The organism is Pseudomonas psychrophila (assembly GCF_001043005.1).
Taxonomy (GTDB): domain Bacteria; phylum Pseudomonadota; class Gammaproteobacteria; order Pseudomonadales; family Pseudomonadaceae; genus Aquipseudomonas; species Aquipseudomonas psychrophila.
This window is the reverse complement of the sequence record NZ_JYKZ01000015.1, coordinates 1-57,671: the sequence shown is the minus strand read 5'-3', so window position 1 is coordinate 57,671 and position 57,671 is coordinate 1. Positions and strand designations below refer to the sequence as shown.

The following is a 57,671-nucleotide window of genomic DNA, read 5'->3' as shown; positions in this document are numbered from 1 at the left end:
TGGCGGTAATCCCGGAAAATGCATCGCTGCCGCCACATTGCATGCCCAGGATCAACTCGGACGCCGGCACTGTTTCGCGACGGCGTTGATCGAGCTTTTTGAGGCGGATCTCGGCCAGGGCCATGATCTGCTCGATCATCTCGGTAAAGCCGTGGCTGGAATCCTGCAAGCGGTACAACCACGGATCGCTCAAGTCCACCGAGCTGTCGTTTTCATGCATCACCTGACTGGCTTGCAGTTTTTCGCAGCCCAGACCGATGACCAGCGCCTCACCGCCCAGATTGGGGTTGCGCGCCAGGTTGCGCACCGTGCGGATCGGGATATAGGCATCGGTGGCACTGATGGCCACGCCACAGCCGTAGCTGTGGGTGAGCGCGACCACATCATCGACATGGGGGTAAAGAGGCAGCAGTTCTTCTTTGATCCGCTTGACCGCATGGTCCAGCACACCGGTAACGCACTGAACGGTGGTGGTGATGCCAAGGATATTGCGCGTGCCCACGGTGCCATCTGCGTTGCGATACCCCTCGAAGGTGTAGCCCTCAAGCGGCGCCTGCGCCGCCGGAACATCCGTGGACAGCGGCAGGCTGTCCAGCGGCGGTGCGGTGGGCATGCGCAGTTGGTCTTCGTTGACCCAACTGCCCCGGGCAATGGCTTGCAAGGCGTAACCGATGACCTGGCCGTAGCGAATCACTTCACCGCCCTGGGGGATGTCCTCCAGAGTGACTTTGTGGCTCTGAGGCACAAAGTCCAGAGTCACGAGGCCATCAGCAAACACAGTGCCAGCCGGTACGCCCTGATCGTTGACCACCACTGCAACGTTATCCAGCGGGTGCAGGCGGATCGAGCGCGGCGAATCGGAATGTTCAATCAATGTCATGACGCCGCTCCTCAAGAATTCACAGGTTTAAGATCGGCCGTTAGCGGGCCGCTGGTCGGTGACTCTTTGAGTACCACACGCTTGATCGGGCCTACGATAACCAGGTAGCTGAATACCGCCATCAATGCATTGCAACCGACAAACACCAGCGCCCATTTGAACGAGCCAGTGGTGCTGATGATGTAACCAATGACGATGGGAGTGGTAATGGAAGCGAGGTTACCAAAGGTATTGAACAGGCCACCGCTCAGGCCGGCGATCTGTTTGGGCGAGGTATCGGACACCACCGCCCAGCCCAGTGCGCCAACGCCCTTGCCGAAGAATGCCAGGGCCATAAAGCCAACCACCATCCATTCAACGTCCACGTAGTTGCAGGCCACAATGCTGCTGGAGACCAGCAGGCCAGCGATGATCGGTGCCTTGCGGGCGAACGTCAGTGAGTGGCCTTTGCGCAACAGGTAATCGGAAATGACCCCGCCCAGCACGCCGCCGATAAACCCGCAGATCGCAGGTAACGACGCAATGAAACCGGCTTTGAGGATGGTCATGCCGCGATCCTGCACCAGATACACCGGGAACCAGGTCAGGAAGAAGTAGGTAATGCCGTTGATGCAGTACTGGCCCAAATAAACGCCAAGCATCATGCGGTTAGTGAGCAGTTGGCGTATGTAGTCCCACTTTGGTCCGTCGGACTTTTTGCCTTTCTGGTCCATGTCGACCATACCGCCGTTTTCAGCGATGTACTTGAACTCTGCCTCGTTGATGCGTGGGTGTTCACGCGGGCTGTAGATCACCTTGAGCCAGATGCCCGAGAAGACGATACCCAGAATGCCCATGACGATAAACACATGCTCCCAACCGAAGGAGTAAACGATCCAGCCCATCAACGGTGCGAACAATACAGTGGCGAAGTATTGCGCCGAGTTGAAGATCGCGGACGCAGTGCCACGCTCTGCCGTCGGAAACCAGGCAGCAACGATGCGGGCGTTTCCAGGAAAGGAGGGGGCTTCGGCCAGACCGACCAGAAAGCGCAGCATAAACAGCGCAACCACCGCTGTGGACATGCCGAACTCACCGATAAAGCCTTGCAGCACGGTGAACAGTGACCAGGTGAAAATACTCAGGGCGTAAACTTTTTTAGAACCGAAACGGTCCAGGAGCCAGCCACCGGGGATTTGTCCGGCGACATAGGCCCAGCCAAATGCGGAGAAGATATAACCCAGGGTAACGGCGTCAATGCCGAGGTCTTTTTGCAGGCTGGAGCCTGCGATGGCGATAGTGGCACGGTCTGCATAATTGATAGTGGTCACCAGAAAAAGCATGAGCAAAATCATATAACGGACATGCGTCGGCTTGGTCGCTTGCATGTAGTACTACTCCCACTGTTTATTTTTATGCGCGGGTGAATCTATTTTTTTGGTGTAGCTGACAGTTCCAACAGAAATATTGCACTAGCCGACGTTCGTAATCCTTCACACAAAAGGCCGCTGATTTCTCAGCGGCCTTGGCTTTTGCTTACTGCGGACCTTGCTTGTCGATCAAGGCAGCCAGTGCCTCGTACTCTTCTGGCAACAAGTCGGTCAGTGGCGTACGCACCGGGCCAGCACTGTAACCGGAAATAGTGGCGCCAGCCTTGACGATACTGACGGCGTAACCGGCTTTGCGATTACGAATGTCCAGGTACGGCAGGAAGAAGTCGTCGATGATCTTGCCCACGGTGGCGTGATCTTCACGGGCCACGGCGTGGTAGAAGTCCATCGCGGTTTTCGGGATGAAGTTGAACACGGCAGAGGAGTAAACCGGTACGCCCAGCGCCTTGTAGGCAGCCGCGTAGACTTCGGCGGTCGGCAGGCCGCCCAGGTAACTGAAGCGATCACCGAGGCGGCGACGGATCGACACCATCAACTCGATATCACCCAGGCCATCCTTGTAGCCGATCAGGTTCGGGCAACGCTCGGCCAGACGCTCCAGCAGCGGCGCGGTCAAACGGCAGACGTTACGGTTGTAGACGATCACGCCGATTTTCACCGACTTGCACACCGCCTCAACGTGGGCGGCAACGCCGTCCTGGCTGGCTTCAGTCAGGTAATGCGGCAGCAGCAGCAAACCTTTGGCACCCAGACGCTCGGCTTCTTGAGCGTACTCGATGGCCTGGCGGGTCGAACCACCGACACCGGCGAGGATCGGCACGCTGGTGGCGCAAGTATCGACTGCAGTTTTGATCACTTGCGAATATTCGCTGGCTGCCAGGGAGAAGAACTCGCCGGTGCCGCCTGCTGCGAACAGGGCCGAGGCGCCGTACGGGGCCAGCCATTCAAGACGCTTGATGTAGCCCTCACGGTGGAAATCACCTTGAGCATTGAAGTCGGTTATCGGAAAGGACAACAGACCGTTAGAGAGGATGGACTTCAGTTCTTGTGGATTCATTATTCGAACACCCTGGGAGCACGTTGTGATGAGAAATACGTAAGCACTTCGCTACGTCGTACGTCATCGTACAACTTAAAAAGATAACGTCAATCTCATTTCTTGTATTCGTGCTGAGCGATGGCCAAATTTTGGTTAATGAAAAGCACAAAGCCCGTCTAGCACGGGCTTTGTGGGATTCAGGCAGAGTCGAAATTTAATTTCAGAACAGAGATAGGTTGTCTGAGAAGTGGCTTTAATCGATACCTACTGAGAAGGTACTTAAACCGTAGGAGCGAGCCTGCTCGCGAAAATCATTCGCGAGCAGGCTCGCTCCCACAGGGGCCTTACCCGCGTTGCGCTTCTGCTTCTTCATGGGCATGGCGCAGGCGTTCGCGGCTGTTGGTCAGGTGCAAGCGCATGGCCGCACGGGCCGCTTCGGAATCCTGACGGGCAATGGCCTGGTAGATTTCTTCGTGCTCGCGGTTGAGCCGGGTCATGTAGTGCTGCTGGTCATCATGGGCCAGACGCGCCGAATTGAGACGGGTACGCGGAATGATGCTGGTGCCCAGGTGAGTCATGATGTCGGTGAAGTAGCGGTTGCCCGTCGACAGCGCAATCTGCAGATGGAACTGAAAGTCCGACGCCACGGCATCACCATTGCGTGCCGCGTTTTCATTCAGGGCATCCAGCGCTGCACGCATCGCGGCCAGTTGTTCTTCATTGCGCCGCTGGGCAGCCAAACCGGCTGACTCCACTTCAAGGCTGATACGCAGCTCAAGAATCGCCAGTACATCGCGCAAGGTTACGACCGTTGCCGGATCGATCCGAAAACCGCTCGGGCTCGGTGTATCCAGCACAAAGGTGCCGATACCGTGGCGGGTCTCGACCTGCCCTGCCGCCTGCAAACGGGAAATCGCTTCGCGCACCACCGTGCGGCTGACGCCATGCGCCTCCATGATCGCGGATTCGGTAGGCAACTTGTCGCCACGCTTGAGCATACCGTCGCGGATCTGCTCGGACAGCACCGTCACCAACTCTTGCGCGAGGCTGCGGCGCTTGCGAGGGAGGCGGGGTACGTCGATCTGGTTTTCCATGTTGAACATTTTTCTCGAAATCAAAGGGGTCAGGGGCACTTCATGTAAGCAGCTGAAAAATCGCCCTGACACACCGGACGTCCGTGCTGCTGTGCTCCTGTATAGATGCATCATAGCTCAAGCCGGTTGTACGATCACCCGTTCACACAGGGCAACGTAAAACCTGGAGGCGCTGGTCTGCCTGCGATGCAGGCGAAACGGTCTGGCTGGCAGGCTACAGGTGATGCCATCGCTAGCCAGCCCACCCCCACATTGGTTCCTGCACGTGCCAGGTTTTGAGTTGCCCCCAAAACCTGTGTGCTTGCGCATATCAGGCTAGCTGCGGGGAAGACTGGTCCGCTTCAACATCACTCACGACAAATGTGTCGTCCGGGATCCAGAACAGAAACGGGTCCTTGGCCGGTCGGCTGTCATAACGACGGCCACTCCCCTCCTCTGCCGATCCACCCGCACGACGAAAGCCATGCACCTGGCGCCGTTCGACATGAATGCTGGGGGCCGCCCCTTCACCGCTGGCAGGCTCGATGTTCATTGCCTGCAAGGTGGCCAGCAAATCATCGATAATCTGCTGACGATTCAGGGTGAACGCCGAGGCGAAGCAGCGCCAGAAGCGCCAGCCCGCCCGCTCCAGAATGCGCTGGCGGCGCATGTCGCTGTCCCAGCGGTCCGGGCCGTGAAAACGGTCGCCATCACACTCGATCGCCAGGCGACTGTCGTTGTCACCCTCGACCACCATGTCAATCCGATACGCCCCGACGCCGACCTGCGGGATGACCCGATAGCCACGCTGCGTGAGCTCGTCGTACATATCGCGCTCAAAACCCGACTCGCACAACTCACGCAGATCACTGACCTGCGCTGCGTCCTGGGTAAAGGGGGTTTCAAAGTGCTCTATCAAGCCACGGCGCAAACCATCGACCGCGCTCAGGTCGGTGAGCTCGACGCTGCGCACCAGGTACATGCGGTCCCGCGCCCGCGACGCGGCCACATTGAAGCGCTGGGCAATCGAGTCTCGGCTATTGGCAAAACAATCTCCGGGGCTGGCCACCATCGACAGGAACATGATGTCCCGCTCCTTGCCCTGGAAAGTGCGCGCATCGCCACAGCTGATCTGGAACTGGGTGATCACCTCTTCACCCAGCTCCTTGGTCAGCATCTGCATCACTTTTTGCGCCTGCTCCGCCCCCAGCAACGAGACCACGCCAATGGTGCGCCCCGCGATCTGCGGCATGGCGATCAAGCGGCGGATTTCCTCGACAATTACATTGGCTTCGCCAAGGTTGAACTTGCCCTTTTTCTCCCCGTCCATCACCAGCAGATCCACCAGCGGCGGGTCCAGGCGCTCGGTCATCATCGGCAGGCGCAAAGGCTTAAGTTCGTGGTTGTAGAACTCGCGCTTGGAGTATTCGATGATCGGCGCCACACAGCGGAAATGCTCGCGCAGCATGGTGCCGCTCTTGGCAAATACCACTTTGAACAGGTCATACAGCGAACGCTCGGGGGACATCAATGGCCGGTAGAGCCCTACCTGATTGCCCAAAAAGCGCGCCATCATGTTCTGCACACGCTCTTCTTCCATGCCGATGCCGTCCGGCGAGACCTGTTTGTCATCGCCCACCACCAGCACTTTTTTCGCCCGCAGCAACGCTGGTAACGCGGTCAGATCAGACTGGGACGCCTCATCGATGATCACCAGATCAAAGGCACCGTATTGGGCCGGCAAGCTTTCGCAAATGCGGTAATGGGGCATGATCCAGCACGGGATCGCCGAGATCGCGACATCAGCGGCCAAGCGCGCGTCCTGCCGGTAACGCCCGGCACGCACACCTGTCCCTTTGCCGATTTTACGGATCGCGGTGCGATACAGCTCAAGGGCTGCCCTCACACTCGGCGTAGCGTTCTCTGACAACCGCAGCCAGGTGCGCTTGACCACCGCATCCTGATAAAGACGCGACAGGTTCAGCTCCAGTTCACCGCGTAACTTGAACAGGCGCTTGAGGTCTTCACGCCCGTCGATGCTCTCCAGATACCGCGCCAAACGGCTCAGGCGCCACACCTCCAGACAGTTATCCGGGAGCAGACCATCCACCGGGCCGGTGCTCGGTTCGTCGCGCAAACGGGCGGCCCAGATCAGGCCGCCGCTCTGCGCGATAACGTCCGTCACCTGTTGCACCGTGCCGAGCGCATCCGCCAAGGCCAATACCCGGCGCAGCTCGTCCATCAGCTCGGACCACTGCACCTGAAGTTCAGCGGTGGTCACCTGTGGTTGACCCAGGCTCGTGTCCAGAAACCCTTGCAGACGCTCGCTCACTGCACCGCCACAACCGGCCAGTGCTGTATTGAAGGTGTGTTTAATGACCCAGGTCGCAGCCAGTCGGTGGCGCATCAGGTGATGACGCAAAAAGCTTTCGCCCTTGCCCAGCACAGTCTCGTCATTGCGCAACTGGCTGACGTCGGCCCAGTCCACGAGCAGATGTTTGAGTTCGGTTTGAGCACGGACTTCACCCTGCTCAGCACGGACAATATCGCCGTACTGCTCAATCGCCCGCGTCGCCGCCAGTAATTGTTCGGCGTCGGTTTCAAGGGTCGGCAGCGGCATCTCGGCAGCCAGGGCATTCCAGCGCAACAGCAGCGTTCGCCCCAACAGCTGGAAGCGCACGAATGCTTGCACATGCGCCCAGTCCTGATCGCTTTGCGGTTTGCTGCCCAGCACCAGAATGGCGTCCAGCAACTGTTTCTGGCTGCCCTTGCCGATCAGGCCGGACAACCCGAACGGGCGTCGTCCCTGGGCCAGGTTATCGATGGCGGCCATCACCTCGGGCTGTGCCTGGAGCTCGAATGACAAGCTCACCGGCCGTGCAACAAATGCTTTGCGACCGGCCAGTGCCGCTTCGATCTCGCCCTTGAGGCTGTCAAAAAGCCCCAGCACATCGGCATTGGGGTTGCGCGACAAGTAGGCCTGCATGGCCGGCACCCAGGTGTGCTCTGCGGTTTTGAGCTGCGTGCGCAGTGCCTGCAATTGCTCCAGGTGCTCTACCAGAGCCTGCGCCTGCTCAAGGGTCTGCGTGCTGGAGTCCAGCAGACGCGGCACCTCGCCCGTACTTTCCTTGTGCTGCAACTGGCTTTCCCGGGCCAGATCCTGATGCACCTGAATCAGCGTTTGCGCATCCGGGAAGTCGGCCAGTTGTGGGACTTTGTGGCCCAGGTAAGCCAGCGAGTCCTTGAGCGCCAACCGCGCCTCACGCAAGGCGATGATGTCTTGCAGGCTGAATTGCGGACGATGTTCGTCGCCAACCCCGATCTGATCGGCAAAGCCGTTGACCTCGTCTTGCGCCACAGCGACCTGCAACGCGGCATGGGTAGGGCTCAGGCGCTCACCGTCGATCTCCAGGTCAGACAGGTTGCGCTCGGCCCAGTGGGTAATCTCACGGTCGACACTGGCCATCTGACCGTGGAGGGTATTGATTTCGTCGTCGATCTGGCCGATTTCGCGCTTGTACAGCGACCGATCGATACGCTGGACCTCAGCTGAAATCTTTTGAATGGCGAATTCGAACTGCTTCATGCCGTCCGCTTCGCTGCTCAGCAGGCTGATTGCCAGCGGGCGAATGTCTTCGGGCAGCTTTTCCTGCAACACGGCCAGGGCCGGGTCTTTCATCGACGTCACCAGTACTCGCTTGCCATTGGCCAGGTAATGGCTAATGACGTTGGCAATGGTGTGAGTCTTGCCGGTGCCTGGCGGGCCTTGCACCACCACCCCATCGTGCATTTCGAGCAGTTGGATGATTTGCACCTGCTCGTCGTTGTAGGGCTTGGGGAAGTACAGCTCGTGAACCTTAGTCCCTGGCGCATCACCACCTTGGGAGCCGCTGACGTAGGACAAACCCCGGAATGGGGGCAGGATTACGTCTTCAAGTACGCTGGAAGGTTCGGTCAAGATCGCCTGCAAGGCCGGGGGCAGTTCACCGATCTCTTCAATCGCGCTTTCGAAGCGGCCCAGGTCTTCAATAAACAGGTTGCTGTCACGGGTGCGGGCGAACAGGGTCCAGGTGTCTGTCACACACAAATGCTCAGCGGCCTTGGGCACCGAGCGATCACCTTCGGCAACCGTCGCCGGCAAGAATTGCCCCTGGGCATCGAGCAATGAAGAGGCAGAGCGAATCACCGGCTCATAACTGGAAGGGTTGAACGGACTGATAGCGACCTGGTCTTTCTTGAAGTAATCCTTGGCCAGTGTCGCCAAAGCGCCTACCCCCGGAATATCGGCTGCCACATAGGCGTCCACTTCCAGCCGGGGTTGCGCGGCGCGCGGGCGGACTTCGATGGCCATGGTGTCCGGGTTGATGGCCAGCTCGACCAACTGGCTAATCAACGGGTAATGGATGAGGCCGACCACAGGATGTTCCCACGTCGAAACGCCTAACCCCCAGACCAGCTCCAGTTGCGCATCTCCCAGATTGCCCTGCATCTGCTGCACCAGCAGGAACAACTCGGCATACAGTTCGATGCTTTTACGCCGTAGCTTTTCCTCTGCGGCCCACAGTCGCCAAGCAGTTTGGCTGTAGGACTTGAACTGCGCCCTGATCTCGCCGGCGTCCAGGCACTCCTCAAGATTCACCCACTCATCAAGCGGGGCGTCTTCGCTGATATCGATGCCAACCACGGTCAACCGCGAAAGCTCGGGCTCGGACAACAGGCCGCTGCCGATCAGCACCTCACGCGCCACCCGCAGTTTTAGGGCAGGTTCGGTTTGCGGCGTGCCCTTGAGTTCGATCCACAGCGCCAGCAACGGGCTCAATGGCGCGGGCGGACGCGTCTCGTGCAAACGCTCAAGCCGCAGCCAGACTTCATCTTCGTCGCTTTCCAGCACATCCAGGCTGACCCCCGGCAATGCCCGCAGCTTTTCTTCGCTGACACTGAATGCGTTGTGTTGGGTGACGGTCAACGCCGGCCGCTTCTGCATGAGTGCAGTCTGTTTTACAAATTCAATCAGACCGGCGAGACGTGCGCGTACTGTATCCATGTTTGAGCTGAACCACTTTGATAAGGGGGCGCATCGAAAAAAGTGAAAGCGCCTAGAGAAAGCGAAAATTCCTACAATGGCCGACACAATACAGAGGTTCAGGAGGTATTCAGATACATCATTTTGTAAAAACCTCTCGCTATAAAAGACGGCCCGGTTATTCCCGATAAGGTCGCCCAACATGCCCTTCTGCCCCCAACGCCTTGCGCTGGCCATCGCGCTTTTAAGTTCAAGCGCGGTTGCCCCGCTGGCACTCGCCAGTGACATCAGCCTGGACACACCCAGCACCAGCGCACTCAATCTGAGCGCCAGCGATACGTTGGCGGTGAAGCCGGCCGCGAGCCTGACCACCGCAAAAGTGGCCGTCACCCTCAAGGGCGGCACCAGTGGCCCGGGGGTAGTCATCGACAACGCAGGCAGCCTGATCTCGACGGGCGGGCGGGCCATCGACAGCAGCGGCAGCGCAAGCGGCGAGCGCAACTACAGCATTTTCAACCGCAGCGGCGCGACGATTCAGGGCAGCAACGATGCCTTGCGTATCGATACCCACTTCAGCAGCGGCAGTGTGCTGATCGACAACAGCGGCACTATTCGCTCAACCGATAGCGGTCAGGCCATCGACCTCGACGCGGTGCGCAGCCATGACGTCAAAACCACCCTGATCAACCGCGAAGGCGGGCTGATTCGCGGCGAGTTCAGCGACGGTATGAAGACCGGCTCCAACGCCACGATTCTCAACTACGGCGAGATTTCCACAGGCGACGCCCTGAACGACGACAACAAGTTCGACGGTGTCGACATCGACTCTGCAACCGGCGTGACGGTGACCAACTACGGCACCCTCTCGGGCGGGCGCCACGGCATCACCACCGACCTGGGCGCAACACTGATCAACTATGGCGACGTCACCGGGCGCAACGGTTCGGGCTTCGGCTCGGACGGTGATGGCACCGTGATCAACCACGGCACCATCACCGGCGCCTATTCCGGGCTCAAGCCCAATGGTGACGGCGATGGCGTGGATATCGACCTGATCGCCCATATTGAGAACTACGGGGTGATCCAGGGCACCGGCGCGGGTGGCGTCGACAAGAACGGCTTTGCCAATGGCAGCGAAGGGATCGCGCTGGGTGGTGGTTATATCTACAACGCCCAAGGCGCACGGGTCAGCGGTGCCAACAATGCGGTGCTGGTGGACGACGGCAGTGATGGCTCAGGCCTGGCCGCCACCACGTTGATCAACAACGGTACGATCCAGGGCCTGGACGGCTTTGGCGTAAAGTTTGTGGGCGAGTTCGATGATCAGGTCATCAACAATGGCCTGATCAGTGGCAGCAACGGCCAGGCGCTGGACCTGGGCGGTGGCAATGACCGCCTGACACTGGGCAGTGCCAGCCGTTTCGATGGCCTGGTGGACGGCGGCAGCGGCTACGACCGGGTAGCTTTCGATGACCCGGCCGGTGGGCGCTTGGGCAATAGCCAGAATTTCGAATGGCTGGACGTCAAATCCGGTAGCTGGACACTCACCAGCCAGAACGATTTCAGTGACGGGGGCACGATTTTCAGCGGCGCCCGCCTGATCAATCAGGGCGGCATCAGTGGCTCCCTCACCGTGGAGGATGGTGGCATTTACGCCGGTGGCGGCAGTGTCGCTAACCTGCTGGTCAACGGCACACTGCAAGCCAGCCCGCACTTGGGCACCGCTACCATCACCCATGACCTGACCCTGAGCAACGGCGCGACCCTGGCCTACGGCGTCAACGCCGATGGCAGCAGCGCGCCGGTGCTGGTCGGTGGCACCGCCCACCTCAACGGTGCAACGCTGGCCATTAATGCCGGCAGCGGCACCTATCCGTGGCTCAGCCAATACCGCGTACTGAACGCTGGCACCATCGACGGCACGTTTGGCAATGTCACCAGTGACTATGCCTTCCTCACCCCGACGCTCAACTACACCCCCACCAGCGTCGAGCTGACCTATGCCCGCAATGACGTGGCCTTTGCCGATTACACCAGCAGCACCAACGGCCACAGCGCCGCCGTCGGCTTGAGCCAGCTCAAGGCGGGCAACGCGCTGTATAACGCCCTGCTCAACACCAGCACACAAGCGGCGGGGGCGGCCATCGAGCAACTGGCGGGCAGCAGCAACGCCAGCCTGAGCAGCGCCACCCTGGGCGCCACGTCCCAGGTGGGCAGCAGCATGTTGGCGGCCATGCAGTCCGTGGGCGCAGGCGCCGGTTTGCGGGTCGCCAGTGCCGCTCAGGACACCCCTGCCCTGGCCGCCACCGGCCTGCCGCCCGGCGTGCGCAACCTCAACGACCCGAATGCCCAAGGCCGACTCTGGCTCCAGGGGCTGGGCAGCTATGGCCGACTGGACGGGACACACGGCAACAGCGACCTCACCCAACGCACCAAAGGCGGCGTGTTGGGCGCCGACTGGGCCCTGACACCGGACTGGCGCATGGGCGTGCTGGGCGGCTACTCAAAAACCGATGTGGATAGCAGCGCTATGGAGGGCACGGTCAACAGCTGGCATGCGGGTGTCTACGGGATACGCCAGAGCGGTGCGCTGGCAGTGCGTCTGGGCGCGGCCTACAGCGGCCATAACGGGGACAGCAAACGCAGCGTGGCGTTTAACGGTTTTACCGACCAGCCCAAGGGCGATTACCACGCCAGCAGCCAGCAGGCTTTTGCCGAACTGGGTTACGCCCTTGGCAGCGGCCGCTTGAGTGCCGAGCCGTTTGCCAACCTGGGTTATCAACGCTACCAGCGTGACCGCTACACCGAAAAAGGCGGTGCGGCCGCGTTGCGCGTCGACAAGCAGACCCAGGACAACTTCAGCAGCACCCTGGGCGTGCGTCTGGCCCATTTGAGCCAACTGGAAAACGGCATGAGCCTCACGCCCCGCCTGAGCGCAGGCTGGAAGCACACCTATGGCGATGTCAGCAGTTCAACGAATCAGAGCTTTGTGCTGGGTGGTTCTGCGTTCAATGTCGAAGGCAGTGCGCTTGATCGCAACAGTTTGGTACTGGAAGCCGGACTGGATATTGGCGTATCGGCCCGACAGACACTGGGCGTGGGCTACACCGGCGACATGGGCAGCAACAGCCGCACCCACGGGCTGATCGGGCAATGGCAAATGAGTTTTTGACCCGGGCCCTGTGAGAGCGGGCTTGCTCGCGATTGCATCACGCGGTTATCCAGACAGACCGTGTCGCCTGCATCGCGAGCAAGCCCGCTCCCACAGGTGATGGACAGACGCACAAAAAAAGGCCCTCCCCGAAACCGGGGAGGGCCTTTTGTTTAACGCCGGGGTTTAGCCCAGGTTAACGCCAAAGTTCGAAGCCAATGGCGCCAGGCCACCAGCAAAACCCTGGCCGATAGCCTTGAACTTCCACTCTTCGCCATTGCGATACAGCTCGCCGAATACCATCGCGGTTTCGGTCGAAGCGTCTTCGCTCAGGTCAAAGCGTGCCAGCTCTTTGCCGTCTGCCTTGTTCAGAACGCGGATGTAAGCGTTCGAAACCTGGCCAAAGCTTTGTTTACGGCCATCAGCGTCATGGATGGTGACCGCGAAAGCCAGTTTCTTGGCGTCTTGCGACAGACCCGCCAGGTTGACGTTTACTTGCTCGTCGTCACCATCGCCCGCGCCCGAGCGGTTGTCGCCCTGGTGCACAACGTTGCCGTCCGGCGAGGTCTTGTTGTTGTAGAACACAAAGCTGCCGTCGTTCAGCACTTTGCCGCTCTCGCCAACGATGAACACCGAGGCGTCCAGGTCGAACTCCTGGCCGTCAGTGACACGAGGATCCCAACCCAGACCCACAATCACTTCGGTCAGGCCCGGAGCTTCTTTGGTCAGGGAAACGTTGCCGCCTTTACTCAGACTTACTGCCATGTTCGTGAACCCTTATATGAAAAGTTGATGGGGTGCAGATTAAAATTTCAGACCGTAGCTTTCAGCCAATGGCTTGAGACCGCCGGCAAAACCTTGACCGACCGCGCGGAATTTCCACTCGGCGCCATTGCGATACAGCTCAGCAAAGATCATCGCGGTTTCAGTGCTGGCGTCTTCAGCCAGGTCATAACGCGCCACTTCACTGTTGTTGTCCTGGTTCACAATGCGAATGAACGCACCACGAACCTGACCGAAGTTTTGCTTGCGCGCATCGGCTTCGTGAATGGTCACGGTGAACGCGATACGGTCGATGTCAGCAGGCACTTTGGACAGGTCGACCTTGATCGCCTCGTCATCGCCGTCGCCTTCACCGGTACGGTTATCGCCCGTGTGCTCAACCGAGCCATCAGTGCTTTTTAGCTGGTTGTAAAAAATGAAATCGGAGTCAGCGCGGACTTTACCGTCAGCCTTGAGCAAGAAAGCGCTCGCATCCAGGTCGAAGTCTTGACCATCGGTGGAACGAGCATCCCAGCCCAGACCCACGAGAACTTTAGTCATCCCCGGAGCTTCTTTGGACAGGGACAGGTTGCCGCCTTTGGAAAGGGAAAGTGCCATGTGTAATTCTCCTTAGTAATGTGCGATCAAGCGTTCGTGTCGTTTTTAACGTCGGACTGCTCTTCTTCCTTACCGGGAAAGATGATGCTGGCCACGATACCGATGGCCAATACCACCAACACCACCATCAGGCTGGTGTTTGGATCAATGCTGATACCGTGGCCAAACAGGTGATCGGTTGCGTTCAGGGCCAGCTTGCCGGCGATAAAGAACAACAGCGCGATAACCGATTTCTCCAGGTGTACCAGGTAGCGTTTCAGCGCTTCGAGAACGAAGTACATGGTACGCAGGCCCAGAATTGCGAACATCATGGCCGAGTACACGATCAAGGGTTCACGGCTCACGGCAATCACTGCCGGTACGGAGTCGAAGGCAAACAGAATGTCTGAAACCTCAACCACCACCACACACAAAAACAGTGGTGTCGCAAAAAGAGCGCCCTTGCCTACAAGGGTCATTCCCTTGTTCTGCGGCTTCGTGATCTCTTTTTCAAGCTCTGTACGCGAAACAAAGAAATTATGTCCGTGCAGCTTCGGCCAAACAGGGAACAATTTTTTCGCAAAACGGTAGGCGATGTGCTTGGAGTAATCCTCCTCCTCATCCTCTTCCTTGCTGCGCAGCATCATGATCGCCGTCCAGGCCACGACCACCGCAAACAGCACTTCGACCCAAGGGCCAAACGCCAGCAGACCGGTACCGATCGCCACGAAAATCAGGCGGAAAACGATGGCACCGATGATGCCCCAGTACAGAACACGGTGACGCAGCGCGTCCGGGATCTTGAACCAGGCAAAAATGGCCATGAACACGAACAGGTTGTCGACGCTGAGGACTTTTTCCAGCGCGTAACCGGTGACGAACAGGCTGGCAACGCTTGGGCCGTGCGCGTAGTACAGGTAGCCCGCAAAGGCGAGGGAGATCAGCACCCAGAACACCGACCAGACGGCGGCGTTGGTCAGTGAGACCGGTTTATCGCTTTTGTGGGTAAACAGGTCGATTGCCAGAGCAATGACCGCCAGAGCCACAAATACAGCGATGGTAGTTGGCGGAAAGCCAATTGCCGTGTTTTCCATGATGTCCTCAGAGATCAAAATCGCCAGGGTTCAACCCCAGCTCATTGCAGATAGTGCGGCAAGCAGCCCGCTCACTTTCATCGAAGTCGCCGTCGGCGCTACCGATTGCGCAGCAAACACGCACCAGCAGACGGGCGGCATCTTCTTTTTTACGCAGTTGACCAATCGACTTCAGCGCCTCGGCGCGACCGATCTGCTGATCAAACTCAAATTTTTCGCAGACGGCGTTGAAGGCCTTGATCACGTCTTTAACGTCAAAGGCCTTCAGCTCATTCGAGTTTTGAATAAACCCGACCATCTTCTGTTTTTCGTCGCTGCTGATGTTGCCATCGGCAGCCGCCACCAGTGCGCACCCGGAAACCACGGCTTCCATGAATTCACGGTTCTTGAACTTGCTGACTTCCGTCGAGAGCTTGTCACGGGCGGCAGTGGCGTTGGTTTTGAGCCATTCGAGCATTGGAGTCACCTTGTCAGAAATTGAGGGGGCGGCGCCTGCTTCGGCAGGCGGCCAGTTACATAGCGCTCATTTGGAGCCAGCAGCCCAGCGCATACCCCAACCGAACGCTTTATCCATGTCGGAGTGGCCCTTGAAGAATTCAACCTTGCGATTGACCTTCACACTGCCACCAACGTTTTCGAGCAAGGCGATGGCGCACATGCCCTTGGTGCCACCCTCTTCGCTCAGACGCACTTCAATCGGCGGCTCACCCGGGATGTACAAGGTGATAACGCCATCTGTGGCCTGCCAGTTCGGAGCACCTTCGTAGATGAACGCGTAGATCAGCACGCGACGCATCTTGCGCCACTCCTTGCCGTTGATACGCAACCACTCGCCATCACTCACGGAGCCGGTGCGGTCGTCGCCCATCAGTTGGATAAACGGCTCGTCACGGAAATCACCAAAGGCATTGCCCAGGGCCTGAACCGCGCCTTTACGGCCGTTGTCCATCTCGTACAGGCAACCCACGTCCAGATCGATACCACCGGACTTACCGCGCAAGGAGGCGAAAAAGCCGCCACCGCCGCTGGCATTGGGGTTGGTACGGTTCCAGTTCAGGTTGATTTTGATCTCGCCGAAGTCACCGTCCTTTTTCTCAAGGCTGATGGACGGACGCTGCTTGTCGAGTGTGATCTTCGACAGATTGATCTTCGATGCAGGGGCTGGAGCAGGTGCAGCAGGTGCCGGGGCAGGCGGTGGAACAGGCGTCGGGGCAACTGCCGGAGCAGGCGCAGGCGCGGCAATATCAACGCCAAAGTGCTGCGCCAAAGGTGCCAGCCCACCGGCAAAGCCCTGGGCCACGCAGCGGAACTTCCACGCGCCCTGACGGCGATAGAACTCGCCGAGGATCAACGCGGTTTCCTGCATGCCCTGTGTAGGGATCGGCGCTTCGATGCCGCCACTCACCGATACGGTCAGTTGCGGGAAGGCGTCGAACCGGGCCTTGTTCTCGTAAATGGTCGCTGTGAGGGCGACTTTTTCGATGGCCTGATCAATGGCGTCCAGATTGACACTGAACACACTGCGACCTGCAGCCGACTCGACCAGCTTGACCGCGCCATTGTTGACACTTTGCTGGCCGAAGAAGCACATGTCGTTGTCGCCGCGCACCTTGCCCGATTCATTGAGCAGGAATGCAGACACGTCCAGATCAGCTCCCGCCACCGGGGTGTAGCTGATGGTGACGCTCAGGCTGCCGGCAGCGACAGCGGTATTGGCGCCAGGAGTCAGAGTCGTCATGCACGCACCGCCTGGGCCGCATCACTGGCCAGATCCTGTGCGGTACGGCCATTGGCCACGGTACCGATAGCGGTCAGGTCCCAGCCAGCAGCCGTGCGGCTGATGTACGCCATGACCACGCCCGTGTGACGGCCTTTGTCCGACAGGTTGAAGCGCGCCAGCTCTTTGCCGGTCAGCTCGTCAACAATGCGGCAGTAGGCGTTTTCTACCGCTTCAAAGTTTTGCCCGGTGAACGAGTTCACGGTAAACACCAGGTGCTTGACCCCGGCAGGCAGCTGCTCCAGGTTGACCTGGATCGATTCGTCGTCGCCATCGCCCTCACCCGTGCGGTTATCGCCGGAATGAACGATGGAGCCGTCGTTGGACTTGAGCTGGCGGAACCACACCAGGTCCAGGGCTTGCTTGGCACTGTCGAGCAGGATGCACGAGGCATCCAGGTCGATGGCGGCATCACTGCTCAGCAGCTTGGCAAAAAAACCGCTCGGTTTGACCGGGTCCCAGCCCAGGCCCATGCGAATTTTCTTGAGACCGGTTCCAGCTTCTTTCTCGAGAGAAATGGTTTGATTCTTGGACAGCGAAATGGCCATGAAGCGTCTCCTTGTCTGCACTGAAGCACGATAGGTAATTGCTGATTATTGACACGCTTTGCTTACGCCTGGCTTACAGCCCTTCACGCAAACACACGTCAAGTGGCCGCTTGCGACGCCACAGCGCGTGAAATTCGCGCCAATGTGGCTCCTGAGCGGCCCCGAGCATTTGTTCATCGCCTACGGTGTCACCCCAGGCACGTAATGTGTATTGGTCCAAAGGCCCGTATTGCGCCTCCAGCCGGATGACTTTTTGTTCACAGCGACAGTTGATACCTTCGATATCCCCCGTCAGCACGCCATCGACTGACGCCAGACGTGTTCCGATCAGGCCGATACCGAGTTTTCTGGCAAACGGTGTGAGCACCAATTCCGGGGACGCCGAGCAAATCGTAACGTTGGCGCCCTGCTCAAGCTGGTTGGCGACGGATGTTAAGCCCAAAGGCCGCATTAAGCGCTGCCACGAAACGTCACAAAATGCTTCTGCGCGTTCTTTTACCCACGCCTCTTTGGCACCCGTCAGGTAGACAGCGATGAGCTTTTCTTTCAGGTCATTACGCGAAATCCTACCCAACAGATAGCACGCAGTGGCCGGAATCATCCGGAACAAACGCATCGCGAACAGCCGATTGCCAAAGGCAAAGCGCAAAAACGGCACAAACGTGTCGTGATAGGTCAACGTGCCATCGAAATCGAACGCTGACAGAACTTGCTTACCATTAACCTTTGTATTCAAAACGTCGTTCAACCCACTAATTCAGCCAATCGCAGGCTGCCTCCAAAAGTGTCTGACGAGCTGGCAACTTCAGGGCGAACCCCCTGCCAATGCGCTCGTTCAATAATTTTTTGCGCCCATTTGTAATGGGTCGCAGGCTCGCACATGGCGTCGTTGAACTTGAACACCGCAGGCGCCGCCTCACTTAGTATTTGGCGTGCACTGTTGAGATCTTCAAGGCTGACTTGCAGCGCCCTGTGGATAACTGCAATTTGCGACGGGTGGATCGCGGTTTTACCCACAAGCCCGTGGGCCATATCCAGCGCCAGCTCTTGCTCCAGCAAGTGCGGTGTATTCAGTTGTTCGAACACCGGTGCGGTCAGGGCAAAGCCTGCAGAGCCCATGATCCCGCACAACATTGGAATTACATAGCTCATGGGCGTGCTGTACAGGGTCATGGCCGGGTGACGACGCAAGCCCAGGCAGCCCATCAAGTCGTTGCCGCCAATGCGCAAGGCGATAATGCGCCCCGGCAATTGCTCCAGCATGGCGCTGCGCAACTCAACCATGGCATTGGGGACAAAGACTTCCGGGGTTTCGAGGGTTGGCATGAGCATCAGGTCGTCGCGGGTCACCGCCTGCTGCCACTCGCTGATGTTGCTCAAGCTCAGCTTGGGTACCACAAAGCCGTCAACATGGCGCATCAGCGACCATTCATTGAGCACCGCTGCCATCGCAGCATCCCGTGGCCGCACAAACAGGATCGGACCGGCGGACGGACGACCGCCTCGCGCTTCGATGCCCAGCAGCAGGTTTTTGAGGTTGTTCAGCCCCTGCTGCACGTCGGTTTCGGCCACAGCGTCTTCCAGGCACACCACCAGCGAGCGCAAACCCTGGATCTTTTCGCCCAGCACCACATCCAGAATGTCGGGACGGGTAGCCGGCATATAAAGTGTGGCGCCCAAGGCATAGGCTGAGTGCTTGATCATCAGCGAACACTCCTGATTACGGTCACAGCGCGATACGGCCCCAATTCATCACCGACCTCTTGAACCTCGATATTGGCCTGGCGCGTCAGGTGCAGGAGCAGTTGCACGTCCTGATCGTCACGGTTGCGCACCAGTACGTGGTCCGGCACACGGCGCATCACGGCGCGGGTTGCCTCAGCGATACCCGGTTTGACCCGATTGGGGTTGGTCACCGCAAACCGGGTCGAGATACGTTCGACCGCAGCGACAGCCGAGTGTTGCAACACGCCAGCCTGCTCCGCTGTCCAGGGTTGCGCACTCGCCTGTGGTGCAAGCAGCGCACGCTCGGTTTCGATGCTGTGGATAAAACTCATGGTCACGTCGTGTTCCGCCAAATGGTCATACACCACGCAGCCATGCAGGCCCGGGTCTTGTGGCCAGATGGAACGGGAAACCAGTCCTGAAACCGTGGCCCCCAGGATACCCGACGGGATCAGCCAGTCCTCGGCCGATGCCGCCAGCCAGGCGCGACCACAGGGGTCGGCCAACACAACCAGACGCGGATCAGGCGCAAAACGCGAATCACCCGCCAGGCTGTCGCGGATCTGGCCGCTGATCGCGCCCTTGCCGGTCCAGCCATCGACAAACACGATGTTCTCGGCACCGTGGGTTTTGATGATAGCTTCGAGTGCGACGTTGTCGATTCCACGGTCACGAATAATGCTGATCCCGTAATGCGCAGCCTCGCGCCCCAGATCGAGCAGCGCCCGGCGCAGTAACACACCCAACGGCAAACCGGCCCGCACAAACGACACCAGCGCAATCGTCGGGCCGCTGTAGCGCTCGTTCAACGCCAGCGCCAGCGCCTGCACATCAGCCGCCATGCGGGCGCCGTTCTGTGCCAGGGCCAGCTGATACAGGCTTTTATGGGTGTCGGACGGCGCATGCTCCTGGCTGATCATCTCGGAGTAATGGCGCTGCCGGGTCTGGATCAACCGCTCCTTTTCCTGCACATCGGTGACTTCCATCTGCAGGGCGCGCAGTAAAAAGTGCACGTCATCGGCGTCATAGCTACCACTGCCGACAGTCTCCAGACCTGCGAAAGGGTTACTCATGATCGACACTCGCCAGCACGTGACTGGCCAGTTGGCCGCGCTTGGGTGTGCCCCACCAGTCGCACTCGGCCATGAAGCCCAGGTCCGAGACGCTGTCTCCAAAGCCCAGCAACGGACGCTTACCGTTGATCGCCTGATCGCGGCGGATCCACTCGCGCACCGCTTCGCGTTTTTGCAAGGCTAGGGGCAGGAACGCCAGGTTGTTGCCATTGCCGTGCACGTACAGCCCGTCCAGCAAGCCCCGGGCCTTGACCTCGGCCAACACGGTGAGCAGTGCCTGGTCGGTTTCGTTGTTGTGCTTGGTGACCACGTAATTGGCCAGCCCCTGCTCCTCTACCACCCAGCCACGCAACGAGAAACCCAGCTCTGCGCCAATAGCCAGGGTTTGCTCGCTGAGCTGGTGCAGACGGGTTTGCTCAAGTGCCAGTTCGTCGCACATGCGTGCATGCCAGACCGGATCCAGGGAGCCGTCCGGGTTGAGGATGACCCCGCCGTGAGCACAAACCGCGCCATGAGCGAACGGCAATTGCACCCGCTGATAGGCTTCGATGCTGCGCGCAGTCACCGGGACCACGTCGCTGGTGGCCAGCAGCCACTCGACAAAGCTCTTTTGGGTCGCACTCATAAAGCCGTTGGGCTGGCCGTCAACGTCCAGGGTGGCCGCAAAACGAGGCTCATCGCCCATTTTGCGGGCGGTTTGAAACAGGGTGTCGTCCAGATCAACGAACACCAGAGGACGATTACTGTTCATCAACGATTACCTGCGCATTCAATGCGCTGACCAGCGCCGGGTCGACGGCAGCCGCCGGGGTTTCGCTGCAAATCAGCACCCGGTCAAACTGGCCGGGTGCGACGTTATAAATAAAGTTGGGGATGCCCAGACCGTAGTTGTCAGAGAACGACAACGCATGGTCGATGCAATGGCCCAGGGCAATCGGCGAACGGCTGGTGGAGCTGAAGTGCACATCGGCACCCGCTCGTTCAAGCCGCTCAGCCAGCAGAAACGGACGCCAGACAAATTCGCTGGTACCAATCACCAATACTCGCTCGCCGGGCGCGACCTGCAAATCGGGCGCCAGGGTATCGAGGTGCTCACGCACGCCCATGCGTCCCCAGTCTCGATCCGGATCGAGCGCCCAGTCGCCGTGGGCCACGCTGCCCACTTCGGGCATATCAGGCAACTCTGCGGTGGGATCTTCGGCGAATGTGTAGCGGCCATCGAGTAAGGAGACGCTCGTGACGTGTTCACCCATGGCCTTGCGTACCGCGTCCTGCGACCAGTCTGTCAGGGTGGCGGTGACAATGCGTTCGATCGAGTCCAGACCCGCTTCAGCCAGCGCCCGGGACAGATTGATAAAGGTATTGCCGGTCGACGCTTCGTCGTCCACCAGCACCAGAGAACGGGCACTGAGCATCATTTCACGGGTATGCGCATCTTGCGGCAGGTGCAACAAGTGCGAGCTGGCGTGGCTGTGTTCTTCTTCAAAACGGGCAAACAGTTCACTGCCCGTGGGGTGGCGACTGCTGCACAGGTACACGCTGTCAGGGCGAGTCTGGCTCAACGCACGGTGTACACCGGCGCCCAGTCCCACGGCCGTCTCGGCCATGCCGATCACCAGCACCGGGCCAGGCAAGTCAGCGGGGATCTTGCTGGCCAGGGCATTGAAGCTCTCAGCCATCAGTGATGGGCGGGCCGGGATATGACGACCCAGCACGCGGGAAACAAACAAAAAAGCCCGCTTTGGATTGCGCCGCTCGGCAAAATCGAAAAGTGCCTGTGGGTCAAAGGTCGATGCATTGACCTCTACCTCCAGACGACCGCGCTTGAGGTTTGCATGCAAAACCTTGGGATCGGTCACGGGGTTAGCGCTATTCATCAACATTTACTACCTGGAAATACTTAAAAAGTGGGGGACGATCAGCGAGTCGATAATTTAAGACAAGCGAAAAATGGTTACCGGAAACGTCAATTCAACCTAACAGCGAATTGCCGCGAACCGGAACCACTACCGTGATCGCCTTGACCTGAACATCCTCGCGCCAGACGCTGGCCGGGACGGGCAGGCCAAGACGACGAGCGGCAAAGATTCCGGGCAGGTTGACACCCGCTTCACGGGTATAGCCGATGCCACCGGAGTAACGCAGATTGATCTCCAGCAAGTGCGGCTGGCCAGCCCCATCATCCCGGGTTTGTACATTGACGATACCGTCGCACTTGAAGTGCCGCGCCGCCTTGATCGCCAGTTCGACGGCTGCACCGTCACGCTCGAACGTCTGCATCAGCCCCTGTTTGCGCCTTGCGACATACGCCACGGCCTCGCCTGCTTCGCAGACCATGTCCACCGAGCACTCGCTGCCGGGCATATAAGGCATGACCAGCAACGGCTTGGGTGCATCGGATTGGCCGTAGGCCTGGGCAAAGACCTGGACGTTGACTTCATGGGCGTCGGCATTGGCGAAACTGCGAAACGGGTCCACGTCATCGGCCAAGCGCCAAAAGCCCTGACCGTAAATGCCGCGGGTCGGTTTTACACACACCTGACCATCACGGGCGAGCTGGGCATAGGCTTCTTGCAGTTCGGCCCGGGTGCTCACCGTGATTGCGGGGATGCACGCCAACCCTGCGGCCAGGGCCTCGCGAGTGAACGCAGACTTGTCGTCGACCCGCTCGAAGGTGTCCAGATCCAGAGCGCCCGTCACCAGCTGCAGTCCGGCAGATTCGAACTCGGCGCGGTGAGCTTCGTACACCTGCCCGACACGCCCGGCCAGCACGACCTTGATCTGATGGGCACGGGCCTGCTCGATGACCCAGCCAATGCGCTCTTGATTGTCCTGCGGCTCGCTCCAGGCGACATCCGCCAACCCGGTAATTTCAGGGCGATTTTGTCGGTGCGAAGCAAATATCCGCACGTCATCGGGCAGCGCCGCCCGGGCACCTGCAATCACGTCGCGTTGGCTGGATTGCCCTTCAAGAAACCAGATCATGAACATCCCTTGGTACGGATAAACGCGGGAGTCTAGCGGAAGGGAACAACCGACGCCTTCAGTCATTCCAGGGAGGGCATGTAACCAAATATGAAAATTATTAACCAACTAGTTCATAATGTGCGACATCGTGTCGCGGCCCGTTCGCCGACACCTCACATGAAGGAGCTTCTGTAGATGTTTTTCTCTTCCCGCGCCCTGCTGAACACCAGCTTGTGCAGCGGCTTGTCATTGCTGGCCCTGACGCCTGCCTGCGTACTGGCCGACACTACCGACAACCTGATGAACCGCTCGACCCTGACCGGCGACTGGGGTGGCGAACGCCAAAAGTTGATCGATAAAGGCGTCAAGCTGACCGGTGATTACAACTCCGAAACCTTTTCGAACCTGCACGGCGGGATCAAACACGGCACCCGTTATTCGCAGCAAGTGCGCATCGGTGCCCAGTTCGACCTGAGTAAGCTGCTCGGCACCGCCGATGCTGGCCTGGTGCAAATCACCGTCAATGATCGTCGCGGCCACAGCGCCTCCGAAGATCTGGTGGGCAACCGCCTGCCGATCCAGGAAAACGCCGGCGGCAACTTCACCCGCCTGTCTGAGTTCAGCTACCAGCGCACCCTGTTTTCCGAAGACCTGACCACCAAGCTTGGCTTCATGCCGATGGGCAATGACTTTGGCGGTTTGCCGCTGCTGACCAATTTCGTCAACGCCGGTTTTTGCGCGCACCCGCTGACCCAGTCCAACGGCAGTGGCTGGACCAACTACCCGACCGGTCACTGGGGCGGCGAATTGCGCTACACCGTCAGCCCGGCACTGACCCTGCAAACGGCTGTATTCCAGGTCAACCCCGAGTACAACAGCCGCTCCTCCGAAGCCTTTAGCATGACCACCAAAGGCACCACGGGGGCGATCATGCCGCTGGAGGCGATTTTCACCAACAACGCCTGGCTCAACGGCCAATACAAAGTGGGCTGGTACTACGACACCTCCAATACCCGCAAAATTGGCAGCACGCAAAAAGCTAACAACCGCACCGGCGCGTATGTGCTGGTCGACCAGGCCATCTGGCGTGATGAACAAGACCCTGAGAGCGTGTTGCGCGCCTTTGGCCAGGCGGCCAGCAGCAATGCCGCGACCTCACCGATGAGCCACTGGTACTCGGTGGGTCTGGTCAAGCAAAAGCCGTTTGCCAGCCGCCCGAAAGACAGCATTGCCTTTGCCTATGGCCGCGCCGTGTTCAACTCGCGCTCACGGGATGTACAAGAAGCAGCGGCCAGCAGCCCCGAGCAAGCCGACATGATTGCCAGCCTGGACAGCGGCGAGCAGTTGCTCGAGCTCAACTATGGCGCACAAGTCACGCCGTGGCTGCTGTTGCGGCCGGACCTGCAGTACATCATCGAACCGGGCGCGTTCTACGGCGCCAAGCGCAGCAATGCCCTGGTCGCTGGATTGCAGGTCAAAGCGACGTTCTGACGCCTTGGGTTTATTGTGGGAGCGGGCTTGCTCGCGATGCTATCACTGCGGTTTTGCAGTCAGACCGCGGCGATAGCATCGCGAGCAAGCCCGCTCCCACGGGGATGTGTGGTTGGCCTGCCAGCTTTCACAATTTGTTAAGAACTCCCCTCCTATACTCCAGCGCAGTTCTCCATTCGATTGCTGCCTGGTAGCCCAATGCGCCTGACCCGTCCCGCTCTGCTGTTATTACTGCTCGGTTGCGTGCTGTTCTTTTTTGCACTGGGCAATCACCAATTGCAGGGGTCGACCGAGTCGCGGGTCGCAGGCATCGCCATGCAAATGCACCTGAGCGACGACTGGGTGACACCCCGCCTGCTCAACGAACCCTTCCTGGAAAAACCACCCCTGAGCCTGTGGCTGGACGCTGGCGCCATACGCGTGTTCGGCGGTCAGTTATTCGCCGTGCGACTGGCCTCGGCCTTTGCTGGATTATTTTGCGTGCTGTTGCTGTACGTCATGCTGCGCAAGCTCGCACGCCCCACGGCACAGGCCTGGACAGCTGCAGCGATGCTGGCAACGATGGGCATTTTCTGGGGTAACACCCGTCAAGTAGGCGAAGATGCACTACTCACCCTGGGTGTGACCATGGCCTTGCTGGCGTTTTTTTATGCCAGCCGCCAGCTGCGTTTTGCCTGGGGCCCCTGGCTGTTGTTTGCCGCCGGGATCGCCATTGCCACCTTGAGCAAAGGCGTGTTGGGCCTGGCACTGCCGGGAATAGTGATTTTTAGCTATCTAATGTGCGAAAGCCTGATTGAAAAACGCTTCACCCTGCGCAACTGGCTGCGCCCGGCGCTGCTGACACTGATTGGGCTTATCCCGCTGTTGATCTGGCTGTGCGTGCTGTACCAGCGTGGCGGAATGCAGGCGATCAGCGAACTGCTGTGGACCAACAGCGTTGGGCGCTTTAGCGGATCCTTTGTCGAAGCCGGGCACTACGAACCGTTTTACTACTACCTGCGAAAACTACCCGAAGCCTTTTTACCGTGGAACCTGCTGACCTATCTGGGCCTGTGGCACTTTCGCAAACAGCTACGAAGCAATCCGTTTTTGCTGTTTTTCTGTGTATGGCTGGTGGCGCAATTTGCGCTGCTCAACTTCGCCTCCAGCAAGCGGGCGGTGTACATGATGTCGATGGCGCCCGCAGCGGCCGTTATTGCCGCGCAATACGCCCAAGTGATTCTGGACTGGCTGCGCAAAAAAAGTCCGGTGTCGGCACTGGCCACGTTCTTCAGCGACTACCACCGTCCACTGGCCATCGCACTGTTGGCTGGCCTGGTGGCCGCCTACCTGATGGCCGCGCACCGGGCACCGCAGGCCGACAAGGAGGAGTCATACCAGCCTGTCGCCGCACAGGTCATGGACCTGCAAGCCCGCGGTAAACAGGTGGCGCTGCTCAGGCCCGACGAGCGCCTTGGGGCCGTCGTGTTTTACAGCCAGCACTTGCAGCACACACTCAATTCAACCGCCGAACTGAAGGCGTTTCTCAGTGCATCGCCCGACCATATCGCCCTGGTGGAAATACCCGAAATACCGGGCATGAACGTGAACATCCTGCACAAGGTCAGCGTAGGACGGCACCACTTCTACTTTGTCAGCCAGGCCGCCCCCGCCCCATAACCTTGATCCCGGGCAACAGAACGGCAGATGGCATGGCCGATCACGGTGTATTGGCTACGCTCCTTGGGCGATTCCCAGTCAAGGAGCCTGTCATGACCATCGGTATTTCCAGCAAAACCCTGAGCGACTACGACGCTAACCTGGCCTTCAATACGGCCACCGCATTCTTACGCAAATCTGATCTGGCCAACTACCTGATTGATCAGCTTGAGCAGCAGCATGTGAAACTCAGCATCGAAGTCAGTGCCGATCCGGCACTGGCCAACAAGGATGTGTCGAACAACGGCGCGATTGTGTGGAACCTGCACAGCAGCGTGTCGCCCAGCCCCAACCTGGCCGACGTGGCAGCCCTGCTGGATCGCATTCCTGCGCAGCAAAAGCCCTACATCACCAGTCAGTGGTGGTTGATGCACCTACTCGCCCTCGCCTGCCAGCAATTGAACAGCCAGCTCAACTTCCGGGATGCGGATGCGACCTGGCCGTGGCTCGACGAAAAAGTGCTCAGCGCCGGCGATATCGAAAATGTGGTGGCCCGCGAACTCAGCGACCTGCCCTTGCCCGATGAGCAAAACTGGGACCGCCTGCTGAACCGCAATTGATGAGTATGGGATAACGCTGTGGGAGCGAGCAGGCTCGCTCCCGCGGTTTAGAATTGAGAGGCTTCAAACCCGTGGCGACTGCTCGCGGTCATCACCGGTACGATGCTCCCCCAGTCCTTGGGCTCGATATAACCCAACATTTGCGGCTCACCGTTTGTGCCACTGGCCTGGATGAACAATGTGGCGCCATAGCCAAAGGTGGTACTCGTGGACAGGTGCATGTCCACAAGCAGTTGGTCCATGCATTCGCTGTGGCTCACCAAAATCAGGTTTTGGCCCGCCACTTTGTGCTTGAGCGCATCGCGCAACATGGTGCCCCGGCAGTTGAACAGCCAGTCCTGTGCCTCAACCGGGCGCACGAACATGGCGCTGGCGGTTTGCCGCGCACGGGTCAGCATACTGCTGTAAATCTCGGCGTTCTGAAGCCCCAACTGATCAAAGTCCGCACCCAGCACCTTTACGGCAGCCTCGCCACGCACCGTCACCCCGTCTGCCGGGCCCAGGCACTGCGTGGTAGAGCGGTCGCAGCGTTCACCATGGCGGACCAGGGCAATCACATCACCCTTGGCCCAACTCTCAGTCAGCAGCATCACCTGATCGGCATGGCTCGGCCGTGCAAGATTGGGCGCAGACGCGGGTGCCAGCAGCGTCAATGTCAACGCAATAGCCATCACGCTGGCGACAATCACCACCAGCGCATTTCTATAGCGCTCCAGCCCGCTACGCAGCAGCGTGCGGTTAATCCCGGTCAGACTAAAACTTGACGTCACGGTACGTGTGCCCCCTTCGGCAGTCAGTGAAAGACACTGGCGCCACCCTATAGCGCGAATATGACAATGGGTCGGTGCAGACCCGGATCGTAGGAAAGAGACTTGCACGATGCAGGCTTCTATTAGCTGAACGGGAGTCTAAAAAAGCGAAGGTCAGAGGCAGGTGAAACGAATGTGAAAAAAAACGTGGGCACCGCGCTGAGCGTACCCCCATGGATTTAAGTCATAACGCACAAGAAAACGTTTCAGCTATGGCGAAAGCCGCCGATACCCACCCACACAACACTCGGCTGGGCCAAAAAAATAAAACCCTCCAGCGAACTTAGATCATGCGTGCAGCGTTCCTGGAGAACTCTATGAATAGATGGCTGAGCAATATCAGCGTCAACCTGAAACTGTCCCTGGGCTTTGGCCTGGTTCTGGCCCTTACCTGCGTGATGGCCGTCTGCAACTGGATCAGTCTGGACAAGATGATTGATCGCAGTAACTGGATGAGCGACATCACGCGCCTCAATGCTGCGTTTACAAACCTGCGGGTCACACGCTTGCAGTACATGCTCACGGACGGCGATGAGACCGCCGCACAGAAAGTACAAGCCAGCATCGATGCGTTTTCGGCCCAGCAGAACCAGCTGATCAGCACCTTTCAAAGCCCGGATAACCTCAAGTTGCTCAAGGAGCAACAAGCGATCATCGGTCGCTACGAGCGTGCGCTGGTCATCATGCGCAAGGCTTACGTGGAGTCTGCGGTGTCACGGGGCAATATGGACCGCAGCGCCGCTCTGGCACAGGACGCTATCGCGACCCTGATAGCCCGCGCCCTGCAACTGCCGGAAGGTGACGAAAGTCGTTTTGCCATGTTCCAGACCGTGTCTGAAGTACGCGAGCAGTTCCTGCTCTCGCGCTACCAGGTCCGGGCTTACATTGCTGCGCCCAACCCCAGCACCGAAAAAGCTGCACGCCAGCAACTGGACATGGCCATCGCCAGCCTTGAACGCCTGAGTTCGCACTTTGGCGCGAATGCCGGCGACACCCTGCGCACCCTGAGCAGCACCATGGAGCAGTACCAACAGGCGCTGGAGCTCTATACCAGCACCGACAACACCATCATTGCCGCGCGCAAGGACATGACCGAATACGGCGCCAGCATCCTTGGCCTCAGCGATGAGCTGTACAAGATTCAACTGGAACGTCGCGACAGCGAAAGTGCCACGGCCAACAGCATGCAATTGATCACCACCCTGCTGGTGTTGCTGTTCGGCATCACTGCGGCCGTGATCATCACTCGCCAGATCACCGTGCCCCTGCGTGAAACCCTGGCGGTGGTTGACCGCATTGCCGGTGGCGACCTGACTCAGAACCTGCGAGTTACCCGACGCGATGAGCTGGGTGTCTTGCAACAGGGCATTGCCCGGATGGGCACGACCCTGCGCGAGTTGATCAGCGGGATTCGCGATGGTGTGAGCCAGATCGCCAGTGCTGCCGAAGAGCTGTCTGCCGTCACGGAACAGACCAGCGCCGGGGTTAACAGTCAGAAGATCGAGACCGATCAAGTGGCCACCGCCATGCATGAAATGACTGCCACCGTGCAGGAAGTTGCACGTAACGCCGAACAAGCCTCGCAAGCGGCTGCAGCGGCAGACAACGAAGCACGCGAAGGCGACACCGTGGTCAATCAGGCGATTGATCAGATCGAGCGCCTGGCAGTGGAAGTCGGTCGTTCGACCGAAGCCATGACGGTGCTGCAACAGGAAAGCGACAAAATCGGCAGCGTGATGGACGTGATCAAGGCCGTGGCCGAACAGACCAATCTGCTGGCCCTCAATGCCGCCATTGAAGCGGCCCGTGCCGGTGACGCCGGACGCGGTTTTGCCGTGGTTGCCGATGAAGTGCGTGGCCTGGCCCAGCGCACCCAGAAGTCCACCGAAGAGATTCAAACCCTGGTGGCGGCCCTGCAAAGTGGCACGCAACACGTGGCCAGCGTGATGCACAACAGCCGCACCCTGACCGACAGCAGCGTGACCCTGACCCGTCAAGCAGGCACTTCACTTCAGGGCATCACCCGCACGGTGTCGAATATCCAATCGATGAACCAGCAGATTGCCGCCGCCGCCGAACAGCAAAGCGCGGTGGCCGAAGAAATCAGCCGCAGCATCGTCAACGTGCGCGATGTCTCCGAGCAAACCGCAGCGGCCAGCGATGAGACGGCCAAGTCCAGCGTTGAACTGGCGCGTCTGGGCAATCAGCTACAAGAGATGGTCAGCCACTTTAAAGTGTAAAAGCCGCCCTTGCCCCACCCCTCTTGCGAAGGACTGGGGCAAAGGGCTTTGATCTTCTGCGCCTTACTCGTGATGCACGCGAGCGCGCTTGAGCAGTTTTTTGCTGCGCTCGGAGAGGTGCAACACCCGCAGATGCTTGCCCGCCTTGCGATAGCGCTCGCGCAGGGTGTCCAGTGCCGCGATGGCCGAGTAATCCATGAAGTTCAGGTGGCGACAATCCAGCGTCACCTGAGCCGGATCGTTGGCCGGGTCGAACTGCTTGAGAAAGGCCGTGGTCGAGGCAAAAAACAACGTGCCATGAACACGGTAAAGCTTGCTGCCGTCGCTTTGCAGATCCGCGTCGGCGTACAACTGGCGCGCCTGCTGCCAGGCAAAATTGAGGGCGGCGATAATCACGCCGCACAGCACCGCGACCGCCAGGTCGGTAAACACGGTAATCACCGTCACGGCGATGATCACCAGCACATCGTTCAGCGGCACCTTGTTCAGCACCCGCAAAGAGGCCCAGGCAAAGGTCTGTTGCGAGACCACAAACATCACGCCCACCAGCGCGGCCAGCGGAATACGCTCGATAAACGGCGACAGAAACAACACAAACAGCACAATCATCACCCCAGCCGTCACGCCGGATAACCGGCCACGCCCGCCAGAGCTGAGGTTGACCACGGTTTGCCCGATCATCGCGCAACCGCCCATGCCACCGAACGCTCCCGAAACCATGTTGGCGGCGCCCAGCGCCACGCACTCGCGGTCTGGATAGCCACGGCTTTCGGTGATTTCGTCGGTCAGGTTGAGGGTCAGCAGGGTTTCGAGCAGACCCACCACCGCCATCACGATCGCGTAAGGCGCGATGATGCCCAAGGTCTCCAGGGTCCAGGGAATTTGAGGCACGTTGAAGCTCGGCAAACCGCCAGCGATATGCGCCATATCGCCCAGGGTGCGGGTCGGCAAGCCCAGAAAATAAACAGCCAGGCCCACGCCCAGAATGGCCACCAATGCAGGCGGCGCGGCGCGCGTCAGACGCGGCAACAGATAGACAATGGCCATCGTCGCGGCAACCAGCCCGATCATCATGTACAGCGCCATGCCACTGAGCCAGGTATCACCGTCTTTGAAGTGATCCAGTTGCGCCATGGCAATAACGATCGCCAGGCCGTTCACAAAACCGAGCATGACCGGGTGCGGCACCATGCGTACCAGCTTGCCGAGTTTGAACAGACCGAACGCCAGCATGATCAGGCCGCTCAGCAGCACGGTGGCCAACAGGTACTGCACACCGTGTTGCACCACCAGCGCGACGATCACAACGGCCATCGACCCGGCAGCCCCGGACACCATGCCCGGCCGGCCACCAAACAACGCCGTGAGGGTGCAAATAATGAACGCGCCATACAACCCCATCAGCGGGTTGAGATGGGCAACCAGCGCGAACGCGATGCACTCGGGCAACAAGGCGAAGGACGTCGTGAGCCCGGCCAGGACATCAGCGCGCAGACGTTTGAGTTTCATGGTTTACCTAAAAGTCGGGACGGGAAAAGCGGAGGGAATAAGCAACAGATGGTAACAAATTGCAGAGGTTAAAAAGCAATTGTGGGAGCGGGCTTGCTCGCGATGGCAACCACTCGGTGAACCTGAATGACCGAGGTGTCTGCATCGCGAGCAAGCCCGCTCCCACAAGCGTAATGCGTGTATGTGCGTTGCGGGTTTACTTCACAACCATGCCCACACCACGACCACGGGGGTCGGAGGCGGTTTCGAGCTGAGTACCGTTGACCCGGATTGCCTGGATGTCACCCATGTTCCAGCCCTGATCTTCCAGGGTGTAACCCATGGTTTTAAGCTCTTCGGCCACTTTGCCGGTGAGCGGCGCATAAGCATCGAAGTAGATAGTGTCCTTAGGCAGCAACTGGTGATGCACGCGTTGTGCCGCTACGGCTTTTTCCAGTGGCAGGTCGTAGTCGTAGATGTTGTTCAGCACCTGGAAAATCGAGGTAAAGATCCGCGAACCACCCGGTGTGCCAAGCACCAGCGTGACTTCCCCGTCCCGCGTCACCAGGCTTGGGCTCATGGACGACAGCATGCGCTTGCCCGGCTCGATGGCGTTGGCATTGCCGCCCACCACACCAAAGGCGTTGGCCACGCCCGGCTTGGAGCTGAAGTCATCCATTTCGTCGTTCAGCAAAAAACCCGCGCCTTTAACCACAACGCCGCTGCCGTAATCCCAGTTCAGGGTATAGGTGTTGCTGACGGCATTACCCTCCTTGTCGACGATGGAGAAGTGCGTGGTCTGATGGGGCTCAAGCCCCGGCTTGACCTTGGCCGTCTCGGAAATAGCCTTCGGATTAACCTCCTTCGCTCGTTTGGCGATGTAGGCCGGGTCGATCAGTTCAGCGACGGGCATCTTGCCGAAGGCCGGATCGCCGAGGTAATCAGCACGGTCAGCAAACACACGTTTTTCGATCTCGGCCAACAGGTGGATATACGGCGCGGAGTTCAGCTCAACCCCTTTGAAGTCCGCCGCACGGTCTTCTTTAATGCCGATCAGCTGGGCCAGCGCGATACCGCCCGAGCTAGGCAGTGGTGCGGTGTACAGGGTGTTACCGCGAAAATCGACACGCATCGGCTCACGCCAGTTGACCTTGTATTCGTTCAAGTCTTCCTTGGTGATCAGGCCTTTGTCCTTCTGCATTTGCGCGACCAGCAGGTCGGCGGTCTTGCCGTGATAGAAATCCTTGGCGCCTTGGTCGGCGATACGCTCCAGAGTCTCGGCCAGCTCAGGCTGCTTGAAGGTTTCGCCGGGCTTCATGCTGCCAAAGTAGTCACCGAAGTTGGTGGTGCCCTTGAACAGCGCCAGCGCATCTTCGCGGTACTGGTATTGCTGGTCGGCCACCTTGAAACCGTTTTTGGCGTAACCCACGGCCGGGGTCAGCAGCTCGGCCCACGGCAATTTGCCGAAGCGCTGGTGCGCTTCCCACAAGCCCATCACCGTACCCGGCACGCCAGCGGCACGGGAACCGACCAGGCTCAGGTTTTCGATGATTTCACCTTTTTCGTCGAGGTACATGTCACGGGTGGCGGCTTTGGGCGCCGTCTCGCGATAGTCGAGGAAATAGGGTTTGCCATCGATGTACATCGTCATGAAACCACCGCCGCCGATGTTGCCGGCTTCGGGGTAAGTCACGGCCAGGGTGAAGGCCGTGGCGACGGCGGCGTCGACCGCATTGCCGCCTTTCTTGAGAATCTGCGCGGCCACTTCGGCACCGTACCGGTCCGGTGCGGCGACAGCGCCGCCTTCCAGGGTCACGGCATAAGCCGAGGAGCTGGCAGCGATGGCTGCGGTCAAGGCCAGGGTTTTGAACCACACAATGCGCATTCGGTACTTCCTTTTATTGTTATCCACTGGGGCCAAACCTTGTCTGATTTTGGCAACGTTTTCAAACAACAAAAGTGAAAATGCGCAGTGACGCACAACCTCGAAGACAACGTCGCTCTGCGCCAAAAACAGGACTCGTAGCAGCTGCCGAAGGAACGAGGCTGCGTTCGGCTGCGCAGCAGTCGTAAACCCTACAACCCGGTGTTTCAGGAATACCGCGTTTGCAGGATTTGCGACGACTTCGTCGCCGAACGCAGCCTCGTTCCTTCGGCAGCTGCTACAGAGGGGGTTATGTATGTGTTTCGGTGATCAGTGCATCCACCAGACCACGGGCCAGTTCGACGCCGTGAATCACGCACCACAACTGCTCGGCCTCAAAACCGCTGAGGTGGGAACGGATGTCGTCGGCGGTCAGTTCTGCGCCTTTGAGCAGCAACGAGGCATGTTTGAGCGCGTCCTGAACAGGTACGCCGGGGTTGATGGCAAACAGCGAAGTGCCCTGGTGGGCGCAGGTGAACAGCGGAGGGTCAGGAACAATTTTTTTCATGGCGTCAACTCAATTAATAGCTGGAAGAACTGCCTCTGTCCCGCTGTCAATCGGTAAGGGTGGCAGCTGCGCGCGGGTTGACAGACCGAGGAGAGCTGACAAGACTCGGTGCACTCGAAAGTGCCCCGCACACAGCCGCCATAACACGATGAAATGTCTATAAGGCTGCCTTGTCACTCTCAGCGGTCTGTCAAAACCGGTCACTGAAATCAGCGACCCGGCGAGACTATCCACCCATTTACAACGCCACAAGACGGTCAGGATTCTCTAGGAATCGTCCCTCAATAGAAAGCGACGCAGCAGGTGCAGACGTTGCTTTATGTGTAGGAACCTCACTCAATCCCTGTGGGCTTGTCGCAGATCGCGTAGCTGGCGAGCTTGGTCTGGATAAAGTCCAGAAAACACTGAATACGCAGCGCCAGCTGTGAGTTGCGGTAGTACACGGCGTTGATCGGTTGGCGATAACCGCTGTTGAACTCGCCCAGCACCACGTGCAAGCGCCCGCAGGCGATGTCTTCGTGAGTCATGAAGTGCGACAGGCAGGCAATGCCCTGCCCTTGCAGCGCCAGATGGCGCACGGTTTCGCCGCTGGAGGCGCTGATGGCCGGCTGGATGGGCCAGCGATCACCCTGTGCATAACGTAGCGGCCACTGATTGAGGCCATCGTTCTGGGTGAAGCCGATCAGGGTGTGGCTGGCCAGGTCCGCCACGCGGGTGGGGACGCCGTGGCGGGCGATGTAGTCGGGGCTGGCCAGGATGTTCAGCGGGCTGCACCCCAGGGATCGGGCGTGCAAAGTGGAGTCGGCCAGGGTACCGATACGGATGGCGATGTCGGTACTTTGCTCCAGCAAGTCGATGATCAGGTCGTTGCTGTTGAGTTCGAGCTGGATCTCGGGGTAAAGCGCACGAAATTCGGGGATGTACGGCACGATGGCATGCAGCACAAAAGGCGCGGCTGCGTTGATGCGCAATCGCCCGGAGGGTGTGCGTTGGTGGGAGATCAGACGCTCTTCCAGCTCGTCCATCTGCTCAAGGATCCGCTTGGCCCGCTCGAAAAAGAACTTGCCCTCCTCGGTCAGGTCCATGCGCCGCGTGGTGCGGTTGATCAGCGTGGTGTCGAGCTTGGCCTCCAGCCTTGAAAGCGTGCGACTGACCGCTGACGGTGTTTGCCCGGCTTGCTCGGCGGCGGCTGAAATCGAACCGCACTCGATGACCGAAACAAAAATTTGCAGCTCATCAGATCTGGCTTTCACGCGGGCGACCTTATCTACGTGTGGGAGCGGGCTTGCTCGCGATGGTATCACCGCGGCTCGTCTGAACAACCGCGTCGCCTGCATCGCGAGCAAGCCCGCTCCCACCCTGGCGTCGTTAGGCTTTGAGACCGAACACCTCGCTCAGGTGCTGTTCATAACGCGCGGCGTCGATTTCGGGTTGCGGACGCTTCATCACGTCGACACACAAGAAAGTCGGCAGGCCGGTCATGCCCAGGAATTCATTGGCTTTGTGGAACGGGAAGTACACCGCGTCCACGCCTTTGCCCTCGAAGAAGTCAGCAGGATCGTCAAACGCTTGCTGCGGTGCGTTCCAGGTCAGGGACAACATGTATTTTTTACCGTGAATCAGACCACCGCTGCCGTAACGCTGCGAAGCGTCGGAACGGGTGCGACCGTCGCTGGCGTAGAGTTTGCCGTGACCTTGGGTAAAGACTTCATCGATGTACTTTTTAACGATCCACGGCGCACCCATCCACCAGCCCGGCATTTGATAGATGATCACGTCAGCCCACAGGTATTTTTCGACTTCTTCGGCGATGTCGTAGCCTTCGTCGATGTGGGTCACTTTGACTTCAAAGCCCTGGCGGTCAAAAAACGCCAGCGCGGTGTCGTGCAGGGTCAGGTTGTAACGACCATCGGAGTGGGCAAATTTTTTGGCGCCGTTAAGCAAGAGTATTTTTTTCATCATCAGCCTCCAGGGGGGTAAACCCTCAGCGCTGTTGAGCGACAGGGGGGTTAAAAATCATGTCGGCAGAATATCGATGCACTTGCTCAAGAAAAACCCGTGGTGGGTCAAATCACCTTTGCTGTTAATGCACGAATTAATACTCAATTGTTGACCAGCAAGTGCGCACCCAACAGCGCCATGCCTATAAAGAACACCCGTTTGAACAGCGTGGCGCTGATTCGCTGGCGCAACCACTGCCCCAGCCACATGCCGAGCATGGCGGGCACCAGTGCCAGCAATGAGGCATTGAGCTCACCGCCGCCCAGATTGCCGCGCCAGTAAAGCCCGGCGGCAAGGGCCAATGTGGAGACGCTGAAGGACAATCCCAAGGCCTGAACCAATTGGTTTTTGCTTAAGCCCAGCGCCTGCAGATAGGGCACGGCAGGAATCACAAACACGCCGGTGGCCGAGGTAATCACCCCGGTGATCACGCCGCATATCGGGCCCAGCCATCGCTCGCGCTGCGGGGCGACGCGCAGGGTGGGCAACCACAGTCCGCTGAGGGCGTAGAGCAGCAAGGCCGCCCCCAGCGCCCGCACCACCCACGTGCCGCCGTCGATACTTAGCCAGAGCATGCCAACCCCGGTGCCGATAAAGATGCCCAGCTGCATGGGCCACAGCCGTTTTATCAGCGTGCGCAACTGCCCGCCTGCAGCCAGTTGCCAGGCGTTGGTGACAATGGAGGGAATGATCAGCAACGCCGCAGCCTGCGCTGGAGCAATAGCCAGCCCGAGCATGCCCATCGCCACCGTTGGCAAGCCAAGACCGATGACACCCTTGACGGTGCCCGCCAGCAAAAAAGTCATCACCACCAGCAGTGACAAGGCCAGGCCGAGGTGTTGGTAGAACTCGATCAGTGTTTTCATGGCTGTATGCTGGACCACGGCGACGGCGTTGAACATTCGCCATAGATGAAGCCTGCCTCTTGCGCAGCAATAGACTAAACACACGCATCTGGGTGGGAGCGGGCTTGCTCGCGATGCTATCGCCGCGCAGTATCTGCCAAATCATGGCGCTGCCATCGCGAGCAAGCCCGCCCCCACAACAAGCCCGCTCCCACAGGGAGGGCAAGGACCGTTCATGCACTTCGATCTGGTTGATCTGCGCCTGTACTTGAATGTGGTGCAGACGGGCAACATTACGGCGGGCGCCAGCCTGAGTCATTTGTCTCTGCCCGCGGCCAGTGCGCGGATCAGGGCGATGGAGGCGTCGTTGGGCGTGGCGTTTCTACTCCGCTCTCGCCGTGGGGTCAGCCCGACCCCGGCCGGGCAAGCGCTTGCGCACCATGCACGGCTGTTACTGCAGCACGTCGAGCGCATGAACCATGACCTGGCTGAGTACGCCCAAGGCTTCAAGGGCCGGATACGTCTGCTGTGCAACACCTCAGCCCTCACCGAATACCTGCCCGAACTGCTCGCCGATTTCGTGCGCCAGCACCCCAACATCAGCGTCGACCAGCAAGAACTCACCAGCCTGCGCATCACCCATGCATTGCGCCAGGACGCAGCCGATATTGGCGTCATCTCCAATGCCGTCGACACCCGCGACCTGCAAACCCGCCCCTTTCGCGATGACCCGCTGGTACTGGTGGTACCCCTCGGCCATCCACTGGCCAACAGGCCTGATCTCTCCTTCAGCGACACCCTGAGCCATGACTATGTGGGGTTGTCGTCCAGCAGCGCGTTGGCGGTGTACCTGGAAGAGCAGGCGCTGCACGTGGGCGTTCGCATGCAGGTGCGGATTCGCGCCGAAGGTTTCGACGGGGTGTTGCGCATGGTCGCCCGCGGTGCCGGGCTGGGTGTCGTACCCAAGGCGACGATTGAGCGCTGGCAGGCGCCGCGCACCTTCAAGGTGGTGAACCTGAGCGAGCCGTGGGCGGATCGCAAGCTGCTGCTGTGCGCCCGTTCGTTTGAGCAACTGCCCGCCTATGCCGTGGCGTTGCTGGAGGCCTTGAGCCTGTAGGAAGAGTCGCCGTTTTCTGTTCGGCTGTATGCCTTATTTTTTACCAAGAGTAATATCCGGGGCTTGCGACACCCTAGGCACCTTTGGCCGCGGGTATTTTTATCAAGTTTTTGAGAATAACAACTCACAGGGCACCCGATGGCTGACGCTAACTCCCCCCCGATCACACTCAAACGCGGTTTGAAAAATCGCCATATCCAGCTGATTGCCCTGGGCGGCGCTATCGGTACGGGCCTGTTCCTGGGTTCGGCAGGCGTGCTCAAGTCGGCTGGGCCGTCGATGATCCTTGGCTATGCGATCGCCGGTTTTATTGCGTTCCTGATCATGCGCCAGCTGGGCGAGATGATCGTCGAAGAACCAGTAGCCGGTTCCTTCAGTCACTTTGCTCATAAGTACTGGGGCGGCTATGCGGGGTTTCTGTCGGGCTGGAACTATTGGGTCCTGTACGTACTGGTAGGTATGGCCGAGCTGACGGCGGTGGGCAAGTACATCCAGTTCTGGTGGCCCGAGGTACCGACCTGGGTCAGCGCCGTGGTGTTCTTTGTGCTGGTCAACCTGATCAACACGCTTAACGTCAAAGTCTTCGGCGAGATGGAATTCTGGTTCGCCATCATCAAGGTGGTGGCGATTGTCGGCATGATCGTACTGGGTTGCTACCTGCTGTTCAGCGGTACCGGCGGCCCGCAGGCATCGATCAGCAACCTGTGGAGCCACGGCGGGTTCTTCCCCAATGGCGGCACCGGGTTGCTGATGGCCATGGCCTTTATCATGTTCTCCTTCGGGGGCCTGGAACTGGTGGGCATCACGGCGGCAGAAGCCAGCGAACCGAAAAAAGTGATCCCCAAGGCCATCAACCAGGTGGTGTACCGGATCCTGATTTTCTACGTGGGTGCGCTGACGGTGCTGTTGGCGCTGTACCCGTGGGATCAGTTGCTGGTCACACTGGGCGCCGGTGGCGATGCCTACGGCAGCAGCCCGTTTGTGCAGATCTTTGCCTTGATCGGCAGCGATACCGCCGCACAGATTCTCAACTTTGTGGTGCTGACCGCCGCGCTGTCGGTCTACAACAGTGGCGTGTACTGCAACAGCCGCATGCTCTTCGGCCTTGCCGAGCAGGGTGATGCACCCAAGGCGCTGATGAAACTGACCAAAAATGGCGTGCCGTTGCGCGCGTTGGGCGTGTCGGCGCTGGTAACGCTGTTGTGTGTGGTGGTCAACTACGTGGCGCCGCACAAAGCGCTGGAGCTGCTGTTTGCACTGGTGGTTGCCTCGTTGATGATCAACTGGGCGCTGATCAGCCTGACCCATATCAAGTTCCGCAAGGCCATGGCAGTACAAGGCGTTACGCCTTCGTTCAAGGCATTCTGGTTCCCGTTCAGCAACATTTTGTGCCTGGTGTTTATGGCGGTGATCGTCTCGGTGATCTGGATGATCCCCGATGTTCGCGCGTCGGTGTATGCGATCCCGGTGTGGCTGCTGATCATTTACGGGTTCTACCGTTTACGCCTGAGCAAGGGCCAGGCGCTGGTGAACACCCGCTAAGCAGGGGGTGAACTCAACTGTGGGAGCGAGCCTGCTCGCGAAGACCGTTCGCGAGCAGGCTCGCTCCCACTAAAGAGTTGCGCATTCGGGTCACTGGGTGTCGGAATCAGGCATCTGTCAGTGCGCCACCACGGTTAGGGTGAGGTTCGATAGCCCATCACCGGAGGTCTTATGTCTGCGCCAATCACCGTGCTTCGCGACACCCATCCCCTGCCCGTGCTCGATGCCTGCAAATGGGAAAAGCTCGAAGGCGACCCGCACACCGTCAACCTCAACGCTTACACCAGCGAAGACGGCAGCAAGATCATGGGGACGTGGATTTGCACACCCGGCAAATGGTACGTGGAGTATGTGAAGTGGGAATACTGCGATTTCCGTGAGGGCTATTGCATCATTACCCCGGAGGGCAAGGAACCAATCCATCTGCGGGCTGGGGATATCTTTGTGGTGGAGCCGGGTATGAAAGGCACGTGGGAAGTGGTGGAAACCGTGCGCAAGTATTTCGTTTTTGCCTGATTGAAACCACGCAAAAAACCGGGAATCCGCCCGACGCGGATTCCCGGAAATGCCCCTATTGGGGCTTGCGATAGCTGTTGATGATGGCCGAGAAGTCTTTGCCGCCTTCGCCGCGCAAACTCATCGCCTGATACAACTGTTGTGCCACGGCGCCCATCACTACAGGTTGATGGGCCTGGCGTGCAGCCTCGGTGGCCAGCCCCAGATCCTTGAGCATCAGCTCGGCGCCAAAACCGCCGGTATAGCCCCGCGATGCAGGGGCCGTTTCAACGATGCCCGGCCACGGGTTGTACACCTCCGAACTCCAGCAGCGCCCGGTGGAGCTGTTGATAACGCCCGCAAGCACTTCGCTGTCGATGCCCAGCGCTGCGCCCAGTGCCATGGCTTCGCTGACGCCCACCATGGAAATCCCCAGCAGCAGGTTGTTGCAGATTTTAGCCACCTGGCCGGTGCCCACATCCCCGCAATGGACGATGTTGCGGCCCATTTGTGCGAGTACCGGGTGCAGGGTGTCGAACAGCTCCCGGGAGGCGCCGACCATAAAGGTCAGGGTGCCCGCTTGTGCACCGCCGGTGCCGCCGGACACCGGCGCATCGGCCATCTGCACGCCCTGTTTGGCGGCAGCCGCAGCTACCTCACGAGCGGTCTGCGGATCGATGGTGCTGCAATCCACTGCCGGCACTCCGGCGCCAATACCTGCCAAAACCCCGTCTTCACCCAGCCATACGCTGCGCACATGGGCCGCTGCCGGAAGCATGGTAATCACCAGCTCGGTGCCTTGGGCGGCTTCCCGTGGCGAGGCGCTGACATGGCCGCCCAGGGCAGCCAGTTCGGCCAGGATGTCTTTGTTCAGGTCAAACAGGTTCAACGAGTGCCCGGCCTTGAGCAGGTTGCGCGCCATCGGTGCGCCCATATTGCCCAGGCCAATAAATGCGATGTTCATGGTGTGTGCCCTCAACGAAGATTGATGGTGGTGTTGACGCCATCATTCACGCTTTCATCGTCGAACCAGCGACTGGTGACGGTCTTGGTTTGAGTATAGAACTGCACAACTTGCTTGCCGTACGGGCCCAGATCGCCGAGTTTTGAACCACGGGAGCCGGTGAAGCTGAAGAACGGAACCGGCACCGGAATCGGGATGTTGATACCGACCTGACCGACATCGATTTCAGTCTGGAACTTGCGTGCCGCCGCGCCGCTTTGGGTAAACAGGCCGGTGCCGTTGCCAAACGGGTTGGCATTGACCAATGCAATGGCCTGATCAAGGGTGTCGACCTCAATCACCACCAGCACCGGGCCAAAAATCTCTTGGGTATAGATCTGCATGTCGGTGGTGACGCCTGAAAACAGGGTCGGGCCGATAAAGTTGCCTTGTTCATAACCCGCAACCTTGATGTTGCGCCCGTCCAGCTCAAGCACCGCGCCTTCTTTGATCCCGCTTTCAATCAGACCCAGTACACGTTCCTTCGCACGCTTGGAGATCACCGGACCTACATCAGTCCCCGCCTCGCTACCAGCGTTGACCTTGAGTTTTTGCGCCAGCGCCTTGAGGTCTGGCAGCCATTGTTTGGCCGCACCCACCAGCACCACCACCGAGGTGGCCATGCAACGCTGGCCGGCAGCGCCGAAACCTGCGCCAACCAGTGCGTTGAGGGTTTGTTGACGGTTGGCGTCGGGCAGCACCACGGCGTGGTTTTTGGCGCCCATCATCGATTGCACGCGCTTGCCGTGGCGGCCTGCCAGGTCATAGACATGGGTGCCAACGGCGGTTGAACCGACAAACGACACGGCTTTGATATCAGTGTGGGTGCACAGCGCGTCCACGACATCCTTGCCGCCGTGTACAACGTTGAGCACGCCTGGCGGAACACCGGCTTCGATGGCCAGTTCGACCAGCATCAAAGTCGACAGCGGGTCTTGCTCAGAAGGCTTGAGTACGAAGGTATTACCGCAGGCGATGGCCATCGGAAACATCCACAGCGGAATCATGGCCGGGAAGTTGAACGGTGTGATGCCTGCGCAGACGCCGATAGGTTGGCGCAGGGTGTAGGTGTCGACCCCGCCTGCAACGTTTTCGGCGAATTCGCCCATCTGCAAGGTGCCAATGGAGCACGCGTGCTCGACCACTTCCAGACCACGGAAAATATCGCCCTCGGCGTCGGCAATGGTTTTGCCTTGTTCAGCACTCAGGACGACGGCGATGCGCTTGGAGTGTTCGCGGATCAGCGCTTGGAGTTTGAGCATGATGCGCATGCGCGCACCGATAGGCGTCAGCTTCCAGGTCTGGAAGGCGCGTTGGGCGGCGGCGATGGCGGCGTTGACTTCATCGGCAGTAGCGAACGGCACTTTGGCCAGTACTTGCTGAGTGGCCGGGTTAACGATGTCGTGCCACTCGGTGGTTTGCGACTCGATCCATTCGCCGTCGATCAGCAAGCGGGCGTTTTGATACGGGGTGTTAGAAACGCTCATGGAAGTCTCCGAAATTATTCTTGTGAGTACGGGCGTCCAGACGCAGGACTGTTTTTGGAGTATAGGTGTGCGTTCTTCTAATAAGAACGCACATAAAAGCCGGTCTAACATGCAAAAAAACATCACATCGTTAAGCGCACTGAACTGGGACGACCTGAAGTTTTTTCTTGAGGTGGCCCGCACCCGCAAAGCCAGCAGCGCAGCCAAACGGCTGGCGGTGGACTACACCACTGTGTCGCGGCGGATCAGCTCCCTGGAAGCCGCACTCGGGACTTTGCTGTTTGAAAAGTCGCGCACCAATGGTTTTACCCTGACCAACGAAGGCCAGCGCTTGCTGGGTTATGCCGAGTCGATCGAAAGCACGCTGCACATGGCCTGCGAGCAGGTTTCAGGGTCCGGTGTGGCGTTGTCGGGGCATGTACGTATGGGCTGTACCGAGGGCTTTGGCAGCTTTTTCATCACTCCCCAGCTCAGCCATTTTGTAGATAGCTACCCGGCGATTTCGGTGGATATCCTGCCGCTGCCGCACTTCATCAGTTTGTCCAAGCGCGAGGCCGATATTGTTATCGCGCTTGAGCGCCCGGAACACGGGCCCTATGTGTGCTGCAAACTGTGCGACTACCGCTTGCAGCTGTATGCGACCCAGGAGTACCTGGACCAGCACCCGCCCATCCACCGGACGGCTGATTTGTCGGAGCATACGTTTATCAGTTATGTGGACGATCTGGCGTTCAGCTCGGAGCTGCTTTACCTGGCCAATGTATTGCCAGGCGCCAGCGCCAACCTGCGCAGCACCAGTGTGATTGCGCAATTCGTGGCCGCACAGCAAGGCCGCTCGCTGGCGATTCTGCCGTGCTTTCTGGCGGCCCAAGACCCGCGTTTGCTGCCGGTACTGCCTGACGAGGTCAACCTTACGCGACAGTTCTGGATGTACTGCCGGGAGGATCTGCGCAAACTCAAGCGGATCACCCTGTTGTGGGATTACATCAGGGAGGTGACAGAGCTGAATGCGCCGCTGTTGCTGGGCGAGACGCGGGGGATGGTGTTCGCCGATTGACTGTTCGTCAAGGAATCAGGTGGCGGAATCGTAACGGGGCCAGCAAGCCTTTCCCAACGATTTGTAACAGGAATTGGTACGTAACTTGTAACACGCCGACGTTTGCATTCCGCCCTACTCAATGGAGCCTCCCCATTCAAGCATCCACTGACGACGTTTCATAACTTTAGCGAATCGTCCTACAGACATACCAAACACTTGTGAAGTAGCGTCCTGTCGCACTTGAACGGCGAACATGGATCGTCAATTTGCACAGGGGGTGTTATGGCGGCTAAAAATCTCTTCCCGAGTACCCTGGGATGTAATGGGATAGATGGCAACAGGCGACATGCCGAGGCGACAGAGGAAGCACAGGCAGCTTGGGACAGAACACTGGCGGCGAATGCAAGGAACGAGCGGGAAGCTGACGCACGTAGGAATTCGATCAAGAAGCAGGATGAAGTGGCCGCACGCGGATGCGTCTTTGCCAAGCGTTGCACGCTGCCAGATGGGACCATTAACTCCATCAGTCCCGGTGGAGCCATCCCCACCGATCCGGAGCCAATATGGCGAGTTTGCCTTGCTGGGTGGCCGTGAAACGGATGCACAAGGAAACATTCCTCTCAAGAAAATCAGTGGCACCCTACCCGCCTCACTGGGAACACTTCTATTAGGCGGCGTTGCTACTGCCACCGCTAGCGGTGTGTCTTGTGGTGGTTTGTGTGCGGCTGGTGCTGTGGCATCCGGGGCTACCACTGGTGTTGCTGCTGGTGCATTGGTGGGAGTGGTTGCATTGCTGTGGCCATCCAGCTTGGGCGACAGCAGCCTATATACAGAAGAACAGCTCCAGTCGCTTAAAGAAGGACGTACACGTGTCCGATTAACCGTTGAGCAACAGGCCGATGGCACTTTGAAGGGATACGGGTACAACACCCAGAAGCGCCGTGACTGGGAAATGATTCCCGTAGTGCAGTTCGTTGCCCAAAGCTCCCAGCAAGTGGCTGATTTTGGAGATGGCGTAACCTTGATCTGGACGCCAGCAACTGACCCGTCCAGCACCTTAGGGACTCCAGCGTTAGAAGGCGCACCACAGGCACCACAGATTTGGATTTATCCGCCCACCGAACAGGCTGATAACATCATTGTCAGCCCGATTTACCCAGACGCGTACAAAGATTTCATTCTGGTGTTCCCAGCTGATTCTGGTGTGCAGCCCTTGTACATCGTGATGAATGTCCGTAAGACCCCCGGCACCGTCACAGGTCAGGGTGAGGATGTGGCTGGTATCTGGCTTATTGGAGCGAGTTCCGGGGTTGGCGTTCCCATACCATCGGACGTGGCGGACGCACTGAGAGGACGCGAGTTCAAAAGTTTCGACACATTCAGAGCCGCACTCTGGAAAGCTGTATCGGGATCAACAGCATCGGATCAGTTCGTCAAACAAAGTGTTGGCCGCATGCGTACCGGTCGGGCACCACGTGTGCGAAAAGCCGATAGAGTCGGAGGTAGATTGTCTTACGAGCTGCACCATATCGCAAAAGTATCAGAAGGCGGTGGCGTGTACGACGTGGATAACCTGCGAGTCAACACACCGAGAAACCACATCGATCTTCAGCGGAACGAATAGGCCAAACATGACGGACACACTTCTGAAGAACAGCTTGTCTGAGTACACCGAAGCCGAGTTTATCAAGCTGCTGGAAGAACTCGCCAAGGAAGACGAAGAAGCCGAAAACGATGATCGTGCCGACTTACTCTTGTTGCACTTCGAGAAGGTAAGCGAACACCCAGCAGGGTCAGACTTGATCTACTACCCAGAGCCGGGAGCAGATAACTCCCCTGAGAGCGTGACGCAGATTGTAAAAGAATGGCGCGCTGCTAAAGGCTTGCCGGGATTCAAGGAGGACTGATTTCCAGCTCTTGGGAGACGGTGTGACGTGATGGCACGATGCCAACCTAGACTGTAGGCTCAGCCAATTCAACATAAGGACTTAATCAATGAAGGCATGGGCGATTGCGACTGTAGCGTTGTTAAGGTCCGGGTGTGCAAATCACCGATTGGACTGTGCTACAGGGCTGATTGCGTAGGACGACTGCCTACCCGGCACCATGGGTTATTCCATCCGCGAAGTGACAAAGCTGAATGCGGCGCTGTTGCAAGGTGAAATCCGGGGGATGAGATTTTTTGGGGGACCCCATGTCCCGTGGGAGCGGGCTTGCTCGCGATTCAGACACCGCGGTCTGCCTGAATGATCGCGGTGATGCTATCGCGAGCAAGCCCGCTCCCACAAAGAGGGGGTCAGTACGAATCTCTAGTCGGCAATCACCACAATCGATACACGGCGGTTTTCTGTGCGCCCGGCGCGGGTTGCGTTGCTGGCCACTGGCTCGCGGCTACCCAACCCACGGATCTGGATATTTTCGGGGCGCATGCCGACTTTGAGCAGCGCCTTGACCACGCTGTTGGCGCGGCGCACGGACAGTTGCTCGTTGTAGGACTCCTTGCCTGAGGAATCGGTGTGACCATCGACCCGCACACGCTGGATGTCTGCACCGAGCAAGGCGGTGCCGATGCGCTCCACGATTTCCTGGCTTTGCGCGTTGAGCACTTCAAGGTCGCTGCCAAACAGCACTTTGCCCGACAGGCCAAACGCCCAGCCCTCTTCAGTCAGTTCAAAGCCCTGCTCCTTCAGCACGGCCACTTGCGCGGGCGTCAGCCCTTTTGGCGCAGCGGTCTGGCAACCGGTCAACGACAACGTGGCCAGCAACAAGGCGACGCTGAAAAATTGTAAAAAACGATGGTTCAAAACACGCATACGGGGGTTAGCTCCTGGTAATTACGGTGTTTGCGGGGCACTCCAACTCCGCAAGGTGTTGCCCGCCTCGAGCGAGACGCTTTGCCTGGTACATCGCCGAATCAGCTGCACTGAGCAGCTCTTGGGCGGTTGCACCATGTTCTGGGTAAACAGCGATGCCGATACTGAGTGAAGACACGACGCTGACTTGCCCCGGCACTTCAATTGGCTCAAGCATGCTGGCGATGATCTTGTCTGCAATGCGCTGGGCGTCTTCGATCTTGTGCAGCGGGGTCAGCAATATTGCGAACTCGTCGCCACCCAGACGCGCGACCACATCACCCTCACGCAACTGGGCGCGGACGCGTGTAGCCACGGCAACCAACACTGCATCCCCTGTGGCATGCCCGTAAGAGTCGTTGATTTCTTTAAAGCGATCACTGTCGAGGAACAGCACGGCGGCTTTCTCACGGGCTTTGTTCAACGTGCGCAAGGTGCGCGTCAATCGCGCTTCAAAGTAGGCACGGTTGGGCAGGTTGGTCAGCGAGTCGTGACTGGCCTGATGCGCCAGGGTCTGGTTTTCGTTTTGCAGATGGCTTTGCCATGACTCAAGTTCATCGAGCAGTGCATTGAAGTCGTTACCCAGGCTGTCCAGCTCGGCAATATCCGCAGGCGGCACGCGACGATCGAACGCTCGCTCGCGGCGAGCGGCGTGAGCCACTTCTGCCAGTTGTTGCAAGGGCCCGGTGATGCCACCCAATAGCCGACGCGACAAATACAACGCACTCCAGGCGCTGAGTGCCGTGCACACAAGCACACCGAACAATCCGCTCAGCAAGAAACGCAGCATATTGGCTCCGTGCCCACGAACGGTCACCAGGCCGATTTCCCGGCCCTGATGCAGAATCGGCACGCTGATCGGTTGCTCAAGCAAGGCATCGGCCAACAGCATTTCGACACGGCTCAGCAAGCCATTTTCAGGGCGCATCCATTGGGCGAGCAGTTCGCCATCCGCCGTGTAGACCCGAGCCTCGGCGACCGCTTCCGTGGACGCAATCATGGCCAATGCTTCAGTCGCAGCGGCACGGTCATCAAACACCACGGCAGCTTCCACGGTGTAGTTGATGGAGCGGGCAATCAGGTGCAGGTTGTGATCAGCGTAAACCTTGAGCGCCAGCACCCCCAGCAAGGTCATGGAGGCGCTGGCCAGCGTTACGGCGACCAATGCAACGCCCAGGTGGCCCCGGCGCAAGACCGAACGCAATCGCAGACGTTTTTTCGGGGTGTTGAACGCTCTCATGGTTGTGCCGCCCGGCGGCGCGACAGCTGCAACACACTGGGATGAATGCGCACGCCGCTGCGGGCAACGGAGTCGAGATTGACCTCAAACGACACCTGCTCATCGCGTACGTGCAGGCAAAAAAGACTGCCGACGGTGCATTGATCACGGTCTTCGCTGATGCTCAGCACGGCTTTGGTATTGAGGCTGGTGAATAGACCGCTGCGTTCGTCAGCGCTCAGCTTGCCCAAGTAAACGGCATTGCAGTCACTCGCAATGCCCGGGTCACTGGCCAGCACACGCCGCACCTGCACCGGCCGGCCACTGGACTGCGTCGCGCCCTTGAGCAGGTCATCGGTGTATTCGGTGGGGCCGATTACGCACAACTGCAGTTGCGCCGGCTCAGTGGGCCAGCGTGCATAACTGAGGATGCCAAGGACCACTTGGGTCACCGCCTTGGCACGCTGATCAGCCAGATTGATTGGCACTTCAGGTTCAGCCAGGCAAGGAGTGCTCAGCAGCAACAGACAAAGTGAAAGCAGCCGAAACCGCCATCCAAAGTACTGTTCTGTCGATGAGACAGCCACGTCCATGCAGGATTTCTCTGTAATCTTTGTAGGAATAATGTCGTAACGATAGCACAGCGGGTAAATTGACTGTGATACAGGTCACATTAAGTGCTGTTGTAAACGCTATTTCCCTGCGTGAGCGGGCTTACTCGCAATCCAGCAGCCCAGCTTTCCTGACGCACCGCTGTAGTTCCTTTGCGAGCAAGTCCGCTCTCACCGGTTTTACCCCAGCCCCAGCATCAATCCGCTCAGCCGTTTGACCTTGCGCTGCACAGCCTCTTCGAAGACGCCGGTGCGCGGCTCGACCAGGCTGAACCAGTTTTTGGCCCGGGTAATACCGGTGTAGATCAGCTCTTTGGTCAGTACCGGGTTGAGCGCCTCGGGGAGCACCAGCGCGGTGTGGGAGAACTCCGAACCTTGGGATTTATGCACGGTCATGGCATAGACCGTTTCAACATCATTGAGTCGACTTGGCAGTACAAAGCGAATTCCGCCCTGCCCGTCGTTACGGGCGAAAGCCACTCGCAGTACATGACGCGGGGTCTGGCCATCACGTTCAGGGAGCTTGAGGGCGATACCGATATCGCCGTTCATCAGGCCAAGGCCGTAATCGTTGCGGGTCATCAACACCGGACGGCCTTCGTACCAGTGCTGGTCACTGTCGATCAGCTTGCGGGCAAACAGGGCGCGGGTGATGCGCTCATTCAAGCCTTCGACACCCCAGGGGCCCTTGCGCACTGCGCAGAGCACTTGAAAGGCCTCGAACGCGTGCAACACATTACCTGCCCATAGTGCCCAACAAGGGTCCTCAAGACCGGTCTCGGCAGGAGGGCGCTGCTCACGCAGTACCTCAAGGTAATGCCGATAGCCTTTGGCTTCAGTACCGCGCCCTTCCAGTGCCAGACGCTCAAAGCCACGGTCTTGCTCGCCCTTGAGGGGTAATGCAAAAAGATCGGCATGGCTACCTGCCGCCAGCAAGGCCCGTGCTTCGCGGGGCAGTTGCTGGTTGACCAGCCGCGACAGCTGACCAATGCCGCTGCCTTCACCAAAACGGCGCGAGTGACGCAGCATGACCACTTGCTGGGCCAGTGGATGCGAACCCTCCAGATCTTGTTGCAAGTCACTGTTACCCAGGTTCTCGCCGCTGACCTGCTCAAGCCAGGCACGGGTTTGCGGGGTGTACCAGCCCGCCTCGGCATCGCGGCACAAATCGCCCAGTACCGCGCCGGCTTCAACCGACGCCAATTGGTCCTTATCGCCCAACAGCACCAGCCGCGCATGAGCGGGTAATGCATCGAGCAAGTTGGCCATCATTTCGAGATCGATCATTGACGCTTCGTCGACCACCAGCACGTCCAGCGGCAGGCGATTGCCCGCGTGATGACGGAAGTGGCGTGTGCCGGGGCGACTGCCGAGCAAACGGTGGACGGTGGTCACGTCACTGGGGATTTTTTGCCGAACCTTGTCGTCCACTTCCAGGGATTTGACTTGCAGGCTGATTGACTCGGTCAGGCGCGCGGCCGCTTTACCGGTCGGTGCGGCAAGGCGAATGCGCAAGGGCGCCCCCGCTTCGACCGCCGGGGCTTGAAGCAAGGCCAGCAAGCGCACCACCGTGGTGGTTTTGCCGGTACCTGGCCCCCCCGTAACAATGCTGAAAGCGCCTCGTGTGGCCAGAGCGCAGGCCAATTTTTGCCAGTCAATCGGAACATTCTGTGCCGGGCTACCGAATAAGCCGTTCAACCGTGCAGGCAAATCATCAGGCGTAGCTTCAACCTGTGTCAGACGTTGGCGCAAGGCGCTATCGATCCGGCGCTCATAGGCCCAATAGCGGCGTAAATACAGCCGGCGCTCACTCAGCACCAATGGCCGACTGGCCGCATCTGCCGACGGCTGGCCCGCGTGCTCAACCAACGGGCTGGCTTGCAGGGCCCTGCACCACGCGTCACCTCCCAACGCCTCAAGCAACTGCGAGGGCAGCAGCATGGCGCCGGTTTGCACATCGCCTTCGGGTGGTAAGGAGAGTGCAAAGTCGGGCTCCTTCAGCGTCTCGAACAAATCAAGACAGACATGGCCGTGGCCCAACTGATGGCTGGTCAAGGCTGCCGCCAACAACACCAGAGGGTCACCTTGAGGGTCGCGCTCATGCAGGAAAGCGACGAAGGCTTTATCCAGTGCGCGCAGCCAGCCGCGCTCGACCCAGCGTTCCAGCAACAGCAGCAGATCTTCAGCACGGCTCAACGGTTGCAGGAGGGCAAGGCTTTCAGCCGTCAACGGCGTAGGCAACAGTTCAGCAAACGAACGACTCATAACAACACTCCCTGTTCCCACGCCGGTTCAGCTGTTTTCGGTAAAGGTTTGCCCTGGAACATCAGGTCCAGACTTTCGATCAATAGTCGGGGGGGCCGGGTGAAGTACACGCCCTGCCCCTGAGAACGGGTGCCACGCAAAAACAGATACAGCGCACCGCCCATGTGTTGGTCGTAGTCATAGTCGGGCAATCGCGCCTTGAGCTGACGATGCAAGGCCAGCAAGTACAAGACGTACTGCAGGTCGTAGCGATGATCCAGAATCGCGGCAGTCATCGCTTGCTCGGTGTAGGCCGAATCGTCAACGCCCAGCCAGTTGGATTTGTAGTCCGCCACGTAATAGCGACCCTGGTGTTCGAAAGTCAGGTCGATAAAACCCTTGAACATGCCATTGAGCAGGCTCGGCTCGGCTCCGGCACGCGGCGCGCCGCCATGGGTGTGCTGACGTACCAGTGTGTCCAGTTGCACCACATCGACTTTGTGGCTGGCAAACCAGAACTCCATTTCGATCTGGTACTGGCCAAGTTCACTCAGTACGACCGCCGGCTGGCCATTATTCAGACGCAACGGTTCGTCCTGCAGATGCTGCAGCCAGTCGCTCAGGGTCTCGATCCAGCCTTGCCAGCCACGCCGGTTGCAGCGTCGCGCCACAGCGTCGCTGATTGCTTCGGGTGTTGCCTTGAAGCCCTCGCTGCCCGCCCACTCAAGCAAGCCGTGCAGGAAAGTCCCGGGATTGGGCCCACGTGGGAAGCGGTGTATATCGCCACCACTGAGTAACACTTCGCGGGGTGCATCAGGATCGAGTCGCTCGTCGTCCGAGAGCTTTTGCGCCAGTGCGCTCTCGGGAGCCTCGGCAGGGCTGAGGCTGTCACCAATACGCAATGCGCTGTAGGAAGCGATCCACCAGTTTTCTGCAGCCCGGCGCGTCGGAATCCGGGGCTCAAGCAGGGTGGCCTGGTTAAGCGGTGGGTAAAAGTGCGCCTCGCAAGCGGCTGGTACCGGCTCAAACTGTATGGCGGCGCAGTCTTGCTGAGCCTCTGCCAGCCAGCTCTGTAACCCGACCGATTCGGCCAGCGTGGCTCCGCCGCCCAACAAATACCCCAAGGCTGAAAGGTGCAGGATCGAACGATTGTTGTTACCGCGCTTGAGGTCGGCAACTCCCAACCAGCAAGCATGCTGAGCGCGGGTCAGGGCCACGTAGAGCAGACGCAAGTCTTCGGCCAGACGCTCGTCATCCGCTTGGGCGATCAGCTCTGGCGTCGGCGTCAGGCTTACGTGGGCATTGCCCGCAGCGTCGTGGTAATGCAGCGGTAAACGGCTGCCATCCACGGGTTTTGTTGAACAGATGAACGGCAAGAACACCAATGGGTATTCCAGTCCCTTGGACTTGTGGATGGTCACTACTTTGACCAGTTGCTCGTCACTTTCAAGGCGCAAGATTTGCTCTTCGCCCGCCTGCCCTGACAATGCCAGATGCTCGGCCAGATGGCGGATCAACGCCTGCTCGCCATCCAGTTCGGCTGCAGCCTGTTGCAGCAGTTCGGACAGGTGCAGCACGTTGGTCAGCACGCGCTCGCCATCGGGGCGGGCGATCAGGGCCTGGGGCAGTTCGAAGTCATGCAGCATGCGGCGCAACATGGCGAGCACCCCTTGCTTGCGCCAGATTTCACGGTAGCCCCGGAACTGCATCACACGTTTTTCCCAGGCCAATTCGTCCTGGTTCAGACGCTCCAGTTCAATCAGCGGCAGGTCCAGGGTGATGCAGGCCAGCGCAGCACGCAGCGGACGCTCTACGTCCGGTTCGGCGCAAGCCTTGAGCCAGGCCAGTACATCGTGTGCTTCCTGCGCCGCGTAGACCGAATCCTTATCCGACAGGTAAACGCTGCGTACACCACGGATCGATAACTCTCGCCTGACCGACTGCGCTTCCTTACCGTCACGTACCAAAATGGCGATATCCGCAGGCAACACGCCGCGCACGATTTCGCCGTCTTTGGCGAAACCGCAGCGGCCTTGTTGACCGCCATTGAGCAGCTCAACAATCTGGCTGGCACAGACTGCCGCCAGTTGCTGACGATAGATGACGCCCGACACGGGCTGCTCGGAAGGCAATTGCCAGAGGGTTAATGCCGTAATCGGCTTGCCATCAAGCTGTAGGACTTCTTTACGTCCTTGAGATTTGACCGACACAAAAGGCACAGGATTTTCAGAACCTTCGCGGAATAAAAAGGCGCCTCGCCCGGTATCGCGTTGCTCGGCCCGCTCAAAGACGTGGTTTACCGCCTTGACCATTGCGTGGCTGGAACGGAAGTTGGTGTCCAGCGTATGTAAACGTCCACTGGTGGCGTGACGTGCGCGCAGGTAGGTGTAGATATCGGCCCCGCGAAAGGCATAGATCGCCTGTTTAGGGTCGCCAATCAGGAACAGACCCGTGTCGGGGCTGTTGTCTTCAATCCGGTAGATAGTCTCGAAGATACGGTACTGCACGGGATCGGTGTCTTGAAATTCGTCGATCAAAGCCACCGGAAACTGTTCGCGAATCAAGGTCGCCAGGCGCTCGCCGCCTTCGGCCTGCAATGCAGCGTCAAGGCGCAGCAGCATGTCGTCGAAGCCCATCTCGGCACGGCGGCGTTTTTCCTCTTCAAAGCGCACGCTGACCCAGTTCGCCGCATGTTGCAGAACCGCGGCGTCTGGAGTGGGCAAGGCATCGAGCGCAGCCTTAAGGCCCTGCATGGCGTCCAGCCCCGGGTGCTGCGGGGGGGCGCCCTTCCAGGCTTCGGCCATGCCATCGGGGGTCAGACGCGTGAAGCCGGTGCCAAGGTCGAGTTGCTCCTGAGTGTCGTCAGCAGCCCAGGTGCTGAGTTTTTCAAACCAGGGTTCGAAATAACGGGCCTGCATTTTGCGACCGTCGACGGTTTTGCTCGCCACGGCTTGCAGGCAGATATCCCGTAGTTCTTGTGCCCACAGCAACCAGGGCGTTTTGAGCTGGGCCAAGGCCTGGCGACGCTCTTGCAAACAGGCTTCAATCATTTGCGCCGGAGTCTGCTGCTCTTTGGCTGGCTGACGTGAGCTGCCAAACAGTGCACGCACACGCGGTAACAAGGCGGCGGGGCCACTCCAGTTGGCGCGCACCCAGTTCAGCGCATCGCCCTGCATGGGGTAGCAAAACAGCCGCCAGTAATCGCGCAGCACTTCGCCCAGCAAGTCGCTGTGGTCGGTTTCCAGGGTCTGGGTAAACAGGCTGCCGCTGTCGAAGGCATGCTCGCGCAACATGCGCTGACACCAACTGTGAATGGTCGATACGGCAGCCTCGTCCATCCACTGGGCTGCGATGTCGAGGCGTCCCGCGCAAGCGGCCCACTGCTCGGGAGCAAACTGTTCACGCAATTGCTCGACAAGAGCATCCGGGGCTTCGATCTCGCCACGAAAGAACCGGGCAGCATCTGCCAGCCGGGTACGAATACGATCGCGCAGCTCTTTGGTGGCAGCATCGGTGAAAGTCACGACGAGAATTTGCGGCGGTAACAGTTCACGCCCAAAGCCAGATGCTTCGCTGCCATGACCCAGAATCAGCCGCAGGTAGAGCGCCGAGATGGTAAAGGTTTTGCCGGTGCCGGCGCTGGCTTCGATCAGTTGGCTGCCACGTAGGGGGAAGGCCAAGGCCAGCGGTAATGTTTGCTCGCTCATTAGCGGGAAGCCTCGCTGTTTAATGAACGCCAAGGCGCATCAAAAAGGGGTCGATAGAGGGCATCGCACCACTCTTCAAATTCTTCAGCGGCCATCAGGGCAGCGTAATCAGGAAACTGTCTGGCCAGAGCCGCGCTTTCGCGGCGTTCGCCGTCACTGGTCTGGCCATCACCTTCGTAGGCTTTTTGTGCCGCAGCATCGGCCTTGGCCGGGTCTGTTTGTGCCAGCCAGGCAAAGGCCGTTTTCACCGCAATGGGCAGCGGATGGCTCATGCCGACTTTCCAGGCCACCAGCAAGTTACCCAAAATATCGCGGGCCTGTTTGGCATCCAGAGGGTCGAGCAGCAACGTGTCATCGCTGGCCACCAGTGCGGTCGACATCTCCAGACCACTGGCACACGCCGCCAGATGGTTTACCCACGGCCGTGTCAATCGATGCCATTTGCGGGTTTTAATCGCACCAATGCTGTTAGGAATGGTGGTGATGGACAGTAGGCCTTTATCGCTGCGTTGATGCAGGTTACTGAGCCAGCCTTCAAGGATCAGACCGTGGTCTTCAAAGCTGATGGGTAGCGCGCTGTTCAACGGCGTAGGCCAAAGGGCCAGTAGCTGTTGATAACGTTGCAATACATCCGGTAATGGCTCGATCAGTTCTTGTTGCAGGCATTCGCCAAACCCGGCCATGGGCAGCAGGCCGCTGCCTTGCAAACGCAAAGCGCGGTTATGCAAGGCGCTTTCAAGCTGGTCGGGCTGTGCCAGTGCGGCTTCAAGCAAGCTGTCGCTCAGGGTGTAGCGTTGCAGCGCATCGAGTACGAAAGGTTCTTCATCTGCCAAAGGCACTTCGGCTGCTTCGAAGAATACTTTCAAGCGCTGACTAAAGAAGTGACGCACAGGGTTGCGCAAGAAGTCCTGCAACTGCGTCAGATTTAGTGGCTCCTCCTGCTCGTGCGCTCCTAGCGTACCCGGCGGAACCGGTTGCGGTTGTGGCGCGTGCAATCGCTGCCATTCGCGGGCATAACTGAACAGGTTGGGGTTACCTTCGTGGAAATAACGGGTGCTGAAGGGCTGCAACGGATGCTCTTGGGTCATGGCGTCGAGCAGGTCATCGCCCCCTTGCAGTTGCCAGCCATTGGCCAGGTGATCACGCAGTTGGCCGATCAGGACACACGCCGGGCGCTCGCTGTTGTCGCGAATACTGCGACCTACCCAGCTGATATAGAGCTGATCGCGGGCGGAAAGCAGCGCTTCGAGTAGCAGGTATCGATCATCCTCGCGGCGGGAACGGTCACCTGGGCGATAGTCGCTGCCCATCAAATCGAAATCCAGCGGCGGTTGTGCACGCGGGTAGTCGCCGTCATTCATACCCAACAGACACACTAACTTGAAGGGAATGGCACGCATCGGCATCAAGGTGCAGAAATTGACTGCACCGGCAAGGAAACGCTGTGAGAGTTTTCCTTGGTCAAGCCCGGTGAGCCAGGCTTCACGTACGACCGTCAGCGGTAACTCATCCTGCAAGCCAACCAGCTCACAGGTTTCAAGCCAGGTTTCACGCAACTCTTCAAGCTGGGCGAGCAGATAGTCGTCGTGCTCGGTTTCGGCCTGGAAAAACAGTTGTACCAGCGCTTGAAGGCGCACACCCCATTGCTGCGGCAGTGCAGGTCGGGAGAGTTCTTGATGGGCGATTTCAAGGGCATCGAGCAAGGCCACAAGCGGACCAATCAGTACGGCATCCAGGCCACCAATTTCATCGTAGGGCTCAATGCCATCGCAGGCTTCGCCGCTGCCCACGGCATATCCGAGCAGCATGCGACGCAGGCCAAATCGCCAACTGTTTTGCTCCAATTGCTCTGGCAAACCCAGGCCTGCACGTTGCTCAGCGTTCAACCCCCAGCGAATACCCGCACCTTCGATCCAGCGATGCAGGGTTGGCAAGTCGCGCTCCTGGACGTTGAAGCGAGCACGCAGTGAAGGGACGTCGAGCAAGTCGAGGATTTCACTGACCGGGAAACGGCTGTCAGGCAACTTGAGCAGATGCTCAAGGGCGATCAGCAACGGGTCTCGGCCACGCTGGCCCTGGTCAGCCAAGGTGTAAGGAATAAAGCGGCGATCATCGCGGTCAATCTGACCGAATACGGCGCGGATATGGGGTGCATAGCTGTCGACATCCGGCACCATCACAATCACATCCCGCGGTTGCAATTGTGGGTTTTCGCTAAATCTTGCGAGTAGCTGGTCGTGAAGAATCTCGACTTCTCGCTGAGCACTGTGGGCAATGTGGAAACGGATTGAACGGTCCTTTTCCAAATCGACAGCGGGCCATAACTCGCGGGTTTCGTTCAGGGGGCGCAGTTCAAGAATGTCGTCCTGCAGCTGGTTGAGCAGGTTGAGTGGTTCGACTTCGCTGAACAGGTCAATGCGGCCATCACGAAAGGCGGCACGGTAGCTGTTGGGCTCGTCGTAGCTGTCGAGCAGGTTAATGTAGTCGCGACCCTGCTTGCCCCACGCAGCAAGCAGTGGGTGTGCGTGTTGATGCAAGGTATCCAGATCAAGTGCTGTAGGCATTCCGCTCTTGCGGGCCTGGCGTTTGTACTGATGGCGCAGTAGATCTTTATCGGCAACGATGTCAGACCAATGATGGCGGCATGGGTTGTGCACGCACAACAGTACTTGGCTGAAACGGGCGAGCCCCGCCAGGGCTTCCAGCGCTTGGGCGGGCAATGAAGAGATACCGAAGACAATGACTCGGGCAGGTAAACCGGGAGGGGCTTGCTCAAGGCTGCTGATTTTGTCCATGAAGCGCTGGTGAACACCGGCTCGGCTCTGGGACATGCCCTCCTCACCTACATCCAGCAGTAGCGCACGCCACAGTTCGGCTTGCCAGCAGTTGGCCGGGCTCAAAGCCGGGCTTTCGCCTCGAGCATTGCGCAGTTGATGGCGGCCCGCGGCCCAGTCTTCGAGCCAATCGGCACGGTAGACCTGATATTGGTCGAACAGGTCAGCCAGGCGCTCGGACAATTGATAGCGTTTGCGCAAATCAGTGTCGTGCGTCAGGAAGCGCTGCAGCGGCTCGAAGTGCGGTTGATCGATGAGGGCTGGCAGCAGGCGCATCAGACGCCAGGTCAGCGGGCCTTTATCGAGCAGGGACTTGGCGGGGATTTCTTCGCTGCCTAATACCAGTCGATAGAGCTGCCACAAAAAACTGCCGGGCAACTGCACGTCCACTGCTGCCGCAATACCGCAGCCGCCAAGGTCATCGTCCTGAGCGTCTTCGGCGAGGGCCAGCTTCAACCATTGGGCGATGCCATTGCTCTGCACCAGAGCGATTTCATTCTCCAGGGGAGCCAGGGGATAGCGCCGCATCCAGCTGACGACCAGACTACGTAACTCATCAAGGCGGTTACCGTGAACCACCATAAAACCCGCATTGAGGGGCGTAGCAACCGGCATGACGGCATCCTTAGGAGAAGGCAAGATCCAAAAGCGAACCTTAACATTGCTCGGCAAGATGGGTGGAGTGCAAGCTTAAAGACAGTGCGTGGGACTGGGGAGTATCGAGCGATGTATTAGAAGTGCGCGTGCCACAACTTTTCTCGCCACAAAAACAAACCCCCTGTCTGCGTTAGCAGACAGGGGGTTTGGAATTTAATCTTGACGATGACCTACTCTCACATGGGGAAACCCCACACTACCATCGGCGATGCATCGTTTCA

Annotated in this window: 42 protein-coding genes and 2 pseudogenes (1 of these 44 running past the window's edge); 12 read left to right on the top strand and 32 right to left on the bottom strand. The window is 59.0% G+C overall.

The window, feature by feature from the left end:
- From garD to TU76_RS22170, 5 genes are all read right to left on the bottom strand, one after another.
- Window positions 1-880, bottom strand: the 5' portion of a protein-coding gene (gene garD / locus TU76_RS22190; protein WP_019827359.1) for a galactarate dehydratase. The gene continues 674 nt to the left of window position 1, outside the view; the window shows 880 of its 1,554 coding nt (coding positions 1-880); the start codon lies at window positions 878-880; the stop codon falls past the left edge of the window.
- Between the two features lie 11 nt (window positions 881-891).
- A complete protein-coding gene (locus tag TU76_RS22185) occupies window positions 892-2,247 on the bottom strand; it encodes an MFS transporter (RefSeq protein WP_048352515.1) in 1,356 nt (451 codons plus the stop codon).
- A 148-nt stretch (window positions 2,248-2,395) separates the two neighbouring features.
- Window positions 2,396-3,307 (bottom strand): 5-dehydro-4-deoxyglucarate dehydratase, encoded by a 912-nt coding sequence (gene kdgD / locus TU76_RS22180; protein ID WP_019827357.1) that lies wholly within the window; start codon window positions 3,305-3,307, stop codon window positions 2,396-2,398.
- A 326-nt stretch (window positions 3,308-3,633) separates the two neighbouring features.
- Complete coding sequence (locus TU76_RS22175; RefSeq protein ID WP_019827355.1) at window positions 3,634-4,383, bottom strand: FadR/GntR family transcriptional regulator; 750 nt, start codon at window positions 4,381-4,383, stop codon at window positions 3,634-3,636.
- Between the two features lie 310 nt (window positions 4,384-4,693).
- Window positions 4,694-9,406 (bottom strand): AAA domain-containing protein, encoded by a 4,713-nt coding sequence (locus TU76_RS22170; RefSeq protein WP_048352514.1) that lies wholly within the window; start codon window positions 9,404-9,406, stop codon window positions 4,694-4,696.
- A 181-nt stretch (window positions 9,407-9,587) separates the two neighbouring features.
- On the opposite strand from TU76_RS22170, the gene TU76_RS22165 reads away from it, so the two are divergent.
- On the top strand, window positions 9,588-12,557 hold the full coding sequence (locus TU76_RS22165; RefSeq protein ID WP_048352513.1) for an autotransporter outer membrane beta-barrel domain-containing protein: 2,970 nt from the start codon (window positions 9,588-9,590) through the stop codon (window positions 12,555-12,557).
- 165 nt (window positions 12,558-12,722) lie between these two features.
- On the opposite strand, the gene TU76_RS22160 is transcribed toward TU76_RS22165, so the two are convergent.
- The 12 genes from TU76_RS22160 to TU76_RS22105 all read right to left on the bottom strand — a co-directional run bounded on the left by TU76_RS22160 (window position 12,723) and on the right by TU76_RS22105 (window position 23,097).
- Window positions 12,723-13,301 (bottom strand): TerD family protein, encoded by a 579-nt coding sequence (locus TU76_RS22160; protein ID WP_019827352.1) that lies wholly within the window; start codon window positions 13,299-13,301, stop codon window positions 12,723-12,725.
- 39 nt (window positions 13,302-13,340) lie between these two features.
- Window positions 13,341-13,916 carry a TerD family protein gene (locus tag TU76_RS22155; protein WP_019827350.1) on the bottom strand — a complete coding sequence of 192 codons (576 nt, stop codon included), beginning with the start codon at window positions 13,914-13,916 and terminating at the stop codon, window positions 13,341-13,343.
- Between the two features lie 26 nt (window positions 13,917-13,942).
- Window positions 13,943-14,989, bottom strand: coding sequence for a TerC/Alx family metal homeostasis membrane protein (locus tag TU76_RS22150; protein ID WP_019827348.1), 1,047 nt, complete (start codon window positions 14,987-14,989; stop codon window positions 13,943-13,945).
- A gap of 7 nt (window positions 14,990-14,996) precedes the next feature.
- Entirely contained in the window at window positions 14,997-15,446 is a 450-nt protein-coding gene (locus TU76_RS22145) for a tellurite resistance TerB family protein (RefSeq protein WP_019827346.1), read from the bottom strand.
- Window positions 15,447-15,512: 66 nt separating this feature from the next.
- A complete protein-coding gene (locus tag TU76_RS22140) occupies window positions 15,513-16,727 on the bottom strand; it encodes a TerD family protein (protein ID WP_019827345.1) in 1,215 nt (404 codons plus the stop codon).
- Entirely contained in the window at window positions 16,724-17,314 is a 591-nt protein-coding gene (locus tag TU76_RS22135; RefSeq protein ID WP_019827343.1) for a TerD family protein, read from the bottom strand. Before TU76_RS22135 ends, TU76_RS22140 begins: the two co-directional genes overlap by 4 nt.
- A 73-nt stretch (window positions 17,315-17,387) precedes the next feature.
- Window positions 17,388-18,062 (bottom strand): HAD-IB family hydrolase, encoded by a 675-nt coding sequence (locus TU76_RS22130; RefSeq protein WP_019827342.1) that lies wholly within the window; start codon window positions 18,060-18,062, stop codon window positions 17,388-17,390.
- The gene (locus TU76_RS22125) at window positions 18,059-19,018 is read right to left on the bottom strand and encodes an HpcH/HpaI aldolase/citrate lyase family protein (RefSeq protein WP_019827341.1); all 960 of its coding nucleotides are present in this window, start codon (window positions 19,016-19,018) and stop codon (window positions 18,059-18,061) included. Before TU76_RS22125 ends, TU76_RS22130 begins: the two co-directional genes overlap by 4 nt.
- Window positions 19,018-20,112: a cysteine protease StiP family protein gene (locus tag TU76_RS22120; protein ID WP_048352512.1), complete on the bottom strand. Its 1,095-nt coding sequence runs from the start codon at window positions 20,110-20,112 to the stop codon at window positions 19,018-19,020. The genes TU76_RS22125 and TU76_RS22120 overlap by 1 nt, the downstream gene beginning before the upstream one ends.
- The gene (locus TU76_RS22115) at window positions 20,105-20,863 is read right to left on the bottom strand and encodes an HAD family hydrolase (RefSeq protein ID WP_019827338.1); all 759 of its coding nucleotides are present in this window, start codon (window positions 20,861-20,863) and stop codon (window positions 20,105-20,107) included. Before TU76_RS22115 ends, TU76_RS22120 begins: the two co-directional genes overlap by 8 nt.
- Window positions 20,853-21,989, bottom strand: coding sequence for a phosphoribosyltransferase domain-containing protein (locus TU76_RS22110; RefSeq protein ID WP_019827337.1), 1,137 nt, complete (start codon window positions 21,987-21,989; stop codon window positions 20,853-20,855). Before TU76_RS22110 ends, TU76_RS22115 begins: the two co-directional genes overlap by 11 nt.
- Before the next feature lie 94 nt (window positions 21,990-22,083).
- A complete protein-coding gene (locus TU76_RS22105; protein WP_046809762.1) occupies window positions 22,084-23,097 on the bottom strand; it encodes an ATP-grasp domain-containing protein in 1,014 nt (337 codons plus the stop codon).
- A gap of 177 nt (window positions 23,098-23,274) precedes the next feature.
- Between TU76_RS22105 and TU76_RS22100 the strand changes: the two genes are divergently transcribed.
- The 3 genes from TU76_RS22100 to TU76_RS22090 all read left to right on the top strand — a co-directional run bounded on the left by TU76_RS22100 (window position 23,275) and on the right by TU76_RS22090 (window position 26,828).
- Window positions 23,275-24,570, top strand: a complete 1,296-nt coding sequence (locus TU76_RS22100; protein ID WP_048352511.1) for a carbohydrate porin — start codon at window positions 23,275-23,277, stop codon at window positions 24,568-24,570.
- Window positions 24,571-24,768: 198 nt separating this feature from the next.
- A complete protein-coding gene (locus TU76_RS22095; protein ID WP_046809764.1) occupies window positions 24,769-26,229 on the top strand; it encodes an ArnT family glycosyltransferase in 1,461 nt (486 codons plus the stop codon).
- A 92-nt stretch (window positions 26,230-26,321) separates the two neighbouring features.
- A complete protein-coding gene (locus TU76_RS22090) occupies window positions 26,322-26,828 on the top strand; it encodes a hypothetical protein (RefSeq protein ID WP_019827332.1) in 507 nt (168 codons plus the stop codon).
- Window positions 26,829-26,875: 47 nt separating this feature from the next.
- Here TU76_RS22090 and pmrG read toward each other — a convergent pair whose 3' ends face one another.
- Complete coding sequence (pmrG, locus tag TU76_RS22085) at window positions 26,876-27,598, bottom strand: lipopolysaccharide core heptose(II)-phosphate phosphatase PmrG (protein WP_019827331.1); 723 nt, start codon at window positions 27,596-27,598, stop codon at window positions 26,876-26,878.
- Window positions 27,599-27,927: 329 nt separating this feature from the next.
- On the opposite strand from pmrG, the pseudogene TU76_RS25925 reads away from it, so the two are divergent.
- A pseudogene (locus TU76_RS25925) lies at window positions 27,928-28,974 on the top strand (methyl-accepting chemotaxis protein); the annotation flags it as partial.
- 39 nt (window positions 28,975-29,013) lie between these two features.
- Entirely contained in the window at window positions 29,014-29,877 is an 864-nt protein-coding gene (locus tag TU76_RS25920) for a methyl-accepting chemotaxis protein (protein ID WP_401370670.1), read from the top strand.
- 63 nt (window positions 29,878-29,940) lie between these two features.
- Here the strand turns inward: TU76_RS25920 and TU76_RS22075 are convergent, their stop codons facing one another.
- The 6 genes from TU76_RS22075 to TU76_RS22050 form a co-directional block, all read right to left on the bottom strand.
- Window positions 29,941-31,386 (bottom strand): SulP family inorganic anion transporter, encoded by a 1,446-nt coding sequence (locus TU76_RS22075; protein WP_019827327.1) that lies wholly within the window; start codon window positions 31,384-31,386, stop codon window positions 29,941-29,943.
- 196 nt (window positions 31,387-31,582) lie between these two features.
- A complete protein-coding gene (ggt, locus tag TU76_RS22070) occupies window positions 31,583-33,250 on the bottom strand; it encodes a gamma-glutamyltransferase (RefSeq protein WP_048352510.1) in 1,668 nt (555 codons plus the stop codon).
- A gap of 289 nt (window positions 33,251-33,539) precedes the next feature.
- Entirely contained in the window at window positions 33,540-33,797 is a 258-nt protein-coding gene (locus TU76_RS22065; RefSeq protein ID WP_019827325.1) for a DUF3077 domain-containing protein, read from the bottom strand.
- Window positions 33,798-34,129: 332 nt separating this feature from the next.
- On the bottom strand, window positions 34,130-35,050 hold the full coding sequence (locus TU76_RS22060; RefSeq protein WP_048352509.1) for a LysR family transcriptional regulator: 921 nt from the start codon (window positions 35,048-35,050) through the stop codon (window positions 34,130-34,132).
- A gap of 115 nt (window positions 35,051-35,165) precedes the next feature.
- Window positions 35,166-35,756, bottom strand: coding sequence for an NADPH:quinone oxidoreductase MdaB (mdaB, locus tag TU76_RS22055; RefSeq protein ID WP_019827322.1), 591 nt, complete (start codon window positions 35,754-35,756; stop codon window positions 35,166-35,168).
- A gap of 143 nt (window positions 35,757-35,899) precedes the next feature.
- Window positions 35,900-36,664, bottom strand: a complete 765-nt coding sequence (locus tag TU76_RS22050) for a sulfite exporter TauE/SafE family protein (RefSeq protein WP_048352532.1) — start codon at window positions 36,662-36,664, stop codon at window positions 35,900-35,902.
- Between the two features lie 214 nt (window positions 36,665-36,878).
- On the opposite strand from TU76_RS22050, the gene TU76_RS22045 reads away from it, so the two are divergent.
- The 3 genes from TU76_RS22045 (at window position 36,879) to TU76_RS22035 (ending at window position 39,818) form a co-directional block, all read left to right on the top strand.
- Entirely contained in the window at window positions 36,879-37,760 is an 882-nt protein-coding gene (locus TU76_RS22045) for a LysR family transcriptional regulator (protein WP_019827320.1), read from the top strand.
- A 138-nt stretch (window positions 37,761-37,898) separates the two neighbouring features.
- Complete coding sequence (locus TU76_RS22040) at window positions 37,899-39,302, top strand: amino acid permease (RefSeq protein ID WP_048352508.1); 1,404 nt, start codon at window positions 37,899-37,901, stop codon at window positions 39,300-39,302.
- Between the two features lie 171 nt (window positions 39,303-39,473).
- Entirely contained in the window at window positions 39,474-39,818 is a 345-nt protein-coding gene (locus TU76_RS22035; RefSeq protein ID WP_016783536.1) for a cupin domain-containing protein, read from the top strand.
- A gap of 55 nt (window positions 39,819-39,873) precedes the next feature.
- Here the strand turns inward: TU76_RS22035 and mmsB are convergent, their stop codons facing one another.
- Both mmsB and TU76_RS22025 read right to left on the bottom strand, forming a co-directional pair.
- Window positions 39,874-40,761, bottom strand: coding sequence for a 3-hydroxyisobutyrate dehydrogenase (gene mmsB / locus TU76_RS22030; protein ID WP_048352507.1), 888 nt, complete (start codon window positions 40,759-40,761; stop codon window positions 39,874-39,876).
- An 11-nt stretch (window positions 40,762-40,772) separates the two neighbouring features.
- Window positions 40,773-42,287, bottom strand: a complete 1,515-nt coding sequence (locus TU76_RS22025) for a CoA-acylating methylmalonate-semialdehyde dehydrogenase (protein WP_019827315.1) — start codon at window positions 42,285-42,287, stop codon at window positions 40,773-40,775.
- Window positions 42,288-42,396: 109 nt separating this feature from the next.
- Here TU76_RS22025 and TU76_RS22020 point away from each other — a divergent pair, with 109 nt between their 5' ends.
- The 3 genes and pseudogenes from TU76_RS22020 to TU76_RS22010 all read left to right on the top strand — a co-directional run bounded on the left by TU76_RS22020 (window position 42,397) and on the right by TU76_RS22010 (window position 45,233).
- Window positions 42,397-43,344 carry a LysR family transcriptional regulator gene (locus tag TU76_RS22020; RefSeq protein WP_019827313.1) on the top strand — a complete coding sequence of 316 codons (948 nt, stop codon included), beginning with the start codon at window positions 42,397-42,399 and terminating at the stop codon, window positions 43,342-43,344.
- A 264-nt stretch (window positions 43,345-43,608) separates the two neighbouring features.
- Window positions 43,609-44,950, top strand: a pseudogene (locus tag TU76_RS24955) (S-type pyocin domain-containing protein).
- A 7-nt stretch (window positions 44,951-44,957) separates the two neighbouring features.
- Window positions 44,958-45,233, top strand: coding sequence for a bacteriocin immunity protein (locus TU76_RS22010; RefSeq protein WP_019827310.1), 276 nt, complete (start codon window positions 44,958-44,960; stop codon window positions 45,231-45,233).
- A gap of 402 nt (window positions 45,234-45,635) precedes the next feature.
- Here TU76_RS22010 and yfiB read toward each other — a convergent pair whose 3' ends face one another.
- The 6 genes from yfiB to recC form a co-directional block, all read right to left on the bottom strand.
- Window positions 45,636-46,139: an outer membrane lipoprotein YfiB gene (gene yfiB / locus TU76_RS22005; RefSeq protein WP_019827309.1), complete on the bottom strand. Its 504-nt coding sequence runs from the start codon at window positions 46,137-46,139 to the stop codon at window positions 45,636-45,638.
- 7 nt (window positions 46,140-46,146) lie between these two features.
- Window positions 46,147-47,418 (bottom strand): diguanylate cyclase DgcN/YfiN, encoded by a 1,272-nt coding sequence (dgcN, locus tag TU76_RS22000; RefSeq protein WP_019827308.1) that lies wholly within the window; start codon window positions 47,416-47,418, stop codon window positions 46,147-46,149.
- Window positions 47,415-47,990, bottom strand: coding sequence for a regulatory sequestration protein YfiR (gene yfiR / locus TU76_RS21995; RefSeq protein ID WP_019827307.1), 576 nt, complete (start codon window positions 47,988-47,990; stop codon window positions 47,415-47,417). The genes dgcN and yfiR overlap by 4 nt, the downstream gene beginning before the upstream one ends.
- 198 nt (window positions 47,991-48,188) lie before the next feature.
- Window positions 48,189-50,273 (bottom strand): exodeoxyribonuclease V subunit alpha, encoded by a 2,085-nt coding sequence (gene recD / locus TU76_RS21990; RefSeq protein ID WP_048352506.1) that lies wholly within the window; start codon window positions 50,271-50,273, stop codon window positions 48,189-48,191.
- The gene (gene recB / locus TU76_RS21985) at window positions 50,270-53,959 is read right to left on the bottom strand and encodes an exodeoxyribonuclease V subunit beta (protein ID WP_048352505.1); all 3,690 of its coding nucleotides are present in this window, start codon (window positions 53,957-53,959) and stop codon (window positions 50,270-50,272) included. The genes recD and recB overlap by 4 nt, the downstream gene beginning before the upstream one ends.
- Window positions 53,959-57,408: an exodeoxyribonuclease V subunit gamma gene (recC, locus tag TU76_RS21980; protein ID WP_048352504.1), complete on the bottom strand. Its 3,450-nt coding sequence runs from the start codon at window positions 57,406-57,408 to the stop codon at window positions 53,959-53,961. The genes recB and recC overlap by 1 nt, the downstream gene beginning before the upstream one ends.
- Window positions 57,409-57,671 lie beyond the last annotated feature (263 nt).

What these genes read in the sequence shown, in the direction of transcription:
- TU76_RS22185 (WP_048352515.1), bottom strand. Translation starts at nt 2,247, where the DNA reads ATGCAAGCGACCAAGCCGACGCATGTCCGTTATATGATTTTGCTCATG.
- TU76_RS22110 (WP_019827337.1), bottom strand. Translation starts at nt 21,989, where the DNA reads ATGAATAGCGCTAACCCCGTGACCGATCCCAAGGTTTTGCATGCAAAC.
- recD (WP_048352506.1), bottom strand. Translation starts at nt 50,273, where the DNA reads ATGAGTCGTTCGTTTGCTGAACTGTTGCCTACGCCGTTGACGGCTGAA.
- TU76_RS22125 (WP_019827341.1), bottom strand. Translation starts at nt 19,018, where the DNA reads ATGATCAAGCACTCAGCCTATGCCTTGGGCGCCACACTTTATATGCCG.
- TU76_RS22140 (WP_019827345.1), bottom strand. Translation starts at nt 16,727, where the DNA reads ATGACGACTCTGACTCCTGGCGCCAATACCGCTGTCGCTGCCGGCAGC.
- TU76_RS22020 (WP_019827313.1), top strand. Translation starts at nt 42,397, where the DNA reads ATGCAAAAAAACATCACATCGTTAAGCGCACTGAACTGGGACGACCTG.
- kdgD (WP_019827357.1), bottom strand. Translation starts at nt 3,307, where the DNA reads ATGAATCCACAAGAACTGAAGTCCATCCTCTCTAACGGTCTGTTGTCC.
- TU76_RS22175 (WP_019827355.1), bottom strand. Translation starts at nt 4,383, where the DNA reads ATGGAAAACCAGATCGACGTACCCCGCCTCCCTCGCAAGCGCCGCAGC.
- TU76_RS22165 (WP_048352513.1), top strand. Translation starts at nt 9,588, where the DNA reads ATGCCCTTCTGCCCCCAACGCCTTGCGCTGGCCATCGCGCTTTTAAGT.
- TU76_RS22065 (WP_019827325.1), bottom strand. Translation starts at nt 33,797, where the DNA reads ATGAAAAAAATTGTTCCTGACCCTCCGCTGTTCACCTGCGCCCACCAG.
- TU76_RS22095 (WP_046809764.1), top strand. Translation starts at nt 24,769, where the DNA reads ATGCGCCTGACCCGTCCCGCTCTGCTGTTATTACTGCTCGGTTGCGTG.
- TU76_RS22100 (WP_048352511.1), top strand. Translation starts at nt 23,275, where the DNA reads ATGTTTTTCTCTTCCCGCGCCCTGCTGAACACCAGCTTGTGCAGCGGC.
- recC (WP_048352504.1), bottom strand. Translation starts at nt 57,408, where the DNA reads ATGCCGGTTGCTACGCCCCTCAATGCGGGTTTTATGGTGGTTCACGGT.
- TU76_RS22075 (WP_019827327.1), bottom strand. Translation starts at nt 31,386, where the DNA reads ATGAAACTCAAACGTCTGCGCGCTGATGTCCTGGCCGGGCTCACGACG.
- TU76_RS22135 (WP_019827343.1), bottom strand. Translation starts at nt 17,314, where the DNA reads ATGGCCATTTCGCTGTCCAAGAATCAAACCATTTCTCTCGAGAAAGAA.
- dgcN (WP_019827308.1), bottom strand. Translation starts at nt 47,418, where the DNA reads ATGAGAGCGTTCAACACCCCGAAAAAACGTCTGCGATTGCGTTCGGTC.
- ggt (WP_048352510.1), bottom strand. Translation starts at nt 33,250, where the DNA reads ATGCGCATTGTGTGGTTCAAAACCCTGGCCTTGACCGCAGCCATCGCT.
- TU76_RS22145 (WP_019827346.1), bottom strand. Translation starts at nt 15,446, where the DNA reads ATGCTCGAATGGCTCAAAACCAACGCCACTGCCGCCCGTGACAAGCTC.
- TU76_RS22010 (WP_019827310.1), top strand. Translation starts at nt 44,958, where the DNA reads ATGACGGACACACTTCTGAAGAACAGCTTGTCTGAGTACACCGAAGCC.
- yfiB (WP_019827309.1), bottom strand. Translation starts at nt 46,139, where the DNA reads ATGCGTGTTTTGAACCATCGTTTTTTACAATTTTTCAGCGTCGCCTTG.
- TU76_RS22105 (WP_046809762.1), bottom strand. Translation starts at nt 23,097, where the DNA reads ATGATCTGGTTTCTTGAAGGGCAATCCAGCCAACGCGACGTGATTGCA.
- TU76_RS22120 (WP_048352512.1), bottom strand. Translation starts at nt 20,112, where the DNA reads ATGAGTAACCCTTTCGCAGGTCTGGAGACTGTCGGCAGTGGTAGCTAT.
- TU76_RS22160 (WP_019827352.1), bottom strand. Translation starts at nt 13,301, where the DNA reads ATGGCAGTAAGTCTGAGTAAAGGCGGCAACGTTTCCCTGACCAAAGAA.
- TU76_RS22155 (WP_019827350.1), bottom strand. Translation starts at nt 13,916, where the DNA reads ATGGCACTTTCCCTTTCCAAAGGCGGCAACCTGTCCCTGTCCAAAGAA.
- TU76_RS22035 (WP_016783536.1), top strand. Translation starts at nt 39,474, where the DNA reads ATGTCTGCGCCAATCACCGTGCTTCGCGACACCCATCCCCTGCCCGTG.
- TU76_RS22170 (WP_048352514.1), bottom strand. Translation starts at nt 9,406, where the DNA reads ATGGATACAGTACGCGCACGTCTCGCCGGTCTGATTGAATTTGTAAAA.
- TU76_RS22050 (WP_048352532.1), bottom strand. Translation starts at nt 36,664, where the DNA reads ATGAAAACACTGATCGAGTTCTACCAACACCTCGGCCTGGCCTTGTCA.
- recB (WP_048352505.1), bottom strand. Translation starts at nt 53,959, where the DNA reads ATGAGCGAGCAAACATTACCGCTGGCCTTGGCCTTCCCCCTACGTGGC.
- yfiR (WP_019827307.1), bottom strand. Translation starts at nt 47,990, where the DNA reads ATGGACGTGGCTGTCTCATCGACAGAACAGTACTTTGGATGGCGGTTT.
- mdaB (WP_019827322.1), bottom strand. Translation starts at nt 35,756, where the DNA reads ATGAAAAAAATACTCTTGCTTAACGGCGCCAAAAAATTTGCCCACTCC.
- TU76_RS22115 (WP_019827338.1), bottom strand. Translation starts at nt 20,863, where the DNA reads ATGAACAGTAATCGTCCTCTGGTGTTCGTTGATCTGGACGACACCCTG.
- TU76_RS22090 (WP_019827332.1), top strand. Translation starts at nt 26,322, where the DNA reads ATGACCATCGGTATTTCCAGCAAAACCCTGAGCGACTACGACGCTAAC.
- TU76_RS22150 (WP_019827348.1), bottom strand. Translation starts at nt 14,989, where the DNA reads ATGGAAAACACGGCAATTGGCTTTCCGCCAACTACCATCGCTGTATTT.
- TU76_RS22045 (WP_019827320.1), top strand. Translation starts at nt 36,879, where the DNA reads ATGCACTTCGATCTGGTTGATCTGCGCCTGTACTTGAATGTGGTGCAG.
- TU76_RS22025 (WP_019827315.1), bottom strand. Translation starts at nt 42,287, where the DNA reads ATGAGCGTTTCTAACACCCCGTATCAAAACGCCCGCTTGCTGATCGAC.
- mmsB (WP_048352507.1), bottom strand. Translation starts at nt 40,761, where the DNA reads ATGAACATCGCATTTATTGGCCTGGGCAATATGGGCGCACCGATGGCG.
- TU76_RS22040 (WP_048352508.1), top strand. Translation starts at nt 37,899, where the DNA reads ATGGCTGACGCTAACTCCCCCCCGATCACACTCAAACGCGGTTTGAAA.
- TU76_RS25920 (WP_401370670.1), top strand. Translation starts at nt 29,014, where the DNA reads ATGGGCACGACCCTGCGCGAGTTGATCAGCGGGATTCGCGATGGTGTG.